Origin of the sequence: Methylobacterium sp. J-048 (assembly GCF_022829515.1) — a bacterium.
Classification (GTDB): Bacteria; Pseudomonadota; Alphaproteobacteria; order Rhizobiales; family Beijerinckiaceae; genus Methylobacterium.
Genome location: NZ_JAKSYL010000048.1, coordinates 1 through 55,887 on the forward strand (window position 1 = coordinate 1; position 55,887 = coordinate 55,887).

The 55,887-nt window shown below is 69.2% G+C and carries 52 protein-coding genes (1 of these 52 only partly in view); 27 read left to right on the forward strand and 25 right to left on the reverse strand.

Annotation, left to right across the window (positions count from 1 at the left end; genetic code table 11):
• Nucleotides 1-298: 298 nt before the first annotated feature.
• Complete coding sequence (locus MKL09_RS01830) at nucleotides 299-1,492, reverse strand: DUF1972 domain-containing protein (protein ID WP_244017408.1); 1,194 nt, start codon at nucleotides 1,490-1,492, stop codon at nucleotides 299-301.
• Nucleotides 1,493-1,516: 24 nt separating this feature from the next.
• Here MKL09_RS01830 and MKL09_RS01835 point away from each other — a divergent pair, with 24 nt between their 5' ends.
• Nucleotides 1,517-2,254: a class I SAM-dependent methyltransferase gene (locus tag MKL09_RS01835; protein ID WP_244017410.1), complete on the forward strand. Its 738-nt coding sequence runs from the start codon at nucleotides 1,517-1,519 to the stop codon at nucleotides 2,252-2,254.
• Between the two features lie 13 nt (nucleotides 2,255-2,267).
• Here the strand turns inward: MKL09_RS01835 and MKL09_RS01840 are convergent, their stop codons facing one another.
• From MKL09_RS01840 to MKL09_RS01860, 5 genes are read right to left on the reverse strand one after another with little or no spacing between them, the layout of a single operon-like run.
• Nucleotides 2,268-3,200 (reverse strand): glycosyltransferase family 2 protein, encoded by a 933-nt coding sequence (locus MKL09_RS01840; RefSeq protein WP_244017412.1) that lies wholly within the window; start codon nucleotides 3,198-3,200, stop codon nucleotides 2,268-2,270.
• Nucleotides 3,197-4,753 carry an O-antigen ligase family protein gene (locus MKL09_RS01845; RefSeq protein WP_244017413.1) on the reverse strand — a complete coding sequence of 519 codons (1,557 nt, stop codon included), beginning with the start codon at nucleotides 4,751-4,753 and terminating at the stop codon, nucleotides 3,197-3,199. Before MKL09_RS01845 ends, MKL09_RS01840 begins: the two co-directional genes overlap by 4 nt.
• A complete protein-coding gene (locus MKL09_RS01850; protein WP_244017415.1) occupies nucleotides 4,750-5,388 on the reverse strand; it encodes a CpsD/CapB family tyrosine-protein kinase in 639 nt (212 codons plus the stop codon). The genes MKL09_RS01845 and MKL09_RS01850 overlap by 4 nt, the downstream gene beginning before the upstream one ends.
• On the reverse strand, nucleotides 5,385-6,959 hold the full coding sequence (locus MKL09_RS01855) for a GumC family protein (RefSeq protein ID WP_244017417.1): 1,575 nt from the start codon (nucleotides 6,957-6,959) through the stop codon (nucleotides 5,385-5,387). Before MKL09_RS01855 ends, MKL09_RS01850 begins: the two co-directional genes overlap by 4 nt.
• Complete coding sequence (locus tag MKL09_RS01860) at nucleotides 6,956-8,128, reverse strand: polysaccharide biosynthesis/export family protein (RefSeq protein WP_244017419.1); 1,173 nt, start codon at nucleotides 8,126-8,128, stop codon at nucleotides 6,956-6,958. Before MKL09_RS01860 ends, MKL09_RS01855 begins: the two co-directional genes overlap by 4 nt.
• A gap of 531 nt (nucleotides 8,129-8,659) precedes the next feature.
• Here MKL09_RS01860 and MKL09_RS01865 point away from each other — a divergent pair.
• The 5 genes from MKL09_RS01865 to MKL09_RS01885 all read left to right on the forward strand — a co-directional run bounded on the left by MKL09_RS01865 (nucleotide 8,660) and on the right by MKL09_RS01885 (nucleotide 12,046).
• Nucleotides 8,660-9,763 (forward strand): helix-turn-helix transcriptional regulator, encoded by a 1,104-nt coding sequence (locus tag MKL09_RS01865; protein WP_244017421.1) that lies wholly within the window; start codon nucleotides 8,660-8,662, stop codon nucleotides 9,761-9,763.
• 74 nt (nucleotides 9,764-9,837) lie between these two features.
• Nucleotides 9,838-10,038, forward strand: coding sequence for a hypothetical protein (locus tag MKL09_RS01870; RefSeq protein WP_244017502.1), 201 nt, complete (start codon nucleotides 9,838-9,840; stop codon nucleotides 10,036-10,038).
• A 287-nt stretch (nucleotides 10,039-10,325) separates the two neighbouring features.
• Nucleotides 10,326-10,535 (forward strand): hypothetical protein, encoded by a 210-nt coding sequence (locus tag MKL09_RS01875; protein WP_244017423.1) that lies wholly within the window; start codon nucleotides 10,326-10,328, stop codon nucleotides 10,533-10,535.
• A 156-nt stretch (nucleotides 10,536-10,691) separates the two neighbouring features.
• Nucleotides 10,692-11,222: a GNAT family N-acetyltransferase gene (locus MKL09_RS01880; protein ID WP_244017425.1), complete on the forward strand. Its 531-nt coding sequence runs from the start codon at nucleotides 10,692-10,694 to the stop codon at nucleotides 11,220-11,222.
• Nucleotides 11,223-11,431: 209 nt separating this feature from the next.
• Nucleotides 11,432-12,046, forward strand: coding sequence for a DUF2147 domain-containing protein (locus MKL09_RS01885; protein ID WP_244017427.1), 615 nt, complete (start codon nucleotides 11,432-11,434; stop codon nucleotides 12,044-12,046).
• A gap of 16 nt (nucleotides 12,047-12,062) precedes the next feature.
• Here MKL09_RS01885 and MKL09_RS01890 read toward each other — a convergent pair whose 3' ends face one another.
• Both MKL09_RS01890 and MKL09_RS01895 read right to left on the reverse strand, forming a co-directional pair.
• Nucleotides 12,063-13,286 (reverse strand): serine hydrolase domain-containing protein, encoded by a 1,224-nt coding sequence (locus tag MKL09_RS01890; RefSeq protein WP_244017429.1) that lies wholly within the window; start codon nucleotides 13,284-13,286, stop codon nucleotides 12,063-12,065.
• 58 nt (nucleotides 13,287-13,344) lie between these two features.
• Entirely contained in the window at nucleotides 13,345-13,854 is a 510-nt protein-coding gene (locus MKL09_RS01895) for a DUF427 domain-containing protein (protein WP_244017431.1), read from the reverse strand.
• A gap of 118 nt (nucleotides 13,855-13,972) precedes the next feature.
• On the opposite strand from MKL09_RS01895, the gene otsB reads away from it, so the two are divergent.
• The 4 genes from otsB (at nucleotide 13,973) to MKL09_RS01915 (ending at nucleotide 16,499) form a co-directional block, all read left to right on the forward strand.
• Complete coding sequence (gene otsB, locus MKL09_RS01900) at nucleotides 13,973-14,716, forward strand: trehalose-phosphatase (protein WP_244017433.1); 744 nt, start codon at nucleotides 13,973-13,975, stop codon at nucleotides 14,714-14,716.
• Between the two features lie 81 nt (nucleotides 14,717-14,797).
• On the forward strand, nucleotides 14,798-15,805 hold the full coding sequence (locus MKL09_RS01905; RefSeq protein WP_244017435.1) for a glucokinase: 1,008 nt from the start codon (nucleotides 14,798-14,800) through the stop codon (nucleotides 15,803-15,805).
• 68 nt (nucleotides 15,806-15,873) lie between these two features.
• Nucleotides 15,874-16,116 (forward strand): type II toxin-antitoxin system Phd/YefM family antitoxin, encoded by a 243-nt coding sequence (locus MKL09_RS01910; RefSeq protein ID WP_244017437.1) that lies wholly within the window; start codon nucleotides 15,874-15,876, stop codon nucleotides 16,114-16,116.
• The gene (locus MKL09_RS01915; protein WP_244017439.1) at nucleotides 16,113-16,499 is read left to right on the forward strand and encodes a type II toxin-antitoxin system VapC family toxin; all 387 of its coding nucleotides are present in this window, start codon (nucleotides 16,113-16,115) and stop codon (nucleotides 16,497-16,499) included. Before MKL09_RS01910 ends, MKL09_RS01915 begins: the two co-directional genes overlap by 4 nt.
• Before the next feature lie 78 nt (nucleotides 16,500-16,577).
• Here the strand turns inward: MKL09_RS01915 and MKL09_RS01920 are convergent, their stop codons facing one another.
• A complete protein-coding gene (locus tag MKL09_RS01920) occupies nucleotides 16,578-18,050 on the reverse strand; it encodes an MFS transporter (protein WP_244017441.1) in 1,473 nt (490 codons plus the stop codon).
• Between the two features lie 159 nt (nucleotides 18,051-18,209).
• Between MKL09_RS01920 and MKL09_RS01925 the strand changes: the two genes are divergently transcribed.
• Together MKL09_RS01925 and MKL09_RS01930 are read left to right on the forward strand one after the other, a co-directional pair.
• Complete coding sequence (locus tag MKL09_RS01925) at nucleotides 18,210-18,500, forward strand: hypothetical protein (RefSeq protein ID WP_244017442.1); 291 nt, start codon at nucleotides 18,210-18,212, stop codon at nucleotides 18,498-18,500.
• Between the two features lie 94 nt (nucleotides 18,501-18,594).
• The gene (locus MKL09_RS01930; protein ID WP_244017444.1) at nucleotides 18,595-19,536 is read left to right on the forward strand and encodes a 2-hydroxyacid dehydrogenase; all 942 of its coding nucleotides are present in this window, start codon (nucleotides 18,595-18,597) and stop codon (nucleotides 19,534-19,536) included.
• Between the two features lie 88 nt (nucleotides 19,537-19,624).
• On the opposite strand, the gene MKL09_RS01935 is transcribed toward MKL09_RS01930, so the two are convergent.
• Complete coding sequence (locus MKL09_RS01935) at nucleotides 19,625-20,062, reverse strand: DUF1772 domain-containing protein (RefSeq protein WP_244017446.1); 438 nt, start codon at nucleotides 20,060-20,062, stop codon at nucleotides 19,625-19,627.
• Nucleotides 20,063-20,683: 621 nt separating this feature from the next.
• A complete protein-coding gene (locus tag MKL09_RS01940; protein WP_244017448.1) occupies nucleotides 20,684-22,663 on the reverse strand; it encodes an acyl CoA:acetate/3-ketoacid CoA transferase in 1,980 nt (659 codons plus the stop codon).
• An 80-nt stretch (nucleotides 22,664-22,743) separates the two neighbouring features.
• On the opposite strand from MKL09_RS01940, the gene MKL09_RS01945 reads away from it, so the two are divergent.
• From MKL09_RS01945 to MKL09_RS01955, 3 genes are all read left to right on the forward strand, one after another.
• Nucleotides 22,744-22,995, forward strand: coding sequence for a hypothetical protein (locus MKL09_RS01945; protein ID WP_244017450.1), 252 nt, complete (start codon nucleotides 22,744-22,746; stop codon nucleotides 22,993-22,995).
• Nucleotides 22,996-23,165: 170 nt separating this feature from the next.
• Nucleotides 23,166-25,109: a cytochrome C oxidase Cbb3 gene (locus MKL09_RS01950; protein WP_244017452.1), complete on the forward strand. Its 1,944-nt coding sequence runs from the start codon at nucleotides 23,166-23,168 to the stop codon at nucleotides 25,107-25,109.
• A 20-nt stretch (nucleotides 25,110-25,129) separates the two neighbouring features.
• Nucleotides 25,130-25,975, forward strand: coding sequence for an oxidoreductase (locus MKL09_RS01955; RefSeq protein ID WP_244017454.1), 846 nt, complete (start codon nucleotides 25,130-25,132; stop codon nucleotides 25,973-25,975).
• A 212-nt stretch (nucleotides 25,976-26,187) separates the two neighbouring features.
• Here MKL09_RS01955 and MKL09_RS01960 read toward each other — a convergent pair whose 3' ends face one another.
• From MKL09_RS01960 to urtA, 9 genes are all read right to left on the reverse strand, one after another.
• A complete protein-coding gene (locus MKL09_RS01960; RefSeq protein WP_244017456.1) occupies nucleotides 26,188-26,757 on the reverse strand; it encodes a ClpP family protease in 570 nt (189 codons plus the stop codon).
• Nucleotides 26,758-26,784: 27 nt separating this feature from the next.
• Nucleotides 26,785-27,840 carry an aliphatic amidase gene (locus tag MKL09_RS01965; protein WP_244017458.1) on the reverse strand — a complete coding sequence of 352 codons (1,056 nt, stop codon included), beginning with the start codon at nucleotides 27,838-27,840 and terminating at the stop codon, nucleotides 26,785-26,787.
• Between the two features lie 83 nt (nucleotides 27,841-27,923).
• Nucleotides 27,924-28,241: an FmdB family zinc ribbon protein gene (locus MKL09_RS01970; RefSeq protein ID WP_244017460.1), complete on the reverse strand. Its 318-nt coding sequence runs from the start codon at nucleotides 28,239-28,241 to the stop codon at nucleotides 27,924-27,926.
• A 192-nt stretch (nucleotides 28,242-28,433) separates the two neighbouring features.
• Entirely contained in the window at nucleotides 28,434-29,663 is a 1,230-nt protein-coding gene (gene fmdA, locus MKL09_RS01975; RefSeq protein WP_244017462.1) for a formamidase, read from the reverse strand.
• Between the two features lie 229 nt (nucleotides 29,664-29,892).
• The gene (gene urtE, locus MKL09_RS01980; protein WP_244017464.1) at nucleotides 29,893-30,657 is read right to left on the reverse strand and encodes an urea ABC transporter ATP-binding subunit UrtE; all 765 of its coding nucleotides are present in this window, start codon (nucleotides 30,655-30,657) and stop codon (nucleotides 29,893-29,895) included.
• A gap of 2 nt (nucleotides 30,658-30,659) precedes the next feature.
• Nucleotides 30,660-31,445 carry an urea ABC transporter ATP-binding protein UrtD gene (urtD, locus tag MKL09_RS01985; RefSeq protein WP_244017465.1) on the reverse strand — a complete coding sequence of 262 codons (786 nt, stop codon included), beginning with the start codon at nucleotides 31,443-31,445 and terminating at the stop codon, nucleotides 30,660-30,662.
• Nucleotides 31,446-31,452: 7 nt separating this feature from the next.
• On the reverse strand, nucleotides 31,453-32,637 hold the full coding sequence (urtC, locus tag MKL09_RS01990; RefSeq protein WP_244017467.1) for an urea ABC transporter permease subunit UrtC: 1,185 nt from the start codon (nucleotides 32,635-32,637) through the stop codon (nucleotides 31,453-31,455).
• A gap of 10 nt (nucleotides 32,638-32,647) precedes the next feature.
• Nucleotides 32,648-33,574 carry an urea ABC transporter permease subunit UrtB gene (urtB, locus tag MKL09_RS01995; protein WP_058191212.1) on the reverse strand — a complete coding sequence of 309 codons (927 nt, stop codon included), beginning with the start codon at nucleotides 33,572-33,574 and terminating at the stop codon, nucleotides 32,648-32,650.
• A 219-nt stretch (nucleotides 33,575-33,793) separates the two neighbouring features.
• Nucleotides 33,794-35,062 carry an urea ABC transporter substrate-binding protein gene (urtA, locus tag MKL09_RS02000; protein ID WP_244017469.1) on the reverse strand — a complete coding sequence of 423 codons (1,269 nt, stop codon included), beginning with the start codon at nucleotides 35,060-35,062 and terminating at the stop codon, nucleotides 33,794-33,796.
• Nucleotides 35,063-35,316: 254 nt separating this feature from the next.
• On the opposite strand from urtA, the gene MKL09_RS02005 reads away from it, so the two are divergent.
• From MKL09_RS02005 to MKL09_RS02020, 4 genes are all read left to right on the forward strand, one after another.
• Nucleotides 35,317-38,691, forward strand: a complete 3,375-nt coding sequence (locus MKL09_RS02005; protein WP_244017470.1) for an ATP-binding protein — start codon at nucleotides 35,317-35,319, stop codon at nucleotides 38,689-38,691.
• A complete protein-coding gene (locus tag MKL09_RS02010) occupies nucleotides 38,684-39,604 on the forward strand; it encodes a response regulator transcription factor (RefSeq protein WP_244017472.1) in 921 nt (306 codons plus the stop codon). The genes MKL09_RS02005 and MKL09_RS02010 overlap by 8 nt, the downstream gene beginning before the upstream one ends.
• A 106-nt stretch (nucleotides 39,605-39,710) precedes the next feature.
• On the forward strand, nucleotides 39,711-39,974 hold the full coding sequence (locus MKL09_RS02015) for a hypothetical protein (RefSeq protein ID WP_244017474.1): 264 nt from the start codon (nucleotides 39,711-39,713) through the stop codon (nucleotides 39,972-39,974).
• A gap of 17 nt (nucleotides 39,975-39,991) precedes the next feature.
• Nucleotides 39,992-40,387: a DUF6894 family protein gene (locus MKL09_RS02020; RefSeq protein WP_244017477.1), complete on the forward strand. Its 396-nt coding sequence runs from the start codon at nucleotides 39,992-39,994 to the stop codon at nucleotides 40,385-40,387.
• Nucleotides 40,388-40,631: 244 nt separating this feature from the next.
• On the opposite strand, the gene MKL09_RS02025 is transcribed toward MKL09_RS02020, so the two are convergent.
• Nucleotides 40,632-41,075, reverse strand: coding sequence for a DUF488 family protein (locus tag MKL09_RS02025; protein WP_244017479.1), 444 nt, complete (start codon nucleotides 41,073-41,075; stop codon nucleotides 40,632-40,634).
• Between the two features lie 313 nt (nucleotides 41,076-41,388).
• Here MKL09_RS02025 and MKL09_RS02030 point away from each other — a divergent pair, with 313 nt between their 5' ends.
• Together MKL09_RS02030 and MKL09_RS02035 are read left to right on the forward strand one after the other, a co-directional pair.
• The gene (locus MKL09_RS02030; RefSeq protein WP_244017504.1) at nucleotides 41,389-42,159 is read left to right on the forward strand and encodes a glycoside hydrolase family 25 protein; all 771 of its coding nucleotides are present in this window, start codon (nucleotides 41,389-41,391) and stop codon (nucleotides 42,157-42,159) included.
• Between the two features lie 137 nt (nucleotides 42,160-42,296).
• Nucleotides 42,297-43,109: a Crp/Fnr family transcriptional regulator gene (locus MKL09_RS02035; RefSeq protein ID WP_244017481.1), complete on the forward strand. Its 813-nt coding sequence runs from the start codon at nucleotides 42,297-42,299 to the stop codon at nucleotides 43,107-43,109.
• 25 nt (nucleotides 43,110-43,134) lie between these two features.
• Here MKL09_RS02035 and MKL09_RS02040 read toward each other — a convergent pair whose 3' ends face one another.
• Nucleotides 43,135-43,512: a VOC family protein gene (locus MKL09_RS02040; protein ID WP_244017483.1), complete on the reverse strand. Its 378-nt coding sequence runs from the start codon at nucleotides 43,510-43,512 to the stop codon at nucleotides 43,135-43,137.
• A gap of 203 nt (nucleotides 43,513-43,715) precedes the next feature.
• Here MKL09_RS02040 and MKL09_RS02045 point away from each other — a divergent pair, with 203 nt between their 5' ends.
• The gene (locus MKL09_RS02045) at nucleotides 43,716-44,660 is read left to right on the forward strand and encodes a DnaJ C-terminal domain-containing protein (RefSeq protein WP_244017485.1); all 945 of its coding nucleotides are present in this window, start codon (nucleotides 43,716-43,718) and stop codon (nucleotides 44,658-44,660) included.
• 115 nt (nucleotides 44,661-44,775) lie between these two features.
• Nucleotides 44,776-45,600 carry an enoyl-ACP reductase FabI gene (fabI, locus tag MKL09_RS02050; RefSeq protein ID WP_243973027.1) on the forward strand — a complete coding sequence of 275 codons (825 nt, stop codon included), beginning with the start codon at nucleotides 44,776-44,778 and terminating at the stop codon, nucleotides 45,598-45,600.
• Here fabI and MKL09_RS02055 read toward each other — a convergent pair.
• Nucleotides 45,597-46,751: an AAA family ATPase gene (locus tag MKL09_RS02055; RefSeq protein WP_244017487.1), complete on the reverse strand. Its 1,155-nt coding sequence runs from the start codon at nucleotides 46,749-46,751 to the stop codon at nucleotides 45,597-45,599. The two genes, fabI and MKL09_RS02055, sit on opposite strands and share 4 nt — an antisense overlap.
• Nucleotides 46,752-46,767: 16 nt before the next feature.
• On the reverse strand, nucleotides 46,768-47,703 hold the full coding sequence (locus MKL09_RS02060; protein WP_244017489.1) for a polyphosphate kinase 2 family protein: 936 nt from the start codon (nucleotides 47,701-47,703) through the stop codon (nucleotides 46,768-46,770).
• Between the two features lie 99 nt (nucleotides 47,704-47,802).
• Between MKL09_RS02060 and MKL09_RS02065 the strand changes: the two genes are divergently transcribed.
• From MKL09_RS02065 to MKL09_RS02080, 4 genes are all read left to right on the forward strand, one after another.
• A complete protein-coding gene (locus MKL09_RS02065; protein ID WP_244017491.1) occupies nucleotides 47,803-48,390 on the forward strand; it encodes a histidine phosphatase family protein in 588 nt (195 codons plus the stop codon).
• A 112-nt stretch (nucleotides 48,391-48,502) separates the two neighbouring features.
• Complete coding sequence (locus MKL09_RS02070) at nucleotides 48,503-52,591, forward strand: Pls/PosA family non-ribosomal peptide synthetase (RefSeq protein WP_244017492.1); 4,089 nt, start codon at nucleotides 48,503-48,505, stop codon at nucleotides 52,589-52,591.
• A 162-nt stretch (nucleotides 52,592-52,753) separates the two neighbouring features.
• Entirely contained in the window at nucleotides 52,754-53,911 is a 1,158-nt protein-coding gene (locus MKL09_RS02075) for a sensor domain-containing diguanylate cyclase (RefSeq protein WP_244017494.1), read from the forward strand.
• A gap of 60 nt (nucleotides 53,912-53,971) precedes the next feature.
• Nucleotides 53,972-54,178 (forward strand): SlyX family protein, encoded by a 207-nt coding sequence (locus tag MKL09_RS02080; protein WP_244017496.1) that lies wholly within the window; start codon nucleotides 53,972-53,974, stop codon nucleotides 54,176-54,178.
• A 337-nt stretch (nucleotides 54,179-54,515) separates the two neighbouring features.
• On the opposite strand, the gene MKL09_RS02085 is transcribed toward MKL09_RS02080, so the two are convergent.
• Nucleotides 54,516-55,887: the 3' portion of an NAD-dependent succinate-semialdehyde dehydrogenase gene (locus tag MKL09_RS02085; RefSeq protein ID WP_244017498.1), read on the reverse strand. Its footprint extends 62 nt past the window's final position; 1,372 of the gene's 1,434 nt are visible here — the last part of the coding sequence; the start codon falls outside the window, past its right edge; its stop codon occupies nucleotides 54,516-54,518.

The following is a 55,887-nucleotide window of genomic DNA, read 5'->3' on the forward strand; positions in this document are numbered from 1 at the left end:
TCGGCGGGGGAGGGTGGCCCCCGAAGGGGGGCAGGAGAGGGGAGCGACGGTGAAGGATGAGGCGGTGGCCTTCACCCCGGACCGGCGTTGTCCTGAAACCGGGGTCCGCTCTCCCGACCCCTGCTGACGCAGGGGCCACCCGCCCCCGCAGAGGGGGGAGGGAGGGCGCATGTCATTTCTGGAGCGGGCGTTCTGTCGGGTCGCGGACCATCCGTAGCCCAACGCACGAATCCGACACCCGCAGGCCCGGAGGGCGGCGATGCGGTTTAGCGACCATCCCGCAACTTCGGCCCGCTCCTCACGCCGGCCCGTGCTCGTGCCGGTGGATCGCCTCCCGGCCCCGGCGGGCGGCGCGCCGCGACGGAAGCTGGCGCCGGAGCACGCCCTCGTAGGCATCGACGATGCCCTGCCAGCCGAAGGCGTCGGCGTGCCGCTCCCGGGACGCCGCCGACAGGGCGTCGAGCCGGCTGGGGGCGGCGCGCACGAGGTTCAGGATGCCCCGGCGCAGCTCGGTCTCGTCGCCGAAGTACACGGCGCCGTCGCCCGCCACCCAGCGGTTGAACGAATTGTCGTGGGCCAGGATCGGCGAGCCGGCGCCCAGGGCCTCGACCAGGGACGGGTTGGTTCCGCCGACCGTGTGGCCGTGGATGTGGAAGCGGGCATGCAGCCGCAGGGCGGCGACGCGCTCGGCCTCGTAGATCGCGCCGGCGAAGATCACCTCGGGCCCACCCGCGGCCTTCACGGCGCGGTGGTAGGGATCGGATTCCATCAGCTTGCCCAGGACGACCAGCGGCAGGCCGGGGCGGATCTCGCTCCAGGCGCGCACGATCTGGAGCACGAGGTTTTCCGGCACCACCCGGGCGATCAGCAGCCCGTAATCGCGGGGGCGCACGTTGAACGCCGCCAGCGGCGTGGTCGGCGCCTCCAGCACCGGATCGGCGCCGTACGCGATGGTGGTGATCCGCTTCGCCGCGGTGTTGCGGGCGAGGTGCCGGGCGATCTCCGGGTGATCGGCGACGAGGTGGGTGGAGAACAGGCTGCCCAGCCGCTCGTTCAGCCAGAACCAGGCCTTGGCGGGTTTCGACCAGCGGTCGCGCTTCCACTCGATCCCGTCCATGTTCATCACGCTGCGCTTGCCCGTGAGCCGGTACAGGATCGAGAACACGGCGGTGTTGTAGCCGAGCACGAGCGGCAGGGCCGGGCGGAACGCCGCCTTCAGGGTGCATTTCAGGTCGAACACGATGGTCGCGAAGGCGCCGTCGCCGCGGACCGCCACCGGGATCAGCGCGATGCCGCGCCAGACGCTCGGCCGGGTCGGCACGCTCACCTGGCAATAGACCTCGACCCGCCAGCCGCGCGCGACCAGATCCAGCGCGAGGCGCTCGGCCAGGGTCTCGAACCCCCCATGCGCGGCCGGCACCCCGCGGGTGCCGAGGATCGCCACGGCCGGACGCCCGTCCGACCCACCCCCTTCCACCACCACCGCGCGCATCGCGCCGTCAGAGGAGCCTGAAGCATGGTTACCGTCGAACAGCGCCTGTTCCGGGAGATGGGGGCCGGGGGTTACTCCCGGCAGGACCACCGGATGGAGTACATCGTCCGCGTCAACGCGCTGCTCCGGCCGGACATGCGGGTGATGGAGTTCGGGGCGGGGCGGGGCAAATGGAGCGATGACCCGGTCCCACTGCGCCGGAACCTCGGCGATTTCCGCGGGCGCTGCGCCCACGTCATGGCCTGCGATGTCGACGAGGCGGTCCTCGAGAACAAGTCGGCCGACGCGGTCCGATTGATCGGTCACGACGGGATTCTTCCATTCCCGGACGGGAGCTTCGACCTGATCTCGGCGTTCTCGGTCCTCGAACATATCGAGCATCCCGAGGTCACCGCTTCCGAGCTCGGCCGGGTCCTCGCCCCGGGGGGCTGGCTCTGCGCCTGGACGCCCAACCGCTGGGGCTATGTCGGGGTCGGCGCGCGGCTCATCCCGAAGCGGCTGCACGCGCAGGTCCTGCGCTGGGTCGAGCCGCGGCGGGTCGAGATCGACTCGTTCGTGCCGCTCTACACGATGAATACGGAGGCGGCGCGGCAGCGGCTTTTCCCAACTGATCGATTCGAGCACTTCACCTACAGTTTCGACGGGCAGCCGTTCTATCATGGCGAGAACATCGTCCTGGGCAAGTTCTGGGAGCTGCTGTTCCGGCTCACGCCGGGTCCGTTGAAGGGCTATCACATGGTCTTCATCCGCAAGCGGCCGTAGGGACTGGGCTGGATCAGCTCCGAAGACTGCGCAGGTGGGCGGAAAACCTGCGCATGTCCTCGGCCTTGCGGGCGAGCTCCGGCCGGCGCCTCAGCCGGCCGGCGAGCCCGTAGGCGAGCGCCCGCAGGCCGAAGCCGAGCCTGAGCGGGCCCGAGAAGAAGGCCGGCGAGGACAGGAACCGGCCGGCATTGCGCAGCCGGTAGATCCCCGCCAGCCCGTCGAGCCAGCGGGCCGAGCGCGTGCCGGCCGAGCCGCCCTGGAGATGGACCACCGCGATCCCCGGCAGGTAGGCGACCCGCCAGCCGGCATCGCGTAGGCGGCAACCCCAATCCACGTCCTCGCCGTAGAGGAACATCGGGCTCTCCAGGCCGCCGATCGCGTCGACCGCGGCCCGGCGCATCAGGATGAACGCACCGCAGACCCAGTCCACGTCCACGGCCTCGCGGCCCCTTGCCTGCCGGCTCGCGAGGTAGAGGCCGCGCAGGCCGAAGCGCCCGGAGAGGCCTGCGGCGTGGACCAGGGTCGAGAGCGGGCGCGGCTCGTAGCCGGCATCGCCGACCTGATGGCGGCCGTCCGGGAAGGTCAGCCGGGGCCCGAGCGCGCCGAGATCCGGATGCGCGTCGAGATGGGCGAGCGCCGCGGCGAGCGCGTCCGGGTCGCGCAGGAAGGCGTCGGGATTGAGCAGCAGGATCGTGTCGTATTGCGCCGCCGCCAGGGCGACGGCGTTGCCGCCGGCGAAACCGTGGTTGGTCCGCTCCGCGATCAGCCGCACCCACGGGAAGGCGCTGGCGATCCGCTCCGGCGTGCCGTCCGTCGAAGCGTTGTCGACCAGGATCACCTCGTAGGGGCGGTCGATCCGGCTCGCCGCCAGGAGCTGCAGGCAGGTCGCGATATCGCCGCCGGCATTGTAGCTGACGATCAGGACGCTGAGGCCGATCCCGCTCATGGTCGATCTCTCCGCGTTCTGAGGGCTGGACGGTTATGGGGCGCGGCCGGCCGCGCACCGTAGGCCTCCACGGCCGCCCGCCGCTGGGCCGCCCGCACGCCCGCGATCAGCCCGAGGCCGGTGTAGAGCAGCTCGGCGATGCCGAGGTTGAGGCGAAAGCCTGGGTCGACCAGCCCGTGCAGCAGGTGGGCGATCAGGCCGACCGCGCAGGCGGCCGCGACGGCCGCCAGGGGATCGCCGACCGGCGCGCGCCAGGCCGCCCGGAAGCCTCGGCCGATCCCGACCAGAAAGACCAGGGCGAAGGCGGTGTAGCCGACGATCCCGACCTCGGTGAGGATCAGGATGTGCAGGTTGTGCACCACGTGGTTCGAGCGGTCGAACAGCCCGGCGAGGCGGGACAGGCCGGTCTGGTCGAGCACCGCGAACTGGTTGCCGAAATTGTTCAGCCCGACGCCGAAGATCGGGAATTGCGCGAACAGCGCCAGGGCCGCGGCGTTGAGCGGTCCGCGCTGGGCCGCCGAGCCGCCGTCATCCGCGGTCAGGCGCTCCCAGACCAGCGGCCCGGCGACGATCGCGGCGATCCCGCCCACGACGATGAGCAGGCCGAACACGATCAGGCTCGCCCGGGAGAACAGCCGGTCGCGATACACCAGCAGGATCACCAGGGCGGCCGAGAGCGGATAGGTCAGCCACGAGGCGCGCGACAGGGTGAGCACCACGCCGATGACGGCCGATCCGGCGCCGGCGGCGCCGATCAGGCGCAGGAGTTTCGGCCCCCGAGAGAGGGCGAGCGCCAGGGCCAGCGGCCAGACGAACTCGTAATAGTACCCGAGAATATTCGGGTGGACCTTCAGGCCGCCGGCCCGGCGCTGGGCGGTGAAGTTGATGTTCTCCTCGACGATCTGTTCTTCGCCCAGCACCGAGAGCCCGAGTTCGGAGCCGGAGACGTATTGCAGCCCCGCCACCGCGGTCTGCACCAGGCAGAGCGCGCAGATCGCCAGCGCCAGGGTGCGGATGTCTGCGCCGGACAGGTTCGAGACCGCCACCGAGACCAGGAGCAGGCCGAGGAACCGCCAGGCGTCGAACCAGAGGTAGGCGGTGTCGGTGGCGTTGCTGAGGGAGAGCAGGCCGGCTGCCAGGAATCCGAGCTGCGTCAGCACGAGCGGCCGGTCGAGGCGCAGGCCCCGGACGGGTTCGCCGATGCCGAACAGCTTCGCCAGGATCAGCGTCAGCGCCACCAGGAGGGCGACGCTGACGGTCAGCCCGGCCCCGCCGCCGATGCTCGGCAGATACTGCCCGACCGCCTCGAAATGCTGAAGGAAGCTCACATCAAGCTTCACTGTCAGCCCGACTGCGAGGGCGACGAGCAGGAGGGGCGTCAGCCGGCAGCGCTGCCCGGCGATCAGGGCGCCGACCCCGCCGAAGGCCGCAGCCAAGCCGACCACGGCGAATTTCAGCGGCGCGGCGCTCAGCGCCACGGCGGCGGCCGCCGCCGCAAGGCCGAGGCCGGCGACCGGCAGGGCACGGAGCGCGCGAAGCGAGGCGCCGCTCATCCGAGCCACCGGTACAGCCATTTCGGAATCGGCCGACGGGTGCCGTTGAGGACGATGCCGAGGGGCGCGCCGCCGGCAGCCTTGAGGTCGGCCAGCGCCCGCTGCGCCACGGCCCGGCGGGTGCGCTCGGCGCCGATCACCACCACGAACCCGTCCACAAAGGGCGAGAGCGCCGCGGCGTCGCCGATCTCGGTGATCGGCTCGCAATCCAGGATCGCGAGGTCGAAGCGCTCGTCGACCAGCGCCAAAAAGTCCTCGACGCGGCCGTCGTCCAGGGTCGCCCGCCGGATCGCTGCGGCATTGCCGGCCGGGACCACGCTGAGGCCGTCGGCGACCGGATGGACGCCGACGCTCGGCGCCACGTCGCCGGCGACGATGTCGGCGAAGCCCGGCCGCCCGGTGAGCCCGTAGGCCTCGGCGAGCGACGGCCGCGACCAGTTCGCCTCGATCAACGCGGCGGTGCGGCCGCGGCGGGCATAGGCGCCGGCGAGTTCGCGGGCCAGCGTGCTGACGCCCTCGCCGGGCTGGACCGCGGTGATCCCGACCCGGCGGAGCCGGGTCTCGTGGCGGCTGAGCTGGACCAGCGCCGGCTCCAGCACGGACAGGTCGATCATCGGGGTGGCGGCGGCGATCATGCGGCGGCTCCCCCGAAACGCGGCCGACGCGCGGTGCCCGAGCGCAGCGGCACGGCGGCGAGCACCGGCACGCGCAGCGAGCGGGCGACCTCGGACGCGCTGCGGTAGGTCTGAGCCAGGATCTCGGCCAGGGCGACGTAGGCGAGCGCCGCGAGCAGGCCGAGCCCGGCCGCGAGGCCGAGGATCAGCGGCCGGTTCGGCCCAGAGGGCAGCCGCGGCGGCACGGCGCGGGCCACCAGGGCGGAGGAGGTGATCGCCTGCGCGTCGAGCCCGGTGCCGGTGCGCAGCGCGTCGATCCGCTTCTGGGTGTCGGTGATCTCGTCGGTGAGCAGGCTCTTCTGCTGGATCAGCCGGCCGTAGGCAAGGGCGGCGTCGCTCTGGCCGATGGCGGCCTTGCGGCGGTTGGCCTCGATCCCCGTGATGGTCTGGATCTTCTCCGCAAGAACCGAGAGCCGCGCCGTGTCGGCGGCGATCAACGCCTGGTACTTCTGCCGGGTCAGGGCGGTGAGGTCCCGGTCGAGGCTGACGAATTCGGGCGCGGTCGGCCGGAACCGGACGGCGAGCTCGGCCCGCTTGGTCCTGAGATCCGCCCAGCGCGTATCGAAGGCCGCCACCGTCGGGTCGGCATCGGGGGGCGTCGGCTGCCAGCGGTCGGGACCGGTCTCGCGGGTGCGCTTGAGCCGGGACTCGACGCCTTCCCGCTCGATCTGCGCGGCGGATTTCTGCCGGGCGAGGTCGGACAGCGACCCGAGGTCGTTCTGCTGCTCGATCTCGAAGCTTGCGGTGTTGCTGCCCTTCAGGGATTTCGCCAGCTGCGCGTCGATGGCGGCGAGGTCGGCGCGCGCCCGCTCCAGCTTGCCCTGGTAGAAGGTCGCCGGAGTCTCGTCGGCATAGACCTCGACATGGCGACGCTTGTAGGCGTCGAGGAGCCGGTTCAGGGCCTGGGCGGCGAAGTTCGGATCGGTCCAGGTGAAGCCGGTCAGGATCACGTCCGTCTCCTTGACGAACACGACCTTGAAGGACGCGAGATAGGCCTCGAACAGCTTCTCGTCGGGGCTGAGGTGGCGCAGCAGGCCCAGCGCCTCGAACGGGATGCGGACTGTGTCGACCACCCAGGTCTTGACCGCCTTGGCCCCGCGCATGGCGACGCGGCCCTGGTAGATCAGCCAATCCATCCAGTCCTCGGGGGGCGGCCCGAGGTCGCCGGCCGGGGTGATCGCCTTCAGCGCGGCGAACTCGTCGCGCACGATGCTCGGGTCGCGCAGGATCTCGATCTCGTTGTTCACGTTCTGCGCGCGCTCGGAGAACATGTAGTTCTGGTTGGCACCGCCCTGGACCGAGCCGGCCGACTTCTCGCGGCCGAGGCGGATGATCAGCTTGGCGTCGGCGGTGTATTCGGCCGGCGTCAGCAGCAGGTAGAGGCCGGCGCCGAGGATCGCGGCGGTCAGGATCAGCAGCGCCGGGCGGATGTGCCGGAACAGGGCCGCCAGGGCGTCGCGGAGATCGAAGGCGATATCCTCGAAGGCGTCGGGTGCGGTCCGGTCGGGCCGGGACAGGTCGGACTTGGTCACGTCCCGGACCTCACGGTTGCGCTGGTGGAGGTGCTGGCGGACGGGCCGGTGATGTAGTTCACCCCGAAGCCGGTGCCGTTGAAGAGCAGGATCTGGCGCACCACCAGGTCGACCGCGCGGGCGGTCTTGGCCAGCAGCGACGGCGGCACGTAGACCGTGGCGTTCGGCGGCACGATGATCGAGTCGGCCAAGCCCGGTTCGCCGATATCGACGATGCGGACGCTGCCCGCGGCTTCCGCGTCGAACCGGATGATGCGCACGGCCTCGCCCGCGGCGGTCGGCAGGATGCCGCCGGCCGAGCCCAGGACCTGCGCCAGGGTGCGGGCGCCCTGGAGGGTGACCGGCCCCGGGGCGCGGACCTCGCCGAACACCATGGTGTTGGCCGGCACCAGGCTCGCGAGCCGCACGCTCGTGCTGACCGTGGCCAGCTGGCGGTGATAGGCGGCGGTGAGGTTGCCGGCGAGCTCGGTCACGGTCCGGCCGGCGGCCTGGACCGGGGGCACCATCGGCAGGTTGATCTTGCCGTCCGGCTCGATCGCCAGGACCTTCACGCGGCCCATATCGGCCCGCTGCGTGAGTTCGCGGAAATCATCGGTCACGGTGCGGAACTTGCGCAGCATGATCGTGACCACGGGGTCGATCAGCACGTCGTCGTAGGTGGTCTTGATCAGCGCGGCCGCGGCCTCGGGCGACAGGCCGGCGACCTTGATGCCGTTCTTGCCCGGCAGCGAGATCCGGCCATCCGGCCGCACCAGCACCGTACGGTTGTATTCCGGGTGGGTGCGGAAATCGACGTCGAACTCGTCGCTCGGGTTGAGGCGGTAGGTCGGCTGGACCACGCTCGAATCGATCAGGAACGAGATTTCGAGGTTGTCGCCGACATTGAGCCGGTAATTGGCGAGCCCCAGGCGCATGGTGCGCCCGACCTCCTCCTGGGCGGCGGCGACGACCGCAGGCGGCAGTCCGTCGGGGATCGAGCCGGTCTGGGTCACGTCCGGGCCGGATCGCCCGGCCGCGTGGGGCTTGCCGGACATGCAACCGGTTAGCAGCGGTGCGCAGGTCAGGACCGCCAAGGCGGCGGCACGGCCTCGCGGATGGTCCGCGACGCTGGAGGCTCGGGCGACGCGCCGGGTCGCCGCGCCGAGGAACGCAGACAGGAAAAACGCCATCGACCTTCAGCCGCACCATGCTCGACTGCGCCCGTCCGATGACAACCCGTGATCGAACCGCGCAGAGCGATACAATCGACGGGTTTGGTTAACGAGGCTTGAAGCTGGCCGATCTGAACTCTATCAGAAGTTGTGAATGCGGCTTCGTGGCAAACTGCGGAGCCGGGGCGGCGGTCCGAGCGGCCTGGCGCGGGGCGGCATGCGGACGGGCGGCGCCGGACCGCCCCAGTATGGCGGGCGCGGGGAAGACCACGTCTCGGCTCGATTTTGGTACCCTGAAATCGTCCGCGGCGCGTCGGACGGCGTCGTGTCGGCTCACATCCGTCCAGCTGCCCGACATCCGGCGCAAACCTGCGGCCTGATCAGTCGATCGATCGGGATGGATCAATCGAAAACGCCATCTCTTCAGGTGCTTGCCCAAGATTGAGGGTTCGATTAATAAAAAATCGGTCGAACCGTGGGTGTTGGTCTAATGAAACCGACGCGGTGCGGTCCTGATTGCCGGTCTTCGCCGGCGCGGAGTCGAGCACCATGCCCGGCCTGAACCAGCCTCTGTTCGCGCGCCTGCGCGACGACCTGGAGGTGACTTTCCGGGAAGACCTCGAGGAGGCCGTGGTCGATCCGGCGCGCTGGCCGGATCTGATCGAGCGGGTGTCCCGGGCTTCCGGGAGCGAGGGCGCGCTGCTCCTGCGCACCGATCGGCCGGCGCTGGATGCGATCACCACGGCATCCCTCGCCGAATCGTCGAAGCGCTACTTCGAGGAGGGCTGGCACCGGGAGGATCACCGCTTCCGCGGGCTGCCGATGATCCGCGCCCGGGGCATCACGGTCGATCAGGATTTCACCACCCCCGAGGAGATCGAGCGGCTGCCGTTCTACCAGGACCTGCTGGCCTCCAGCGGCCTGCGCTGGTTCGCCGGAATCGGCTTCGAGGTGAAGGGCCGGCTCTGGTGCCTCGCGTTGCAGAGGACCGCGGCGCAGGGCCTGTACGAGCCGGACGAGCAGGCGCGCCTTGCCACCCTGTCGCCGCTGCTTCGGCGCGCGGGGCTCCTGACCGCGATGGTCGAGACGGCGCGGCTCGCCGGGCTAACCGAGGCCTTCGACATCATCGAGCGCCCCGCCATGATCCTCGATTCGGAGGGCCGGGCTCTGCGCTGGAATACGGCGTTCGGTGCCCTGCTCGGCCGCGACCTGAGGCTTGTGGGCGGGCGTCTCGCCGCCGAGGAGGGCGAGGCCGCGCGGCAGCTCGAGGCGCTGTCGCGTCCATCCGGGCGGCCGCCGATCACCGCGATCGTCGTGGCGCGGCGGGACGCGTTGCCGATCGCCCTCCATGTCGTGCCGCTGGTCGGCCCGAGCCGCGGGGTGTTCGCGGGCGGGAGCACGCTGCTGCTCGCCAGCGTTCCCGGGCATGCGTCCGTCCCAGCCGTGGTCATCCTTCAGACCGCCTACCGCCTGACCCCCGCAGAGGCGCGCCTCGCCCAGGCCCTGTCCGGCGGCGTCACCCTGGCCCAGGCCGCGAACCGCTTCGCGATCACCGCCGCCACCGCGCGCTCGCAGCTGAAAGCGATCTTCGCCAAGACCGGGGCGACCCGGCAATCGGACCTGCTCCGGCTGGTGACTGGGCTGGCGCGGTAGGTCTCGCCCGGCGGCTGCCCGCGGAACGTGTCGGGTCGCGAGGTCGTTGCAATCCACACGATTGGAGAATGGCAATGACATATCGGATCGCACTGGCCTCCGCGCTGACGATCAGCGCTCTCGTGCTCGGCGCGCCGGCCGAGGCGAAGGGGTGTCTCAAGGGGGCGGTCGTCGGTGGCGTCGCCGGGCACATGGCCGGGCACGGCAAGATGGGCGCAGCCGCCGGCTGCGCGGTCGGCCACCACCGGGCCAACAAGAAGGACAAGCAGAGCTGATCGCGCTCTGAGATCGACGCAAGGGTCGCGCCCGCCAGGGCGTGACCTGAAGAAGCGCACGGCCCTGCGAAGCCGGATCCCCGATCGAGGATCCGGCTTCGCGCGTTTTTCGAGATGGACGTTTGTCCAACCGCTCCGAACGCGCGGAACGCCGCAGACAGGCCGCCGGAGAGAGACCTACGAGGGCGAACCCTTGACCATTCATTGGAGTTGTTCTAATTAAGAACTGTGAGCGGGCGACCTCCTTTCGGACCCCGCAGAAGTTTTCAAGGCCACGGAGAAACATGATGTCCGGTACCGCGAACGCCGCCTGCCAGAGCTGCCGCTTCTTCGACGACCACAAGCTCAACGGCGCCCAGTCGCAGGGTGACGAGGGCCTGTGCCGCTTCAATCCGCCGGTCAGCCAGCCGGCGCCGCAGTCCAAGGGCCTGTGGCCGGTGGTGGCGTCCCAGGATTGGTGCGGGCACTTCACCGCCGAGATGACCGCCGCCGAGTAATCGGATCCCGCGGCACACCGATCGCGCGTGGGGAGGGCGTCCATCCCCGCGCAGCCCCGCGACGCGATCATGCCGCGACGAACAGTGCGCGATCACCCGGGCCCACGGGATGATCGCGCATTGCCGCATTGGGCCATGCGCACGTATGTTTGTGCCGTGACCGACGTGATCCGTTCAGCGACCGAGGCCGACATCTCGGCCATCGCATCCATCTACGGCGACGCCGTTCGCTCCGGTACGGCCAGCTTCGAACTGGAGCCGCCGACCGTCGAGGAGATGGCCCGCCGTTTCTCGGTCTTACGTGCGGGCGGCTACCCCTATCTCGCGGCCGTCCGGGACGACGTGGTCGTCGGCTACGCCTATGCCGGACCCTATCACCAGCGCGCCGCCTATCGATCGACCCTTGAGGATTCGATCTACGTTGCGCAGGCGGCCCGGGGGGGCGGCATCGGCCGCGCCTTGCTCGCCGCGCTGATCACGGAGACCGAACGCATCGGCGCCCGGAGCATCGTCGCGGTCATTGCCGAAAGCGATTCGTCGGCCTCCGTGGCCTTGCATGCCGGCCTCGGCTTCACGCCGGTCGGAACCCTTGCGGGTGTGGGCTACAAGCACGACCGCTGGCTCGACGTGACCCTGATGCAGCGCTCGCTCGGACCCGGCCGCTCCACGCCGCCGACGCGCGCGTGAACCATCCGTGGCTGCTGCCAAGACTTGCCAATACCCCTCGGCCCAGGCTGCGTGGTCATGATGCGGACAACTTCGCGCGAGAGACGGCGGGCAGGATGCGCAAGCCGCCCGGTTCTCGGCCCGGCGCCAGCGCAATGACGCGAGTGAGGGGCTGACCGCATGGCGGGCGGTTCTCCCCTTCAGAGCTCGCGAGGCAGGGGAGTTCGGGTATGATGGTTTCTTCGATCGGCCGGCGGTTCGCGCCGCTCGCGGTCCTGGCACTCGCCACGCTTGCGACACCGGCGCATGCCGCGTCTCCTGTCGACCCCAGCGGCACCTACCTCACCGAGGATGGCCGCGCCCGGGTCCGCCTCGAGAAGTGCGGCGCCGCCACCGACCGTTTGTGCGGCTACGTCGTCTGGCTGAAGGTCCCGCTCAACGAGAAGAACGAGCCGCGGATCGACTTCAAGAACCCCGATCCGAAGAAGCAGACGCGCGCCTCCCTCGGCCACCAGCTGATCATGGGTCTGAAGCCCAACGCCGACGCCCATTACGAGGGCAAGATCTACAATTCCGAGGACGGCAAGTCCTACGATGTCACGATCTGGACCGACGCGCCCAACGAGCTGACGGTGAGGGGCTGCCTGATCGCCTTCCTGTGCAAGTCGCAGACCTGGAACAAGGTCGTCGACCTCGCGCCGGGCCAGCTCGCCGGCCCGACCAACGCGCCGAACGGTCCGCGCAGCGACCCGGAATTCGTCACGGCGCCGCCCAAGCCCACCGCCAAGGCGGGCGCGAAGCCCGCGCCGAAGCCCGCCGCCGCGGACGCCCCCGCTCCGCAATGAGCCGGGTCCGCGGCGCTCAATCGTCCAGCGCCGCGTAGGTCAGGACCCGCAGCTCCCGCCGGATCGGCAGGGCCGAGGACGGCACGAGCTGGGTCATGAGCACCACCGAGAGATCCTCGGCCGGGTCGATCCAGAAGGCCGTCGAGGCGAGGCCCCCCCAGGCGACCTCGCCGGGCGTGCCGAGGATCTGGGCCCGGGCCGGGTCGAGCATCACCGAGAAGCCGAGGCCGAAGCCGATCCCGGTATAGGAGGTCTCGGCGAAGCGCGGCGTGCCCATGGCCGCGAGATCCCCCGACAGGTGGTTCGCCAGCATCAGATCGACGGTCTTCCGTCCGAGCAGGCGGTTCCCGTCGAGGGTGCCCCGGTCGAGGATCATTCGGCAGAAGCGCTGATAATCGGCCGCTGTGGAAACGAGGCCGCCGCCGCCCGAGGCGATGGCCGGCGGCTGGGCGAAGGCGGTATCCACGGAATCGTCGAACAGCTTGAGCTTGCGCGCCCGGTCATACACGTAGGTCGCACAGAAGCGCGGCATCAGCTCCGGGCGGACGTGGAAGTCGGTATCGACCATGCCGAGCGGGCTGATGACCTCCTCGCGGAGGTAATCGGCGAAGGGGCGGCCGGTGAGCGCCGCCACGTACTGGCCGAGCACGTCGGTGGCGACGCTGTAGTTCCAGGCGCTGCCCGGCTGGGCGAGGAGCGGCATCCTGGCGACCCGCGCGGTCATCTCGGCGAGACTGCCCTCGCGCGCTAGGAAATCGATGCCGTGCTCGCGATACTGCGCGTCGACGAGGGTCGCCTCCATGAACCCGTAGGTCAGGCCGGTCGTGTGGGTGAGGAGGTCGCGCACGGTGATCGCCCGGCGCGCCGGCTCGGTCTCCAGCTTCGCCCGGTTGCCGCCGACCGCGACGCGCATCTCCGCGAAGTCCGGCAGCACCCGCGCGACCGGGTCGTCGAGCTGGAACCGGCCCTGCTCGTAGAGCTGCATCACCGCCACCGAGGTCAGCGGCTTGGTCATGGAGTAGATCCGGGTCACCGTGTCGAGGGTGAACGGCGTGCCGCGGGCGATGTCGGCCTGTCCGCAGGCGCGGGCGAAGGCGATGCGGCCTCGGCGTGCCACCGTAACGGAAAGGCCGGCGAGCCGGCCCTCGTCCACCAGCCGATCCATCCACGGCGCGATCCGCGCGAGCCCGTCCGGGCTGAACCCCGCGCCTGTCGGGTCGATCTCGGTCAGCGCGCTCATGGCGTCTCCTTCGGCCGGTAAGACTCGGCGAGGAACGATAAAGCGCGCCGGAGCGAAGTTACCAGCCCATCGTGCCCGGGCTGCCCTTGAACGGGCCGACGATGCCGGGGGTGATCCAGCCGCCGTAGAAGGTGCCGGGCTGGGGCGTCACCCGCGCGTCGCCGACGAAGCAGGCATCCATCGGCAGGGCGTAGAACGCGACGTAGCCGCCGATCGCATTGAAGCCCGGCGTCGGGTCCGGGTACGACCAGGCGGCGCTGTGCGCCAGCCGGTCGCCGCCATGCACGTCGAACAGCACGGCCTGCCCCTTCCACTCGCAGATGCCGCCGCGGCGCGGCCCCGAGAGCACGCCGGCCATCACGTCGCCGGGCGGAAAATAGTAGGTCGGGGGATGGGCTGTCTCCAGCACCCGGTAGCCGGCTTTGGTCTGCGCGATCACCGCACCGCCGAGCACCACCCGCAGCGTCTCCGACACCCGATCGAGGCGCGGGGGCCGCGGATAGTCCCAGACGCTCTCGTCGCCGGGTCTGGTCGGGTCGGGGATCGGACGCGAAATCGGGCGGGCCATGTCGGGGCCGGCGTATATCGTATCCAGCGTAAGCGATAGGTTGATGCGCATCACCGTTTCTCGCGCCGTCGTCGCATGCTAGCCCGTGCCCGACGCTCACCGCCCGGGACCGACCGCGATGGACATCGCCCTCTTCCTCGACTTCGACGGAACGCTCGCCGAGATCGCACCGCGGCCGGATGCCGTACAGGTCGAGCCCGGCCTGGTGGAGACCCTCGAACGGCTGCGCGACCGGCTGGGCGGGGCGCTGGCGATCGTGACCGGCCGGCCGGTCTCGGTGATCGACGGTTTTCTGGCACCGTCGCGCCTCGATGCGGCCGGGCTGCACGGCGTCGAGCGCCGGGTCGCCGGGGCGCTGTCGGGCGGCCGCGCCGAGGACCATCCGGAACTGCGCCGTCAGGTCGAGCGCCTGCAGGCCGAGAGCCGGGCGCTCGCCGACGTGCTGATCGAGGACAAGGGCGCCTCGGTGGCGGTGCATTGGCGCCTGGCGAGCGCTGACGACGCCGCCTGGGCCGAGGCGCTGGTCAAGGATGCCGCCGATACCCTCGGGGGCGCCTATCGGCTCCAGCTCGGCAAGGCCGTGGGCGAGATCGTGCCGGCGCAGGCGACCAAGGCCCACGCGATCCGCGCCTTCCTGGAACAACCCCCCTATGCCGGGCGCCGGCCGGTGTTCTTCGGCGACGACCGCACCGATGAAATCGCCTTCGCGTCGGTGGCCGAGGATGGCGGCATCGCCGTCCGGGTCGGCGACGGCGACACCGTGGCGAGCCGGCGTCTACCGGGTCCGGCCGCCGTCCGTGCCCTGCTGCGGGACTGGGCCGCGGGCGGCACGATCGACCCCGAGGCCCTGCCGCCGGCGTGAGCCCGCCCTATCCTTCGTCGCATGACGGCAGGCACGCGTTCTGCCTTGCCGTGAGCCAGCTCAAGAAAAGGCCCTTCGTCGATGTTCGAGTTTCCGGTTCTGATCGGTGACATCGGTGGCACGAACGCCCGCTTCGGCCTGATCGCCGAGAAGGGCGCCGAGCCCCAGATTCTCTCCCACGAGGCGACCGCCGACCATCCCGATCCGTCGCACGCCATCAAGGCGGCTTTGGCCAAGGCCGGCGATGCCGTGCCGGCACCGCGCTCGACCATCCTGGCGATGGGCGGGCGGGTCGACGGCCCGGAGCCGCAACTCACCAACGCGCACTGGCGGATCGGCGGCGAGCGCATCGCGAAGGATTTCGGGCTCTCCTCGGCGGTGGTGGTGAACGATTACGTGCCGGTCGCGGCCGGCGCGGCCGATATCGAGCCCCACGACCTCACCCCGGTCGGGCCCAGCCCGACGATTCCGGGCGGCGCCCGGGTCGTGCTCGGGCCCGGCACCGGCTTCGGGGCTGCGGCCCTGGTGCCCTACTCTGCCCACCTCGCCATCGTCTCCACGGAGGCCGGTCACACCGATTTCGGCCCGGCGGACGCGTTCGAGGAAAAAATCTGGCACGCGCTGGAGCGGGTCGACGGGCGCATCACCGTCGAGGCAGTGCTCTCGGGGCCGGGCCTGGCGCGGTTGCACGCGGCGGTGGCGCATGTCCGCACCGGCCAGCCGCACGAGAAGCTCGACCCGGCGGCCGTGACCGAGGCCGGGCTCAAGGTCTCGGATCCGCACGCCGCTGAGGCGCTGGAACTGTTCGGCCGCCTGCTCGGCCGCGTCTGCGGCGACCTGGCCTTGACCTTCCTCGCCACCAGCGGCGTCTATATCGGCGGCGGCATCGCACCCCGCATCGTCAAGGTTCTGGAGGAGAGCGGGTTTCGCGAGGCGTTCGAGCGCAAGGCGCCCTTCGCCGAGATGATGCGCCAGATCCCGACCAGCGTCATCACGGTCCACGACCCGGCCTTCAAGGGCCTGGCCGCCCTCGCCAACGAGGGCCGGCGCTTCGTCTACCACGGGCAGGTTTGGCGGAAGGACGGCTGAGGGTTCACGATCACGCGAGCGGCCGTCGCGCGGGGCCGCAGGATGTCTTGTGGGCTGGGACCGGATCGATGCGGACGGTCACGTTGAAGGACGCCAAGACCAATCTGCCGCGCCTCGTGGAACAGGCGGCGTCCGGCGAGCCGTTCATCATCGCGAAAGACGGCAAGCCCCTTGTTCGTGTCGTCCCATTCGACGCGCCGGCCGCTGCCACGACCTCGCGAATCGGGTTTCTGGCGGGATGCATCCGCGTCCCGGACGATTTCGATCGGATAGGTAGCGAAGAGATCACGGCTTCGTTTGAAGGCCGGTGAGCTATCTGCTCGATACGCATATCCTGCTCTGGGCAGCGGCAGGGTCCGACCGTCTGACATCGGAAGCACGCCGCCTCATCGAAGAGCCCGCGAATACGCTCGTGTTCAGCGCGGCGAGCCTGTGGGAGGTCGCGATCAAGAACGGCCTGGGCCGCGCCGACTTCCAGGTCGATGCGAAGCGCCTGAGGATCGGTTTGCTCGACAATGGCTACGTCGAGCTTCCCGTGACGGGGGCTCATGCCGCCGCCGTCGCCGGCCTTCCACCCATTCATCGCGACCCGTTCGATCGGCTCTTGATCGCACAGGCCCAGGTCGAGGGGCTGGAGTTCATCGCGGCCGACCGGATCATCGCGCAGTATGGCGGTCCGATCCGGTTGGTTTAAGCGGATGTCGTTTGCCCGTTCGGCCGGATCTCGATGCGTCGAGGGCAAAGAGATCCGGCTTGGGGCCTGCCTTCCGCCTTACGCCGCAGCCAGCGGCTTCGAAACGTCCTCCAGGGACTTGCCCTCCGCGGCCGTGCCCCAGACTCCGCCGACCACCGCGGCGATCAACATGAGGGCGGCGCCGATCCCGTAGCCGAACAGCACCCAGTCCCGGGAGCCGGTCTCGACCAGGCTGCCGAACAGGAGCGGGCCCGAGACGCCTCCGATGCCGGTGCCGACCGCGTAGAAGGCCGCGATGGCGAGCGCCCGGATCTCCAGCGGGAAGGTCTCGGAGACCGTGAGGTAGGCCGAGCTCGCCGCCGCCGAGGCGAAGAAGAACACCACCATCCAGGCCGCGGTCTGCCCCACCGGACCGATCACGTCGAGGCGGAACAGCAGGCCGACGGCGACCAGCAGCACCGCCGAGATGCCGTAGGTGAACGCGATCATCTGGCGCCGGCCGATCGTGTCGAACAGCCGCCCGAGCAGCAGCGGCCCCAGGAACGAGCCGAGGGCGAAGGGCAGCAGGTACCAGCCGACGCTGTTGCCCGGCACGTCATAGAACCGCTCCAGCACCAGCGCGTAGGTGAAGAACAGGGCGTTGTAGAAGAACGCCTGGGCGACCATCAGGGCGAGGCCGACCATCGTGGCCAGCCGGTTGGTGACGAACAGGGCCCGGAACACCTCCGACAACGGGGTGTGGCTGCGCGTGCGGACCTTCATGCGCTTGCTCTCGTCCGCCGGCGGTAGCGTGACGCCTTCGTCGGTGAAGCGCTTCTCGATGCCGGTGACGACCCGGTCGGCCTCGGCGGCGTAGCCGTGGGTGGCGAGCCAGCGCGGGCTCTCGGGTATCCAGGTGCGCAGCAGCAGGATCACCAGGCCGATGGCGCCGCCGGTGAAGAAGGCGACGCGCCAGCCCCAGGCCGGATCGATCACCTCGGGCCGCAGCAGCACGATCGACATGAACGAGCCGAGCGCCGCACCGATCCAGAACGAGCCGTTGATGACCAGGTTGGTCCAGCCGCGGACCCGGGCCGGGACCAGCTCCTGGATGGTCGAGTTGATCGCCGTGTACTCGCCGCCGATGCCCGCGCCGGTGAAGAACCGGAAGACGCAGAAGCTGGCGACGCTCCAGGACAGGCCCGTGGCCGCGGTCGCGATCAGGTAGAGGGCGAGCGTGATGAAGAACAGCTTCTTGCGGCCGATCCGGTCGGTCAGCCAGCCGAAGCCGAGCGCGCCGGTGACCGCGCCGACGAGGTAGCAGGAGGCGGCCAGCCCGACATCGAATTCCGAGAACGACATGGGCGGCTGGCGCAAGGCGCCCACCAGGGAGCCGGCGAGCGTCACCTCAAGCCCGTCGAGCACCCAGGTGATGCCCAGCGCGACGATGACGAGGACGTGGAAGCGGCCCCAGGGCAGCCGGTCCAGCCGCGCGGAGATATCGGTGTCGATGACGCGGCCGATCTCCGCGCGCTCGGGTGTCCCGGCGCTTCCCTCAACCTTGCTCGCCATGCTTGCGCGTCCTCCCGACGGATTTGTTTACCGTGCCTCAAGACTCGGTGTTTACCGCGACTCGACGCAGGTGTTGGGAACAGGTTGGGAATCGATTCGGTTCGATCCCGTCTTCACCCGTGACAGGCAGAGCTAGCGTGTCCACGCGGGTTCCCTGTCATGTCTTCCCCATCGCCTCGTTCCCGGCCGCAGCGCCGGTACCGTTACGGCCTCCTCGCCGTCATGACGCTCGCTGGGCTCGCCACCGTGCCCACCGAGGGCGCGGACCGGCATCTCGAGCGGCCCAAGCCTCCGGTCCCGATGGCGAGCGCCGAGCGCTGGCGCCTGCGGCCGACCGAGGTGGCGGTGCCGGTCACCACCGGCAGCCTGCGAAAGCGCGCCGCGACCGCGATCCCTGAGGACCGGCGCAGCGTCCGGCTGGTCTACCCGGCGCTGATTGAGACGCGTTGATTCTGCCGTCTGACTTTGCGAACGCGCCTCGGGCAGGCACAGCGCCTGCATCGCCCCAAGCGGGCGCAGCCTGAGACGCGTACGGAGTTCGAGGATGGCGGAGGTTGTCGCGCTGGTCGGGTGCAAGGGCCCGGCCCAGGAGGCGGAGTATCTGCAGATCCTGTCGGCCGCGATGCAGGGCGAGCGGCTGGTCCCGTTCCATCGGATGACGGAAGCCGAGCGCGCGGCGGCGCAGGTGGCCATCGTGGCCAACCCGGATCCCGCGGAGGTTGCCGCCCTGCCGGGCCTGGTCTGGGTGCAGAGCCTGTGGGCCGGCGTCGAGAAACTGGTCGGCGCCTTCGACCGGCAGCTTCCGATCGTCCGGCTGGTCGACCGCGAGATGGCCCGCACCATGGCCGAGGCGGTGCTCGCCTGGACCACCTATCTCCAGCGCGACATGCCGGCCTATGCTCGCCAGCAGCGCGAGCGGGTTTGGAAGCCACATCCCTACCGCAAGCCGGCCGACACGACGGTCGGCCTGCTCGGTCTCGGCGCGCTCGGCACCGCGGCGGCCGAACGGCTCACCGAAGCGGGGTTTCCCGTCATCGGCTGGAGCCGGACGCCGAAGACCGTGGCGGGGATCGAGACGGTCCACGGCGCGGATGGCCTCCCGGCGATGCTCGGGCGCTGCGACATCCTCGTCTGCCTGGTGCCGCTGACGCCGGAAACACGCGGCCTGGTGAATGCCCGGCGGCTCGCCGCCCTCAAGCCCGGAGCGGCGCTGATCAACTTCGCCCGCGGTCCGATCGTGGTGACCGACGACCTGATCGCAGCGCTGGATGCCGGCCACCTGTCGCACGCGGTGCTCGACGTGTTCGATGTCGAGCCGCTGCCGGCCGAGTCGCCGCTCTGGACCCATCCGGGCGTGACCGTGCTGCCGCACATTTCCGGCCCGACCGACATGGAGTCCGCGGCCGACACGGTGGCGGCCAACCTGCGCGAATACCGCCGCACCGGGAAGCCGCCGCAGGGCGTCGATGCCGGGCGGGGGTATTAGGGTCTGAGTCCCTGCGAAGGTGCGACGGTCCGCTTTCGGGCAGCTCAGTAGACGAAGATCTCGAGAGCAGGTTGGGCGGACAGCAGACCTAGCGCGTGACGAAAAAGGCCCAGACGAACAGAAGCGACGCGGCGGAGCCAAGCGCACTTCTGACGCCATGCAGATTGGCCCAACGACGCAGCAGATCCCGGCTTTCCGGCCCCGCGTGCTGCGGCTGCATCGCCATCAGCCGCTTGTTCGTTGGCATGATGACCAACATCGTGAAGGGCCAATTGGCGAGCAGGAACAGGCTTCCGGCCAGCCACTGCCATTCCCGATGAACATACCACGCTAGGCATCCCGCCGCTCCTCCAAGGATGGCTAAGCTAGCCTGGATGGGTAGAGCGCGCTTGTAGCTGGGCTGCCACTGCGCAAGCAGTGGTCCGTCTTCCAAGCCCATCCTGGCGGGATGTTCGACAAGGGTGATGTAGAGCGCGGCTCCGGCGAAGAGGGTCGCGCCGACAAGGGCAACAAGGTCAGGGATCACCGAAAATCTCCTCTGGTGCGCTACAAGAGACGCAACCTGCCCGGTGTGCCTCTCCCGATCCTGATCGGTTTGGGACGCCGAGGCTGAGAAGAATCCGCTTGAGGACGGACGCAGGAGCTACCAACCGGCAACTCTATTTCCGGCTGAGCCATGATGCCGGATGCCAGGTAACCTGGCCACGTTCCACAGGACCGCCTCGTGTCGTTGCGGAACGTCGGCCTCGGGCTGGAAGACAGCCCTTTCAAGGTGTTCGGCGCAGCAATTCAGGCGAGACGCGACGTGCTCTCCCCCCCCTTGCGGGGTGGAGCTGGAGGTGGGGGTGGTTCAGAAGGTACCGTTAGGCTCGATCCTGCACCACCCCCACCCCCGACCCCTCCCCGCAAGGGGGCGGGGAAAGCGCCAGTTTTTCAAGCGTTGGCGTCAAGTGCAGACGTGTGAACCTGTTGGCGAAACGTCCCGAACGCGACCCATCCCAACACCTTGAAAGGGCTGGGCTGCAAGGCCAAGGTCTAGTTGCCACCGATAGCGGCCATTCGAATGGTCAAGCTGGTCGGGTCCAAATCCGAAAAGGGCCCACCAAAAGGCGATTGCCGGCTTTTGGGGTGAGGCCGCATCGATCCCCTAAGCCGCCGAGGCGACCGCGGGCGAGATCCGCTTGCGCGCCTTCTGATCGGTGCTGCCTAGGAAGGCCTGGGCCTCCTCCTTGCGCTCGAACACGTGGGGGGCGACGCCGCGCCTGGTCAGCGCCTCCTCCATCTTCAGGCGCAGGAACGCGCTCGTGACGTAGCGGGTCGTGGTCGCGTAGTAGTTCGCCTGGAGATACTGGATCATCCCGGCATAATCGTCGATCAGGTTCTCGTTGAGCCGGAAGCCGTCGTGGTTGATCACGGCGTTGACCCGCTGGCCGGCCTTGCGGCAGGCTCCGACGATGGTCATGCGCAACTCGTCCATGTCGCTCTTCACCCGGCAATACCAGCCTTCGAGATTGATGAAGAGGATGTTGCGCTCGCCGTCGTAGCTGATGCGCGAGGCCAGATCGAGGTTGAGCAGGTCCGAGAGCAGCTCCATCGGTTCGTCGCGGAAAATGCGCGGATCCATCGGCACCGGATTGCGCACCACCGGCTTGAAATCCATGTGGGCGAGGATGTCGCGCTCGATGTCGATGCCCGGCGCCACCTCGACCAGCTCGAGGCCGTCGGTGGTGAGCTGGAATACGCAGCGCTCGGTCACGTAGAGGACCGGTTGCGCCCGCTCGACCGCGTAGGGCCCCGAGAAGGTGTTCTGCTGCACCTGGGCGACGAACTTGCGAGACCGGCCCTCGCTGATGATCCGGACCACACCGTCGTCGACGGCGATCTCCAGCCCGCCCGCCGTGAACGTCCCGGCGAACACCACCGTGCGGGCGTTCTGCGAGATGTTGATGAAGCCGCCGCAGCCGTTGAGCTTGCCGCCGAACTTCGAGGTGTTGACGTTGCCGGCCGCGTCGCACTCGGCCATGCCGAGACAGGTCATGTCGAGGCCGCCGCCGTCGTAGAAGTCGAACATCTGGTTCTGGTCGATGATGCAGTCGGCGTTGGTGGCCGCGCCGAAGCTGGAGCCCGAGGCCAGCACCCCGCCGACCGCGCCGGCCTCGGTGGTCAGGGTGATGTAGGGGGTGATCTTCTCCTCATTGGCCACCGAGGAGATGCCCTCCGGCGCGCCGACCCCGAGATTGACCACGCCGTTCGGCGGCAGCTCGAAGGCGGCCCGGCGGGCGATGATCTTGCGCTCGTTGAGCGGCATCCGCTTGATGCCGGTGACGGGGACGCGGATCTCGCCGGCGAGCGCGGCGTCGTGCATGACGCCGTAATTCATCCGATGCATCTCGGGCTCGGCGACCACGACGCAATCGACCAGGATGCCCGGTACGCGCACGTCCTTGGGCAGCAGGTAGCCGTCCTCGACGATGCGCTCGACCTGGGCGATGACGATGCCGCCGTTGTTGCGCGCGGCCATGGCCTGGGCCAAGCAATCGAGGGTCAGCGCCTCCTTCTCGTAGGAGAGGTTGCCCGACGGGTCGGCCGAGGTGGCGCGGATGAACGCCACGTCGATCTTGGTGGCGGTGTAGAACAGCCACTCCTCGCCATCGACCTCGACCAGCTTGACGATGTCCTCCGTGGTCAGGGTGTTGACCTTGGCGCCGCCGTGGCGCGGATCGACATAGGTCTGCAGCCCGACCTTCGAGAACAGCCCGGGCTGGCCGGCGGCGCAGGCCCGGTAGAGCTGCGAGATCACCCCCTGGGGTAGGTTGTAGCCGCGGATCAGGTTGTTCTGCGCGGCCTGCGCAACCTTCGGCATCCGGCCGAAATTGGCCGCGATCACCCGCGCGAGCAGGCCGTCATGGTGCAGGCGGCCGGTGCCGAGACCTTTGCTGTCGCCCGCGCCGGCGGTCATGATCAGGGTCAGGCCCCGGGGCGATCCGGTCTCGACGAAGCGCTTCTCCAAGGCGGCGTGCAGCGCCTCCGGGATGCAGCTCTGGACGAAGCCCGTGGTGGTCACGACGTCGTTCACGCGGATCAGCGCGATCGCCTCGTCCGCCGTGATGACCTTGTTCTTCCGCATGAAGCCCACGATCCTCCCTCCGGCCCGGATGTCCGGCCGACCCTGGGGCCGTCCGTCCCCAGGTCTGTTACCGGCCGGTCGTGCGCAGCCTTCAGGCTTCCGATCGCACGCCGAACCAAGTTCTGCCGGCCATCACTGCTGCGCCGCATCAAAGAATTGCGGCATTGCAGTACATGCAGGTCCGTTACATCATGCTACCCCATAATGTGCCGACCGTGCTGCTGAAAAACTCTTTGGCTGACGATCAGAAAAATTGCGTGGTCTCCCCGCCGATGACGGGAGGTCGCGGAACGCGCCGCGCGCATCCTTGGCGACATGCCCGGGTCGCGTGAATCCTCCGCCCGTCGGGATCGCGCCTCGCGCCGTCGCCGGCTGGTGTCGCGAACGTGACGCCTGGTCTCGCCCGCCGGGGTGAACCTCGGCGACGGACATCCGTTGATCGCCGGCCGCCGCTCCCCGCATGCCCGCAGGCCGGACCGGCCACGGATATCGAAGACTGTCCATGGGTTGGCCCCGCCGCATCCTCCTCGTCGCCGGCGTCGCGACCATCGCGGCCGGCGCCACGCTCGGTCTCGGCCGGTTCAGCTACGCGCCGATGCCGGACCGGGCCGACCTGCTGAACCCCGACCGCTACCCGATCCAGACCGCCTTCGACATCCTCGGGCGCCGGGTCTCGCGCGCGGAGGCGGACCGGCTGAACGGAACCGAGGCCGGCCGGAAGGAACTCTCGGCCGCCAGCGGCGCGGTGGCGATCGATCCCGCCATGGTCGAGCGCGGGCGGCAAGCCTTCTACCAGGAGACGTTCGGCAACGAGGTGTTCCTTACCGACGTGATGGGCATGCTCGACGGTGGCCTGACGCCCACCCAGGTCGCCCTCGCGGTGGCCAAGCTCGGCGGGCAGGGCACCACCAACCTGCAGGTCGCCATGGCCCGGGACATGCGCGTCGGCGACCGCACCTACCGTACGGGCGAGCTGGTCCCGACCGGGCTCGACGTGCCGAAGGGCGGCGCCTTCATCATCGGGATCAAGACCTTCTCCGACCGGGGCCATCTGCGCATGGGCATCACCTGCGCGCTCTGCCACGCCGCGGTCGATCCCGGCACCGGCGAGGTCGTCGAGGGGGCGCCCAACACCGATCTCAATGCCGGGCTCCTGATGGCGCTGGCCAGGAATTCCTCCGCCTACTTCATGCACGCCAGCGTCGCGCAGGCGGATCCTCCGCAAGCGGGCGACACCGGCGTCGGGCCGGACCTGCCGGACGCGGAGGCGGTCGAGGCCGCCACCAAGGTCCAGGTCGCGAGCTGGCCGCCGGGCAGCTTCGATTCCTCGGCCGACCGGGTGACCAACCCGACCTCGATCCCGTCGAGCTTTTCCGCCCACGGCGAGCCGTACAGCTGGAGCGGCCGCGAGGCGATCGGGCCGTTCGCCGGCCTGTCCTCGCTGAACAACAACGTCCACGCTGCCAATTCCGACACGACCCAGCTTGCCGCCGCCGCGCCCTGGCTGTTCGGCATGGAGCCTGAGACCTATCTCGGCATCGTCCTGCGCGGCGCGGCCACCGAGTCCTTCCGGTACAGGCCCGGCGAGGCCCGCAAGCCCTCCGAGGTGCTGCGCAGCGTCGATCCGACGCCGGCCTCCCCCGGGCTCAACAGCTACGCGGTGCTGCCGACCTATCCGGCGACCAACTACGTCACCGACAACGGCCTGTTCACCTCCGTGCCCGGGGAGCCGGTCAACCACGCCAACAACGCCATGTCGGCCTTCCAGAACCTGCTGCACCCGCCGGCCGCCAAGCAGTATCCCGACGCCGTGCAGGCCGGTCGCGCCGTGTTCGAGAAAGCCGGCTGCGGCGCCTGCCATTCCGGCCCCGCGCTGACCGACCATCGGATCATCCCGGCCGCCGAGATCGGCACCGAGCCGACCCGGGCCAGGGCCGGGGCCAAGATGGAGGCGCGGCTGTCGCCCCCGAGCCTGTTCGCGACAGATACGCCGTTCCCGCAGCCCGCCGATCCGGTGATCGTGCCGGTGCCGCTGGCCGGCGACGCGCTCGCCCAGGTCCAGCTCGCTTGGGGGCAGGGGGGCACCGAAGGCGGCTACAAGGTTCCGAACCTCGTCGGGCTGGCCTGGACGGCGCCCTACCTGCACGATTCGGGAATCGCGGTCGGTCCCGATCCGGCGACGCAGCTCGGCGTTCCGGGCACCTTGTACCGCGGCGTCGCCCCCGATCCCGCGAACAGCCTTCGCGGCCTGATCGACCGGGATCTGCGCGCCAAGGTCGTCGCCGCGAATAAAGCGTCGGATACGGCGCGCATCGCGCGCGTTACCGGCGAAGGCCACGCCTACTGGGCGGATGCCGGCTCCGGCGTCTCGCGCCAGGACCAGGATTCGCTGATTGCCTACCTGCTGTCGATCGATACGCTGACCGAGCCGGCGGCGACGCCCTGATCAGAACGGAACGAATCACCATGGCAACTCCCCAACCGGTCTGGTTCATCACCGGCTGTTCCACGGGCTTCGGCCGGGAACTTGCCAGGCTGGTCATCGCCCGGGGCTGGCGGGCGGTGGTGACGGCCCGCGACCGCGCCAAGGTCGCCGACCTCGCCGAGGGCGCTCCCGACCGGGTCCTGGCCCTGTCCCTGGACGTCACCGAGTCCAGCCAGATCACGCAGGCGGTGGGCGAGACGGCACAAAAATTCGGACGCATCGACGTCCTCGTCAACAATGCCGGCTACGGCTACCAGGCCTCGATCGAGGAGGGCGAGGACGACAAGATCCGCGCCCAGTTCGACGCCAACGTGTTCGGCCTGTTCGCCCTGACCCGGGCGGTGCTGCCGGTGATGCGGGCGCAGCGCTCCGGCCATATCCTCAACGTCACCTCGGTGGCCGGCTTCGTCGGTTTCCCGGGCTCCGGCTACTACGCCGCCACCAAGCACGCCGTGGAGGGCTTTTCCGACGCGCTCAGTGCCGAGGCCGGGCCGCTCGGCATCAAGGTCACCTGCATCGAGCCCGGCCCGTTCCGCACCGACTGGGCCGGCCGTTCCCTGATTCAGACACCGAGCACGATACCCGACTATGCCGAGACGGCCGGCGCCCGCCTGAAAGCCACGGCCGAGAAGAGCGGCACCCAGGCCGGCGATCCGGTTCGGGCCGGCGAGGCGATGATCCGGATCACCGAGATCGACAACCCGCCGCGCCATCTCGTGCTCGGCGCCTGGGGCTACGAAGCAGTCACGACCCGGCTGAAGCAACGGATCGCGGAGATCGAGGCGTGGCGCGAGACGAGTTTGGGGGCGGATTACCCGGAGGGGTAAGCGTTACCGCGACCGTATCATCGCGGTTGTCGACGGATCGCTTGCCCTACGCCGTCATCGCGAGCGCAGCGAAGCGACCCAGGGCGGCGCGCGATCTCCGAACTTGGCGTATCCCTAGGTTGCTTCGCTGCGCTCGCAATGACGGTGTGGGCTGCGGACGTCCACCTTGCTTGCCGAATTCGGATCCCGTGACGCGATCGAGGGCAGACCCCTCAGATCACCGCCTGGATCAGACCCCGCGCCCTTGCCTCTTCCGCCTCAAGGTACCAATTGGCCGGTGCCTTCTCCAAGACCTCGTCGAGGGTCACGTCGGAGCCCTGGATCAGGTTGGAAAACCCCTCGTTCTGGATCACGATCGAGCATTCGATCTCGTGGAGCGTCGCCTTCACGGCGGCGATGCAGGTGGTGAGCGGCCCCTGGACGTGGAGCTGCTTGTTCATCTTGCGCTCGTGGATCATCAGCCGCGTGCCCCGGGTCAGGTAGCGGTTGGGCCGGGCGAAGAAGCTCATGAAGGTGGTACCGGCCGAGTAGATCGCCGCCTTGCCGAGGAAGACGAAGCGCCGGTCCGGGCTCATCTCGCTGTGGTAGCGGATGTCCTCGCCCATCATCCGGGCGACCTCCGGGTCGCCGCCCAGCGTCGAGAGCTCGACCACGACGATCGCGCGCTCGCCGGCATTGGCGAACTGCCGGCGGAACTCCTTGTACATGTCGTAGTCAACCGGGCCCGACAGCAGCACGGCGGGGCTGCGGAACGCGGTCGGGCCGAGGGGGGGCGTGTCCATGGGTTCTTCTGATCCGTTCCCGTGATCTCAGCGGACCGGGTCTGGCGCACCCTGGCCCTTGCCGACGAACGGGATGCCCTCGATCGGGCATTCCTCGGTGCCGACGCTCTGGCGGGTAATGGCGCGAACGGCGTCGCGGGTTCCGTCGGGATCCTCGATCCAGCGCCGGTAGAACTCGTAGGGGCATTCCGACAGCCCGTGCCGGTTCTCCTTGGAGTTGATCATGCCGGTATAGCCGCGGTGCAGCAGCTTGAAGAGGTGGTTCTCGGATTGGCCGTGGGCGCGGAAATCCCGGATCAGGAATTTTGAGAGCGCGGCGTACTGGATGCCCATCTCCTCCTCGCCGCACTCGCCGAGGGTGCGGCCGTCGAAGCCGATGATCGCGGAATGGCCGAAATAGGTGTAGACGCCGTCGAACCCGGCGGCGTTCGACACCGCTACGTAGACGTTGTTGGCAAACGCCATCGCCTTCGAGATCACGATCTGCTGCTCTTTGGCCGGGTACATGTAGCCCTGGCAGCGGATGATCAGCTCGGCGCCGCGCATGGCGCAGTCGCGCCAGATCTCGGGATAATTGCCGTCGTCGCAGATGATCAAGCTGATCTTCAGGCCCTTCGGCCCGTCCGACACGTAGGTGCGGTCGCCCGGATACCAGCCCTCGATCGGCGTCCAGGGCATGATCTTGCGGTACTTCTGCACGATCTCGCCCTGGTCGTTCATCAGGATCAGGGTGTTGTAGGGTGCCTTGTTCGGGTGCTCCTCATGGCGCTCGCCGGTGAGCGAGAACACGCCCCAGACCTTGGCCTCCCGGCAGGCCGCCGCGAACACCTCGGTCTCCGCGCCCGGCACCGAGGAGGCGGTCTCGTACATCTCGGCGGCGTCGTACATGATGCCGTGGGTCGAGTATTCGGGGAAGATCACCAGGTCGAGACCGGGCAGGCCGGTCTTCATGCCGATGATCATCTTGCCGATCGCCTTGGCGTTCTCCAGCACCTCGGCGCGGGTATGGAGCCGCGGCATCTTGTAGTTGACGACGGCGACGCCGACGCTGTCCTGGCTGGACGAGATGTCTCCGTGCATCATGGCGTGGATTCCTCCGAGGATTGTTGTGCCGATAGGCGCTGCTACCCTCCCCCCGCAGAGGGGGGAGGGCTGTTCGCGCCAGGTCAGTGGCTGATCATCCAGGGCCGCGCGCTCGGAAAACTCTTGGCCGCGGCGGGGGCCGAGGCCGCTTTCTTCGGTCCACAGCAGCCGCAGCCGGCGCCGTGGCCCGAGGAGCGCCGCGGCGCGTGGCGGCTGCGCTCGTTGGTGGCGTGGGCGGCCTTGAGCCCGGCATCCATGCCGGCGATCCGCGGCGCGGTGAGGAAGGCCCGCTGGCAGGCCTCCCCGCAATCCGGGCAGGCGTGCGGATCCTTGAACTCCGCCATCGGCCGCATGGCGGTGAACGGCCCGCAGGCCGCGCAGGAGTAATCGTAGACGGGCATTTCGAGGCTCCCGGCGATAATCAGAGCGAGGCGGACGCTATCGGAAGGGCGCGGGTCCCCCCCTCCCGTGCGTGAGAGGGACAGGGTGAGGGGTGCGACTTGTCCGGAAAGACCTGGTCCCTCACCCCAACCCTCTCCCGCACGGGAGAGGGGGCAGGTTGGGTCCGCTGAGGCGGCCAGGACGACCCGCCCTCACAGATCCGGCGAGAGCGGCATCTGGATTGAGCCGTCCAAAAACTTCGTCGGCCCGTCGGCGCCGGGATTGATGTCGAACTCGAAGATCTTGGTCGGAATCCACAGGGTGGCGCAGGCATTCGGGATGTCGACCACCCCAGAGATGTGTCCCTGCACCGGCGCCGTGCCGAGGATCGAGTAGGCCTGCGCGCCCGAATAGCCGAACTTCTTCAGGTACTCGATCGCGTTCAGGCAGGCCTGGCGATAGGCGATGTGCACGTCGAGGTAATGCTGGCCGCCGTGCTCGTCGACCGAGATACCCTCGAAGATCAGGTGATCGTCGTATTTCGGGGTGATCGGCGACGGCTTGAAGATCGGGTTCCTGATCCCGTACTTGGCCATGCCGTCCTTGATCAGATCGACCTTGAGATGGACCCAGCCGGCCATCTCGATGGCGCCGCAGAAGGTGATCTCGCCGTCGCCCTGGCTGAAATGCAGGTCGCCCATCGAGAGCCCGGCGCCGGGGACGTAGACCGGGAAGTAGATTTTCGAGCCGCGCGACAGGTCCTTGATGTCGCAATTGCCGCCGTGCTCCCGGGGCGGGACCGTGCGGGCGCCGGTGGCGGCGGCCGCGTCCTTCGCCTCGCCTTTCAACCGGCCCATATGGGCGGTGGGGCCGAAGGGCAGGGTGGCGAGCGCCGGGACCCGCTCCGGGTTGGTGTCGTAGAGCGCCTTCTCGCGGGTGTTCCAAGTCTCCAGCATCTTCGGATCGGGCAGGCAGCCGATCAGGCCGGGATGGATCAGGCCGGGGAAGCGCACGCCCGGCACGTGGCGGGACTTGGTGAACAGGCCCTCGAAGTCCCAGATCGACTTCTGCGCCTGGGGGAAGTGCTCGTCGAGAAAGCCGCCGCCGTTCTTCTTGGAGAAGAAGCCGTTGAAGCCCCACTGGCTCTCGGGCTTGGCGCCGATATCGAGCAGGTCGACCACCAGCAGATCGCCGGGCTCGGCGCCCTCGACCCCGATCGGGCCGGACAGGAAGTGGACGATCGACAGGTCGATGTCGCGCACGTCGTCGGCGGAATCGTTGTTCTTGATGAAGCCGCCGGTCCAGTCGTAGGTCTCGACGATGAAGTCGGCGCCCGGCTTCACGGTGGCGACCATCGGGATGTCCGGGTGCCAGCGGTTGTGCACCATCTCGTTGTCGTAGGCCGATTGCGTCAGATCGACCTTGATCAGCGTCTCGGGCATTTTTTATCACTCCCTGCTGCGATCTTGACTGCCAAGTCTTCACGGACGACCGCGCGGGATTGTCCGGCGCGACACGCCCCCTCTCCCGTTCGGGAGAGGGCTGGGGTGAGGGAGGAGAACCCTCCGGAGAGGGCACGCCCCTCACCCTGTCCCTCTCCCTCAGGAGAGGGGACCCGCGTCCGACCCGGGACCGGGCATTGCCTTCGCTGGCGTCGAAGCCGGCGGATCCTCAGACCGACAGGAACCGGGCGACGGCCGCCTCGTCGATGCCGGCGCGGGGGGCCTCGTGGACGATGGCGCCGTTCTCCAGGACGATCACCCGGTCGGCGACGTCGAGGGCGAAGCTGAGCACCTGCTCCGAGACCACGATGGAGAGGCCGCGGTCGTCGCGGATTTTTTTCAGCGTTCGTCCCATCTCGCGGATGATCGAGGGCTGGATGCCCTCGGTGGGCTCGTCCAGCAGCAGCACCTTCGGCCGGCTGGCGAGCGCCCGGGCAATGGCGAGCTGCTGCTGCTGGCCGCCCGACAGGTTGCCGCCGCGCCGCCCTTTCATCTCCAGCAGCACCGGAAACATGTCGTAGAGGTCCTGCGGCACCTTGCGGGTACCGGTGACCGTCAGGCCGGTCTCGATGTTCTCCTGCACCGTCATGGTGGAAAAAATCATCCGGCCCTGCGGCACGTAGGCGAGGCCCCGGGCGACCCGGGCGTGGCTCTTGAGCGCCGCGACGTCCGTGTCGCCGACCCGGATCGCCCCGGATTTCACCGGCACGAGGCCCATCAGGGTCTTCATCAGGGTGGTCTTGCCCATGCCGTTGCGGCCCATCACGGCGACGATCTCGCCGGGCGCCACCGAGAAGCTGAGCCCGTGCAGGACCTCGCTCTGGCCGTAGGCGGCGTGGAGGTCGTGAACGTCGAGCGCCGGGGCCGCGTCCGGGATCGCGATGCGCGGGGGCGCCGTGGCGAGGGGCGGGTGCGCAGTCTGGAGCGAGGCCATGGTCAATGTCCCAGATACACTTCGATGACCTTCGGGTCGTTCTTGACCCGCTCCATCGAGCCTTCGGAGAGCACCTTGCCCTGGTGGAGCACGGTCACCCGGTGGGCGATGTCCTCGACGAACTTCATGTCGTGCTCGATCACCAGCACCGAGCGGCCCTTGATGATCTGGTTGAGCAGCTCGGCGGTCTTGATCCGTTCGCCGACGCTCATCCCGGCCACCGGCTCGTCGAGCATCAGCAGTTCCGGGTCCTGGATCAGTAGCATGCCGATCTCGAGCCACTGCTTCTGGCCGTGACTGAGGAACTCGGCCCGCTCCTTGAGCTGATCCTTCAAAAAGATCGTCTGGGCGATCTCGTGGATCCGATCGCGGACCTCGGCGTCGCGCTTGAAGGTCAGGGCTCCGAACACCGAGCGCCCGCGCGGGAACGAGATCTCCAGGTTCTCGAACACCGTGAGGTCGTCGTAGATCGACGGCGTCTGGAACTTGCGGCCGACCCCGGCCTGCACGATCGCGCTCTCGGAGAGCTTGGTCAGCTCCTGGCCCTTGTACTTGATCGAGCCGGTGCTGGCCTTGGTGCGCCCGCAGATCAGGTCGAGCACCGTGGTCTTGCCGGCGCCGTTCGGGCCGATGATCACCCGGATCTCGTCCGGGTCGACGTAGAACGACACGTCGTTGACCGCCTTGAAGCCGTCGAACGAGACCGTCAGCGCTTCGACGGCGAGGAGGTAGTCGGCCGGAACCGCCTCGGCGCCGACCACGGGGGAGGAGAGGATCGCGGCGTTCATGATGTCCTCACTCGGCCGGAGCGCCAACGGGCGCACTTTGGGGCGGGGCGATGGCGGGCGGGGGTGCCCGCAGCCCCTTCACCCGACGGGTCAGGCGGGGCTCGATCTGCTCGCGCCAGATGCCGGCGAGACCGTTCGGGAAGGCGAGCACCACCGCGATGAACAGGGCGCCGAGGCCGAACAGCCAGAGGTCGGGGAAGCTTTCGGAGAAGCTGGTCTTGGCCCAGTTGACCAGCAGCGTGCCCCAGACTGCGCCGAACAGGGACAGGCGCCCGCCGACCGCGGCGTAGATCACCATCTCGATCGACGGCACGATGCCGACGAAGGAGGGCGACATGAACCCGACCTGCAGGGTGAACATCGCCCCGCCGATCGCCGCGAAGCCGGCCGCCAGGCAGAAGGCGAAGACCTTGAAGCCGGCCACCGAGTAGCCCGAGAACCGGACCCGGTCCTCCTTGTCGCGCATGGCGACCAGGATCCGGCCGAGCTTCGACTTCTTCACATACTGCGCCGCCAGGATGCAGGCGATGAGCAAGCCGCCGTTAACGAAGTACAGGATCACCTTGGCGTGGTCGGTGCGGATGTCCCAGCCGTGGAGGGTGCGCAGATCGGTGATGCCGTTGATGCCGCCGGTATAGCCCTGCTGGCCGACGATCAGGATCGTCAGGATCGCGGCGATCGCCTGGGTGATGATCGCGAAATAGGTGCCGCCGACCCGGCGCTTGAACATCGCGTAGGAGATGATCAGCGCGAACAGGACCGGGACCGCCACCACCAGGATCAGGGTCAGCGGCAGGCTCTTGAACGGCAGCCAGAACCACGGCACTTCGGTGATCTGGTTCCAGTCCATGAAGTCCGGGATGCCCGGCGTCGATTGAATTTTCGTATTTGCGACACTCGAAGCCTCGAGCTTCAGGTACATCGCCATGCAATACCCGCCCAAGCCGAAGAAGACGCCCTGGCCGAGGGACAGAATACCGGCATAGCCCCAGCAGATCACCAGCCCGAGGGCCACGAACGCGTAGGTCAGGTACTTGCCGACGAGGTTGAGGCGGAAGCCGTCGAGCGCCAGCGGCAGCACCACCAGGATCACCCCGGCGAGCAGAGCCAAGCTCAGCCACTCCACCGGCTTCATGAACGGGTTGTCGTTGACGGTGACCGACTTGGTCAGGGTCTGGACCGGATTGGTCATCGGGAAATCCTCAGCGCCGGACCTTGAGGGTGAAGAGGCCCTGCGGCCGCAACATCAGGATGCCGACCACCGCGAGCAGGGTGATCACCTTGGCCATCGAGCCGGAGAGGAAAAACTCCAGGGTCGATTGCGTCTGCGAGATCGAGAAGGCCGACGCGATGGTGCCCAAGAGGCTTGCGGCGCCGCCGAACACGACGATCAGGAAGGTGTCGACGATGTAGAGCTGGCCCGAGGTCGGCCCGGTCGAGCCGATCATCGTGAAGGCCGAGCCGGCGACGCCGGCGATGCCGCAGCCGAGGCCGAACGTGTAGCGGTCGACCTTCTCGGTATCGATGCCCACGGCGCCAGCCATGGCGCGGTTGGCCATCACGGCCCGGACCTGCTGGCCGAAGCGCGAGCGATAGATCAGCAGGGCGACGCTCACGGTGATCAGGATGGTGATGGCCATCACGAACAGGCCGTTGACCGGGATCTCGATCGTGTCGGTGACCTGCACCGACCCGATCAGCCAGGATGGCAGCTCGACGCCGACTTCGCGGGCGCCGAAGATCGAGCGGTAGGCCTGCTGCAGGATCAGCGACAGGCCCCAGGTGGCGAGCAGGGTGTCGAGCGGGCGCTTGTAGAGGAACCGGATCAGGCTCCACTCCACCAGCATGCCGAGCGCCCCGGAGGCGAGGAACGCCAGCCCCATCGCGACGAAGAAGTAGACCGGGAACAGCGCCGGCAGGTAGCTCTGGCAGAACGCAGAGCAGAGATAGGTGACGTAGGCCCCGAGGATCATGAACTCCCCGTGGGCCATGTTGATCACGCCCATCTGCCCGAAGATGATCGCCAGCCCCAGCGCCATCAGCAGGTAGACCGAGAACAGGATCAGGCCGGCGAAGCCCTGCATGGCGAAGATCGCGCCGAGATCACCCAAAGAGTATTCGCCGAGCATGATCCTGTATCTCCGATCCGACTTGCGTCTCGCCGCCGGCGAGCGCCCGTGGTCCCATCCAACCACCTCATCCTGAGGTGCCGAAGCGCAGCGGAGGCCTCGAAGGAGGGCTCCAGAAGTCTCGGTGGGTGCTGGAGGGCTCCTTCGAGGCAGGGCGATCCATGATCGCCCTGCACCTCAGGATGAGGTTGCGTCTTGGCGGCGCCTGACTGGCGGCGACTACTGGTAGCCCTTCGGGAACGGATCCGGCTTGATCAGCTCCGGGCTGGTGTAGACGATCTCGAACTGGCCGTCGGGCTTGGCCTTGCCGACCCGGGTCTTCGACCAGAGGTGGTGGTTCTCGTCGATCCGGACGTAGCCTTCCGGCGCGCCCTTGAACTCCAGGCCCGGCGAGGCGGCGACCACCTTGTCGACGTCGAACGAGCCGGCTTTCTCGCAGGCCATCTTCCACAGGAACGGCCCGAGATAAGCCGCCTGGGTAACGTCGCCGATCACGGTCTTCTCGCCCCACATCTTCTTGAAGGCGGCGACGAAGGCCTTGTTGTTCTCGTTGTCGATCGACTGGAAGTACTTCATGCACGCGTAGGCGCCGGCGATGTTCTCGCCGCCGATGCCGTCGATCTCGTCCTCGGTGACCGAGATCGTCATCAGCACCTGCTTGGACAGGTCGATGCCCGCGGCCTTGAGCTGCTTGTAGAACGCCACGTTCGAGCCGCCGACCACGTCGGTGAAGATCACCTTCGGTTTGGTCAGCTTGATCTTGTTGATCACCGAGTTGAACTGGGTATGGCCGAGCGGGAAGTATTCCTCGCCGACGACCTTGCCCTTGAGCACGTTCTCGACGTGCTTGCGGGCGATCTTGTTCGAGGTGCGCGGCCAGATGTAGTCCGAGCCGATGAAGTAGAAGCTGTCGCCGCCCTTCTCCTTGTGGACCCAATCGAGCCCGGCGAGGATCTGCTGCGTCGCCTCCTGGCCGGTGTAGAACACGTTCTTGGACTGCTCCAGGCCCTCGTAGAAGGTCGGATAGTACAGCAGGCCGTTATACTGCTCGAACACCGGCAGCACCGCCTTGCGTGAGGCCGAAGTCCAGCAGCCCATCACGGCGGCGCAATGGTCGTTGACCAGGAGCTTCTTGGCCTTCTCGGCAAAGGTCGGCCAGTCGGAGGCGCCGTCCTCCTGGATGATCTTGATCTTGCGGCCGAGCACGCCGCCGGCCTCGTTGATCTGCGCGATCGCGAGCTTCTCCGCCTCCTGGGCGCCGGTCTCGGAGATCGCCATCGTGCCGGTGACCGAGTGCAGGATGCCGACCGTCACCTCGGTGTCGGTCACCGCGAGGCCCGTGGTGTTCACCGCCGAGGTCGGCGCGGCGGCCCAGGCGCCGCGGGGCATCAAGGCGAGCGCCGGTGCGCCGGCCAGTCCCATCAGCAGCCTGCGCCGCAGCGGGGAGCGCAAGCTATTATCCGCGCCGGTCTCGGTGTCGTCAGCCATCGTGCCTGCCTTAATTCGCGTCCGGGCCTTGAGAAGCGGCTCGGATCGACCAGTCCAGGCTAGGTCTTTGGTTGCACTGCGGCCTATACGATGTTTTGCGTATGGCCGTTCTCTTGCATCGAGCGCACCATCGCGGCGCAGAAGTCTGAGGGATCGTTGGGAGCGAGGGCGGGGAGCGTGGGCGGCGCCCGGGCGCAGGATCGTTCGCGCGCGCGCGTAAACGAGCGCTTCCGCATGCGCCGGACCGGGCGCCGATGAGTGGTCCCCAGCGCATCATCCCGATCCGCCGGGACTACAACCGCTTCGTCGCCGACGAGACGCTGGAGGATTACGCCCTCCGCTTCACCGCCAAGAAGGCGCGGCGTTGGTCCGGATTCCAGGTGGCGCAGACGGCTTTGGGCTCGGTCTCGTTCCTGGCCCTGGAGGCGATCGGCGGGACCCTGGCGCTGACGGCGGGGTTCCCCAACACGCTGGCCGCCGTGCTGGTGGTCGGCCTGATCATCTTCGCCACCGCGGCGCCGATCACGGTCTACGCCGCCCGCTACGGCCTCGACATGGACCTGCTGACCCGGGGCGCCGGGTTCGGCTATCTCGGCTCCACGGTCACGTCGCTGATCTACGCGAGCTTCACGTTCCTGTTCTTCGCCATCGAGGCGGCGATCATGGCCTTGGCGCTGCAGCTCTGCTTCGGGCTGCCGCTGGGCATCGGCTACCTCCTCTGCGCCGCCGCGGTGATTCCCTTGGTGGTCTACGGCATCCGGCTGATCAGCCGCTTCCAGATCTGGACGCAGCCGCTCTGGGTGGCTTTGAGCCTGCTGCCGCTCGTGTTCGTGGCGGCGCAGGGCCCGGAGCCCCTGCACGCGCTGGCGGAGTTTCCGGGGCTCGACGGCGGCGGGGCGGCGTTCGACATCGGCCGGTTCGGGCTCGCCACCGGGGTGCTGCTGGCGCTGCTGGCCCAGGTAGGCGAGCAGGTCGATTTTTTGAGATTTGTCCCCGAGCGGAAAGGCCGGCGGGACTGGCGCTGGTGGCTGGCGGTGCTGTCGGGGGGCGCCGGCTGGATCGTGCCCGGCATGCTCAAGATCCTGCTCGGCGCCGGACTCGCGGTGCTGGCGCTCGGCCACGGCGTCCCGCCCGAGCACGCCGCCGAGCCGACCCGGATGTACGCGGTGGCATTCGGCTACGTCACCGGGGAGGGGGGGCGGGCGGCCCTGCTGCTCACCGGGCTGTTCGTCCTGGTCTCGCAGCTCAAGATCAATCTCACCAACGCCTATGCCGGCTCGATCGCGTGGTCGAATTTTTTCTCCCGGCTGACCCACAGCCATCCGGGGCGCGTGGTCTGGCTGGTGTTCAACGTCGCCATCGCGGTGCTCCTGATGGAGCTCGGCATCGACAAGACCATCGAGAGCACGCTGCCGCTCTACGCCTCCGTGGTCTCGGCCTGGGTCGGGGCGCTGGCCGCCGACCTCGCGGTGAACAAGCCGCTGGGACTCTCGCCCGCCGGCATCGAGTTCAAGCGCGCGCATCTCTACGCGATCAACCCGGTGGGGACCGGGGCGATGGTACTGGCGCTCGCCTTCGGCGGCCTCGCCTATGCCGGCCTCCTCGGCCACGCGCTCCAGCCCTTCGCGCCGCTCCTGACCCTGGCGACCGCCTTCAGTGCGGCGCCGGTGATCGCCTGGGCCACGGCCGGCCGCTGGTACCTCGCCCGGACGCCGAAGCGGGATTGGGGGGCGGGCGAGATCACCTGCCGGGTCTGCGAATTGCCGTTCGAGGGCGAGGACATGGCCCATTGCCCGGCCTACGACGCCCCGATCTGCTCCCTGTGCTGCTCGCTTGATGCCCGCTGCGGCGACCTGTGCAAGCCGCATGGCCGGCTGGAGGCCCAGGCGCAGCAGGCGCTGGGCCGGATCCTGCCGGGCCGCACCGCGGCCTGGATCGGCGCGCCGCTCGGCCGCTACCTGGCGGTCATGCTGACGCTCTGCGCGGTGATCGGCCTGATTCTGGGGATCGTGCATGCCGGCGCGACCATCGCGCATCCCGAGCATCGCGTGGTCCTGCGCTCGGCGCTGACCAGCGTGTTCTTCATCCTGGTGGTGATCCTCGGCGTGGTCGCGTGGCTGTTCGTGCTCGCCCAGGAGAGCCGGCGGGTCGCCCAGTCCGAGACCATGCGCCAGACCGCCCTCTACGAGGCCGAGATCGCCGCCCACAAGCTCACCGACGCCAAGCTGCAGGAGGCCAAGGAGCGGGCCGAGGCCGCCAACCTCGCCAAGAGCCGCTACGTGGTCGGGATCAGCCACGAATTGCGCACGCCGCTCTCCACCGTGCTCGGCTACGCCCAGCTGCTGGAATCCGACCCCGCGATCCCGGCCCCGCGCCTCAACGGCATCCGGGTGATAAGGCGCAGCGCCCAGCACCTCTCTGGGCTGATCGACGGCCTGCTCGACATCTCGCGCATGGAGGCCGGGCGCCTCGAGATCCACCGGGACGAGGTCCGGCTCACCGAGTTCCTCGACCAGCTGGTCGACATGGTCCGGCTCCAGGCCCGGGAAGCGGGCCTCGAATTCCGGTTCTCGCGGCCGGAGATCCTGCCCGCGGTGGTCGCTACCGACGAGAAGCGCCTGCGCCAGGTGCTGCTCAACCTCCTGTCGAACGCGATCAAGTTCACGGAAGCCGGCACCGTCTCCCTGGATCTAAGCTATCGCAGCCAGATCGCGGTGTTCTCGATCCGCGACACCGGCCCGGGCATCCCAGAGGCGGATCTGGCCCGGATCTTCCAGCCGTTCGAGCGGGGCTCGACCCCGGCCGCCCGCAGCACCCCGGGCACGGGGCTCGGGCTCACCATCGCCGACCTGCTGTCGCAGTTGCTCGGCGGCGAGATCACCGTGGCGGCGGCTCCCGGCGGGGGCACCCAGGCGCGGCTGCGGCTAATGCTGGCCTCCGTGGCCCAGCCCGCCCCGATCGTGCTGGCAGCCCCGGCCTCCGCGCCGGAACGGGCCTATGCCGGCGCCCGCCGCACGGTCCTAGTCGCCGACGACGACACCGCCCATCGCGCCCTGATGCGGGCGATCCTGGAACCGCACGGGATTTCCGTGATCGAGGCGGGCTCGGGGCCGGAATGCCTGGCGGCGGTGGCGAAGGGCGGGATCGACCTGATCCTGCTCGATATCGCTATGCCGGGCATGAGCGGCTGGGCCGCCGCCGCGACCCTGCGGGCGGAGGGCCACACGGGGCCGATCGCCATGATGTCGGCCAACGTCCACGAAATCAGCCCGGTGCGCGGCGACGACGCCCCCCACGACGCGATCTTCGCCAAGCCCTTCGACCTGCGCGACGTGCTGGAGCGGATCGGCAAGCTGCTCCATCTCGAATGGACCGACGCGGCGACGCCGTCCCTGCGCGAGCCCGCTCCGGCGTTCGCGGAGATCGGCCATCCCGGATCCGCCCATGTCGGCGAGTTGCTGCGTCTCGGCCGCATCGGCCATATCCGGGCCATCGAGGCCAAGCTCGCCCAGATGGAGGGCGACGCGACGGTCCCGCCCGCCTTCGTGGCCCAGATGCGCGGCCTCGTGGAGGGCTACGATTTGCGCCGCTACCTCTCGGTGCTGCAAGGACTCGCCCGCCATGGCTGAGGCGCCGACCAACCAGCCGAGCCGCGACGTCGTCCTGGTGGTGGACGATTCGCCCGACACGCTGAGCTTCCTCACCGAGGCGATCGAGCGCTCCGGCGCCACCGTGCTGGTGGCGGTCGGCGGCGACCTCGCCCTGGCGCTGGTCGACGAGATCACCCCGGACGTGATCCTGCTCGACGCGATGATGCCCGGCATGGACGGGTTCGAGACCTGCCGGCGGCTCAAGGCCAAGCCGCAGCTCGCCGGGGTGCCGGTGATCTTCATGACCGGCTTGAGCGAGACCGAGCATATCGTGAAGGGCCTGAGCGCCGGCGGGATCGACTACGTCACCAAGCCGATCGCCCCCGACGAGATCCTGGCCCGGATTCGCGTACATCTGGCCAGCGCCCGGGCCGCGCAGAGCGCCCGAGCCGCCCTCGACACCGCCGGGCGCACCCTGTTCGCGGTCTCGGAGGCGGGCGCGGTGCTGTGGTCGACCCCGCAGGCCGGGCGCCTGCTGGCGGGGCTCGACCCCGACCCGTCCGGCACGATCGAACTCCCCGCCCGCGCCCGGGACTGGCTGCGCCTCTGCCTCACCGGCGCCTCGGCCAACGCCCTGACGCTGACCGGCGGCGACGGCACGCCCTACGCCCTCAGCTTCATCGGCCGCACCCCCGATGAGATCCTGCTGCGCCTGTCGCGCGAGGAAGGCTCGGGGGGCGTCGAGCGGCTGCGCGCCCGGCTCCCCGTCACCGGCCGGGAGGCCGAGGTGCTGCTGTGGCTGTCCCGGGGAAAATCGAGCCGCGACATCGGCGAGATTCTGGGATTGAGCCACCGGACCGTGACCAAGCACCTGGAGGGCATCTACGCCAAGCTGGGCGTCGAGAATCGCACCGCCGCCTCGATCATCGCGGCCCGCCATCTCCAGGACTGAAAACCTGTCGGGTTTGTCCACAGGCATCGCTGCATCGCGAAACCGGTTGGTAAGCGGCGTCCCACCACGGTCCCCGCACAGACGAACCAATTCGGGAACGGATGCGATGATGACCAGCCACCAGCTCGCCGACGAACTGAGGCGGGTCGCCACCACGCAGGTCAGCGACATCACCCGGGCGGTCAAGGAAGGCCAGAAGTCGATCGCGCTCAACGAGGTGCGGGACATGGCCCGCCGCCTCAGCCTCCTGGCGGATGCTTTCGACCCGAAATCGGCGGCCGAGAGCAGGGCTGGTATCGGGGCCGACGTCGCTGCCGATGTCGCTGCCGATTTGGGGGCCGAACTGCAGGACGGCGCCCAGGCGGCGTGACGATGGCCGCCTGACGCATGCCGACCGATCCGCCCGGGAACGCCACCATGGTCCGCGCCTATTTCTACATCCGCCTCGATGGGGCCTACCTGGCCGCGCCGACCGCCCAGGACATCGCCGACATGGACGCGGCCCGGGATGCGGCCCGCACCATCGTCCGGGGGCTGATGCGCCAGCACGGCGGCGACCCGCGGCTGCTCGACGCCGCCCTGGTGATCGCCGACGAGGCCGGCACGACGCTGCTGGAGATGTCGTTCCTCGAAGCCCTGTACCTGCCGGTCGAGCCGGTGAACGACCCGAATCGCCGCCGGCCGATCCCGCGGGAGTTCGGGGCCATGCGGACATCCCGCATGCTGTTCAGCGCCGCCATGGCGCCGATCCGGCGTTTTGCCGCCACGCGGGCGATGCGCTGATTTCGATAAGAACTGGCTCTGCCGAGCGTTGCCGGTTTCGCGCCGTCCCTTTCCCGGGCGCGTGGAGCGAGAGCGGAACGCGACCCGGGATCCGGCACAGGACGACGCGAAGCGCCTGATTACGATCGTGCCGCTGCGCGGCGCTTTCTCCGCTGGATCCCGGATCGCCCTCCACTGACGTTCCAGGCGTCCGGGAAAGGCGCGCGCGTTTCGTTCACGCGCGACGGCCAAAGCCGGTGGAAACTCAGCCGAACAGATCGGTCGTCACAAAACCCCTTTCCGCCAGCCGATCGGCCAGGACGCGGCGGTGGCAGCGGGCCGGGTCGCGCTCGAAGCACAGCAGGCAGGTCGGGGCGGCCTCCGCCAGCGCGGCGAGCTCGTCGAGGGCGACGCCGCCGGCCGCCGTGTCGAGCACCTCCTCGCAGTAGATCCGGCGCATCAACGCCGCGTCGTCGGCCCGGGCCGCCTCGCGGCCGGCCTTCGGCGTGCCGAGGCTGCGCAGATGCGCGTAGCCGAGCCCCGCCTCGACGAGCCCGGTCCCGAGCGCGCCCTTCGAGAAGCCGCGCTTGCGCGAGTTCGCCACCGCCCGCACGTCGGCCAGGACGGCGACGCCGGCCGAGCGCAGCGCATCCGTAAGGCGCTCAGGGTCGAGCCCTTCGTAACCTATGGTGAATAATTGCTTGCTCACGGGACCGTGGTGGGACTCGCGTTGCGGGACCGGCACTTAGCCGGATCCGGGCCTGTGAACCAACCGGGGATCGCTGCGGTATGTCGCGGCGGCGCAACGCATCCCGGAATTCCGCCGCAAAGATCGCAAAGCTCCGTTAACTGCGCCAGGGCCATCGATTACCCCTGACTTTGGCGCTTCTTCGGTGGCGGGCTGAACATCGATGGTGCGGGATTACACATTTTCGCAGATGCCGTCCGCCGAGCCGGTCCGGGATGCCGGCCGGCTGAGGACTGTTCGGCGGCTCGCCACCCGGATCTTCGCCGTCGCGGTGATGGCCGGTCTCGCGGCGTGCGCGTCGAACAACGATTTCTACCCGACCAAGGGCGACGCCAAGCCCCATCCGGGCGTGGCCAAGGCCAAGCAGCACCCGATCCAGGGCATCGACATCTCGAAGTGGCAGGGCAACGTCGACTGGGCCTCGGTCCGGGCTGCCGGCACCCAGTTCGCCTTCATCAAGGCGACCGAGGGCGGCGACCACGTCGACGAGCGCTTCCGGACCAACTGGGACAACGCCGCCCGGGCCGGGGTGCCGCGCGGCGCCTACCACTTCGTGTTCTGGTGCCGCTCGGCCCGGGACCAGATGGAGTGGTTCAAGCGCAACGTCCCGAACGACCCCACGGCCCTGCCGCCGGTGCTCGACGTCGAGTGGAACGGCCACTCGCAGACCTGCCCGAAGAAGTTGCCGAAGGCGCAGGCTCTGGCGATGGTCACCGAGATGCTCGAGGAGATGGAGCGCTACACCGGCAAGCGCCCGATCATCTACACCGACATCACCTTCCACAAGGACGTGCTGGAAGGCGAGCTGCCCGACTACCCGCACTGGCTGCGCTCCACCGCGGCGGAGCCGGAGCAGCGCTTCGTCAACCGGAAGTGGATGCTGTGGCAATTCACCTCGACCGGGCGCGTTCCGGGAGTGCAGGGCGATGTCGACCGCAACGCCTTCTACGGCACCCCGTCCGACTGGGCCTCGTTCCTGTCGACCGATTGCGATCCGCGCGAGCACCGGCGGCTCTCGGAACAGGGTTTGTGCACCGACAAATAATTGATCGTGCCCGATAGACTTAAGTTGGTTTGCGAACACAGGCTGGGATATAAGCGTGTCGGGTTCTCCCGCACGCCGGCGGGCCGCTCGACGCGGCTCCTTTCGGGAGCCTCTTCTCCCACGATTCCCTGCCTGCAATGCCCGCTGACCGCGCTGCCTCCCCTACGGGCAACCTGCTCCTCGACGCGCTTCGGGAGCCCGACCGCGCGCTGATCGCGCCCCATCTCGAACCGGTCTCCTTCGACAAGGGCGCGACCGTGTTCCAGGCCGGCTCGGACGTCACGCACATCACCTTCCCGTGCGACCAGACCGTCGTGGCTCTGGTCATCGCCACCCGGGACGGGCGTTGCGCCGAGACCGCCACGATCGGGCGCGAGGGCGCGGTCGGCGGCATCGTCAGCGCGGGCCGGGTGCCGGCCTCCACCGAGGCGATCGTGCAGATCGGCGGCCCGATGCTGCGCCTCGACGCGGGGCGTCTCCAGGAAGCCAAGCGGCGGTCGACCGAAGTGCGCAACCTGTTCGCGCGCTACTCCGATTGCCTCCTGGCCCAGGTGCTCCAGGCCGCCGCCTGCAACGCCCTGCACCCGATCGAGCAGCGCTGCCTGCGCTGGCTCCTGACCCTCCAGGACCGGATCGGCGGCGACACGCTGCCGATCACCCACGAATTGCTGGCCTCGATGCTCGGTGTCCAGCGCACCTACCTGACACGCATTCTCCGGACGCTTCAGGATCAGGGCCTCATCCGGGTCGGGCGCGGGCGCATCACGGTGCTCGACCGTCGGGCGATGTCGGCCGCCGCGTGCGAATGCCACGCCCGGGTGCAGCGGCACTTCAAGACCGTGCTCGGTGCGGTCTACACCGCGGACGGCTTCGACCGGATCGAGCCGCCGGCCCCCGTGGACGGCGAGCCGGAGCCCGCCGTGGCCCTGCGCGGCGGCGCCCGGGGCTGAGCGTTTCGGGCGGAGCCCCGGTCGATTACCGGCGCTCGAGGAGCTCGATCAGCGCCCCGTCCGGGCCCTCGACGAAGGCGATCCGCAGGCCGGGGCCGCGCTCGGTGATGCCGGTCCGGACGGGGACGCCCCGGGTCGCGAGATCGGCCATGGCGGCGTCGATGTCGGCGACGCGCAGGCCGATATGCTCGATGCCGAGGCAGGGCGTCTGCGTCGCCGGCGCGGTCTCTGCCGGCGCCTGCTCGATGAACACGGTCAGGCCGCCGAGATCGAGCACCATGCGCTGCACCGGATCGGCGCCGACGCGCTTCACCTCCGTCGCCCCGAAGGTCTCGACGTAGAAGGCGGCGGCCTTCACGGCGTCGCGGCTGCGCAGGTGAACATGGTCGCAGACGTACTGCATCGCTTATCTCTCCTGCGGACCGGCCCCGATGGGTCGGTGAGGGCGTCGTGCGTCATGGTTATGCCGTCGCGCGCGCGGGAGCGAGATCCGCCGCTTGACGCAGGGCCCGAACCCGCAGACTTTCGCCGCCGTGACCGTTGCAGGGATGCAACATCCTTCCCACATCCGGGTGGAAATCCCACACCGCATAGCCCAAGAGACCGATGCGCAATCCCTACGACGTGCTGGGCGTCCCCAAGGGAGCGAGCGAAGCCGACATCAAGAAGGCTTACCGCAAGCTCGCCAAGGACTTCCACCCCGACCGCAACAAGGACGACGTGAAGGCCAAGGACCGGTTCGCCGAGGCGAACTCGGCCTACGAGATCCTGGGCGATTCCGAGAAGCGCAAGCAGTTCGACCGCGGCGAGATCGACGCCGACGGGCGGCCGCGCGCTTCCGGCTTCGAGGGATTCTCCGGCGGCTTCGGCGGCGGCCGGTCGAGCGGCTTCGATTTCGAGAACATGGCCCGCAGCCGGCAGGGCGGCGGCATGGGCGGTGGCGGGATGGGTGGCGGCGGGATGGGCGAGGACATCTTCTCGCACATCTTCGGCGAAGCCTTCCGCGCCGGCGGCGCCGGGCCGGGCGGCCAGCGTCAGGCCGCCAAGGGCGAGGATGTCGCGGCCGAGCTGTCCGTGAGCCTGGAGCAGGTCGCCAGCGAGGAGAAGCTGCGGCTGGCCCTGCCCACCGGCCGGGAGGTCGACGTGGTGATCCCCCGGGGCGTCGAGGACGGCCAGACCATTCGGCTCCGCGGACTCGGGCAGAGCGCCGGCCCGCGTGGCGAGCCCGGCGACGCGCTGCTCACTATTCGCATCCGCCCGCATCCCCGCTTCACCGTCGACGGCGCCGACCTGCGCACCAGCGTCGAGGTGCCGCTAGAGGACGCCGTGCTCGGCGGCATGATCCGGGTGCCGACCCTGACCGGCGCCGTCGAGATGAAGATGCCGCCGATGACCAGTTCCGGCCGGACTTTCCGGTTGCGCGGCAAGGGCCTGCCCAAGAAGGACGGCACGCGCGGCGACCTGTTCGCCACCACGGCGATCACCCTGCCGGAGAGCGAGGATCCGATCCTGAACGACTTCGCCCGGGGCCGGCGCGCCAAGGCCGCCTGACAGAGCCCTGGCGCCCGGCCGCCCCGCGGTCGGGTGCGGACTTCCGTCGCCGGGCCGCCTCCGCTAAGGAGGCGCTCCGGTGCCGCACGGGGCCGAGAGGTTTCCAGGATCGATCATGGCGGAACACGGGCAGGGCATTCTGGCGGGCAAGCGCGGCCTCGTGCTCGGTGTCGCCAACAACCGCTCGATCGCCTGGGGCATCGCCCGCAGCGCCCGCGCGCACGGAGCCGAACTCGCCTTCACCTACCAGGGCGACGCCCTGCGCAAGCGGGTCGAGCCCCTGGCCAAGGAGCTCGACGCCCACGTCATCGGGCATTGCGACGTCACCGATGCGGCCACGATCGACGCCGTGTTCGCGGAGGCCGCGCGCGTCTTCCCCGAGGGCATCGACTTCGTCGTCCACTGCATCGCCTTCTCGGACAAGGACGAGCTGACCGGCCGCTACCTCGAGACCTCGGAGGAGAACTTCACCAAGTCGCTCCTGGTCTCGTGCTACTCGTTCACCGCGGTGGCCCAGCGTGCCGAGAAGATCCTGCGCCCGGGCGGGTCCCTGCTGACGCTGACCTATTACGGCGCCGAGAAGTGGATGCCGCACTACAACGTCATGGGCGTGGCCAAGGCGGCGCTTGAAGCCTCGGTGCGCTACCTGGCAGCCGATCTCGGGCCGAAGAACATCCGCGTCAACGCGATCTCTGCCGGCCCGATCAAGACCCTGGCGGCCTCGGGGATCGGCGACTTCCGCTACATCCTGAAGTGGAACGAGTACAACGCGCCGCTCCGCCGGACCGTGACCATCGGCGAGGTCGGCGAGACCGCCGCCTACCTGATCTCAGACATGTCGGCCGGCATGACCGGCGAGATCCTGCACGTGGATGCGGGCTACCACGTCGTCGGGATGAAGAACCCCGAGGCGCCGGACCTGACCCTCGACAAGGATTAGTCGTCGTCCGCGTCGGCGAATTCGCCCGCCAGCGTCAGCCCGTCGATCCAGGTCTCGCCGTCGCGCTTGATCACCACGCGCGGCCGGGCGCCGCCATGGGTCGCGATCCCGTCCGCCAGCCGCTCGGAATGCGTGACCAGCCAGATCTGGGTGCGCTCGGCGGCCCGGGCGATCATCCGGGCGAGCGGCTCCATCAGATCCGGATGCAGGCTCGATTCCGGCTCGTTCAGGGCGATGAAGGGCGGCAGTCGGTAGGCCAGCAGCGCTCCGGTGAGAGCGAGGTAGCGCAACGTCCCGTCCGACAGCTCCGAGGCCGCGAAAGTGCGGCCGGGAAAGTCCGGAAATGTGACGCCGAAGCTTGCCTCGCGCCCCGGCTCCGGCACCGCGAGCCGGGCGCCCGGGAAGGCGCCGTCGAGCGCCGAGTCGAGATCGCCCGTGTCCTGTCGGATATGGGCCAGGGTGGCGAACACGGCGGCGAGGTCGGACCCGTCCGAGGCGAGGGTCGGCGTCGTCACCGCCAGGCACGGGCGGCGGAGCGGCGACTCGGAATCGGTGCGAAAATCGTGATGGAAGCGCCAGGCCGTCATGGCGAGGCGGACCAGGGCGATCTCCGGGTGGCGCGTGGCGTCCAGGAAGGTGCCGAGCGCCGTCTCGGTGGGCAACAGGTCCAGGCCCAGCGGCCGTTTGCGCCCCTCCTCGTCGCGGGCGAAGCCGGTCCGGCCATCGCGGTCGAGGATGACCGCCGTGCGGGCGCCGGTCCGGACGGTCAACCGTTCGGCCTTCACCTGCGGTTCCTTGCGGAAGGCGGCGCCATAGGTGGTGCCCCCGGCCTGCTGCACGAGCCCGACCTCGATCGCGTAGGTGAACACCTGTCCGGTCCCATCGTCGTGCAGGGTGGCGGACAGGCGGATCCGGGCCGCCTCTCCGTGCCGCCGACGTCCGGCCCAGACCGCCGAGTCCATGCCGCCTTCCGTGGCGAGCGCGCGGGTGAGCGTCCCCCGGGCCGCGTCCTGCAACAATTCGAGACCGCGATAGAGGTTGGTCTTGCCGGTGCCGTTGCCGCCGACGAACACCGAGAGATCGTCCACCGGGAAGCCGATCCGCCGCAGCGAGCGATAGCCCGAGACCGCGATTTCCCGAACCACCAGCATGCGGCACCTCTTCGGATCAGTCCGGGACCTTCAGGTCGGCGATGCCCGTCTTGGCCTTCGGGAACCGCGGGTCCATCGCCTCCAGCGTATCGGCGATGGTGCGGGCAATCACGTAGTTGCGAAACCATTTGTGGTTGGCCGGCACCACCAGCCACGGGGCGTGCGGCGTCGAGCAATGCGAGAGCGCGTCCGCGAAGGCCTGCTGGTAGGCGTCCCAGGATTTCCGCTCGACGAGGTCGGCCGGGTCGAACTTCCAGTTCTTCTCGGGGTCGGCGATCCGAGCCTCCAGGCGCTTCTTCTGCTCGCCCTTGGAGATGTGCAGGAAGAACTTGATCATCACCGTGCCGGATTCGGTGAGCAGCCGCTCGAAATCGTTGATCAGCCGATAGCGTCCCTGCCAGACCTCGTCCGGCACCAGACCCTTCACCCGCACCACGAGGACGTCCTCGTAATGGCTGCGGTTGAACACGCCGATCATGCCGCGCCCCGGCGTCTTCGCGTGGTAGCGCCACAGGAAGTCGTGATCGAGCTCGTCGCTCGAAGGCACCTTGAACGAGGACACCGCGCAGCCCTGCGGGTTCACGCCCTTGAGCACGGACCGGATCGTCCCGTCCTTGCCGCCGGTATCGATCGCCTGGAACACCAGCAGCAGGCTGCGTTTGCGCTCGGCATACAGCCGCTCCTGCAACGCGCTGATGCGCTCGCGCTCCTGGGTGAGGGCGTCCTTGGCCCAGGCCTTGTCGAAGCCGCCATCGGCGTCGGCATCCACCGCCGCCAGGTCGATCCGCGTCCCGGGCTCGACCGCCACGATACCTAGCGCCGCCGGGACCGTCCCGGCCCGGACGGCGGTGGACGGTGCCTGCGCCGGGGCGGATCGGTGCCGATCGGGGCCGTCTGTCACGCCGTCGTCTCGCGACTGGCCGGGAAGATGCTTACCGTGTTTCTTGGACATGGGCAGGACCGTGTTGAGGGGCATTGCCGACGAACGCCCAGAACGGTTGGCGAGCCCGGCCGTTCCGGGCACCTGGGCAGCGACAGGACTGAGACACGGTTGGCCACGATCTACTTCATCCGCCACGGCCAGACCGCGTGGAACGCCGAGGGCCGGCTGCAGGGCAGTCGCGACATCGACCTCAACCCGCACGGGGAGGCGCAGGCCGTCGCCGCGGCGCACCGACTCGCGGCGCTGGCGGGGCCGGGCGTGGCGGAGGCGGCGTTCCTGGCGAGCCCGCTCAAGCGCACCCGGCGGACCATGGAGATCCTGCGGACGACGCTCGGCCTACCGCCGGAGGCGTACCGCACCGATCCGCGGCTCCGGGAGATCGGCTTCGGTAGCTGGGAGGGCTCGACCTGGGCCGAGATCCGCCGCCGCGACCCGGGCGGCGCCTCGGCGCGGGACCGCGAGCGCTGGAACCACCGTCCGCCCGGCCTCGGCGGCGAGAGCTACGCCACGCTCGTGGAGCGGGTCGGCCCGGTGCTGGCCGATCTGAAGCGGGATGCCGTGGTCGTCGCCCATGGCGGTGTCGCCCGGGCGGCCCTGGTAGCGCTCGGCCATCTCGACATCTACGCGGCGCCCCGCCTCGGTATCCGCCAGGGGGAAGTGCTGGTCCTGGAACCGAGCGGCTGGCGCTGGGCTTAAGCCGTCCTTCACCCCGGGGTCCAAAGCCGCCTCGATAACGGCATGATCGGCTGGCTATAGGGCGGTCGCCACGGTATGCGCCGACCTGTTCGGGCGGCCAGCGGAGCAGCGGATGAGCGACCTCGCGGAGAAGACCCGGTCCGGACCGGCTGCCGAGGCGCTTGCGCGTCCGGCGGACGGGGTGGCCGTGCTGCGCGGCGAACACCGCCCCGACCTGATCCGCGACGAGGTGCTGGCCGAGATCTTTCTGGCCTCGGCGCAGGCCCGGCCCCAGCATCCCTGCTTGATCGACGGCGCCCGCGTGGTTGCCGGCGGCGTCCACCCGAGCCTGACCTACGCCGAAGTCGCCACCCGCGCCGGGCGGATCGCAGCCGGGCTCGCCCATCGCGGCATCGGCCCCGGCGACGTGGTCGGCCTGTGGATGGCCCGCGGCCCGGATCTGCTGGTCGCCCAGATCGGCATCACCCTGTCGGGCGCCGCCTGGCTGCCCTTCGACGCCGAGGCGCCGGCCGACCGGGTCGGCGTGTGCCTGACCGATTCCGCCGCCAAGGCGCTGCTGGTCTCGCCGGCGCTCGCGCCCGCCGCGCCCGACGCGGCGCCCGCCCTGACCCCGGCCGATCTCGACGCCGCGACGCCCGCGGAGGCGCCGGTGCCGGATCCCCGCGCCGCCGGCCTGACGCCGCAGCACCCCGCCTACCTGATCTACACCTCCGGCTCGACCGGCGTGCCCAAGGGCATCGTCATCAGCCACGCCAACATCTGCCACTTCCTCCGCTCGGGGAACGCGCTCTACGGCATGCGCGCCGACGACATCGTGTTCCAGGGCGCCTCGGTCGCCTTCGACCTGTCGATGGAGGAGATCTGGGTCCCGTATCTGGTCGGCGCCACCCTGTTCGTGGCGAGCCCGGCCATGATGGGCGACGTCGAGTCCCTGCCGGGCATCCTGGAGGCGGAGCGGATCACGGTGCTCGACACCGTGCCGACCCTGCTGGCGATGATCTCCGGCGACCTGCCGACCGTGCGCCTGATCCTGCTCGGCGGCGAGGCCCTGCCCGAGCCGCTGGTGGTGAGATGGGCGACCCCATCGCGAAAACTGTTCAACACCTATGGGCCCACCGAGGCGACCGTGGTCGCCACCGCGGCCGAGATGCGGCCGGGCGAGCCCGTCACCATCGGCGGTCCCATCCCGAACTACTCCGTCTACGTGGCCGGAGAGGATCTGAGCCTGCTCGGCCATGACCAGCAGGGCGAGTTGCTGATCGGCGGCCCCGGCGTCGCCCGGGGCTACCTGGCGCGGCCCGAGCTGACCGCGGAAAAATTCATCGCCAACCCGTTCGCCTCGGACGGGACCGACCCGATCCTCTACCGCTCGGGCGACGCGGTCTCGCTCGATGCCGGCGGGCGGATCCTGTTCCACGGCCGCATCGACGATCAGGTGAAGATCCGTGGCTTCCGGGTCGAGCTCGGCGAGATCGAGGCGCGGATCCGCAGCGTGCCCGACATCAACCAGGCGGCGGTGGTGCTGCGCCAGGATGACGGCGTCGACCGGCTGGTGGCGTTCCTGATCCCCGAGCGCGGCCGGACCGTGGACACCGCGACCTTACGCCGGACGCTCGCCGGCCAGATGCCGCCCTACATGGTGCCTGGCCATTTCGAGCTGGCCGAGACCCTGCCGCGCCTGACCTCCGGCAAGGTCGACCGCAAGGCCCTAAAAGTGGCCCCGCTCACGGTGGTGTCGGCCGACGGCGAGCAGGAGCCCCCGGCCAACGAGACCGAGGCGGCCCTGGTCGCTGCGGCCAAGCAGGTGTTCGGCAACCAGCCGATCCCGCTGGAAGGCGATTTCTTCGCCGATCTCGGCGGCCACTCGCTGCTGGCTGCCCGCTTCGTCTCAGCGGTGCGCGAGGCGCCGGCGCTCGCCGGCATCACCCTGCCGGACGTCTACGCCCTGCGCACCATGCGGGCGATGGCCGACGCGCTGATCGCCCGCACCGGCGGCATGGGCGCGGCGGCCTCCGTCCGCGACCTCAGCTTCGAACCGCCGCCGCTGCTGCGCCGCGCCTTGTGCGGGCTGGCCCAGGCCGTCGCCTTGCCGATCGTCATCACCCTCTCCACCGCCCAGTGGCTCGGGATCTTCGTCACCTACCTGCTTCTGACCGGCGGCGGCCTCAGCTTCTTCGCCGAACTCGGCGTGCTGCTGCTCGTCTACATCGCGATCAACGGCGTCACCGCGGTGATCGCGGTGGCGGGCAAGTGGCTGATCCTCGGCCGGACCAAGCCCGGCCGCTACCCACTCTGGGGGGCTTACTACTACCGCTGGTGGCTCGCGCAGCGCCTGGCGCCCCTGGTCCACGTGAAATGGCTCCAGGGCTCGCCGGCGATCTCGGTCTACCTGCGGCTGATGGGCGCCAAGGTCGGAACCGACGCGCTGATCTCGGACATCGAGATCGGCGCCCCCGATCTGCTGACCATCGGCGACGGCGCCTCGCTCGGCGGCCGCCTGGTCATCGCCAATGCCGAGATCGTCGGCAACGAGCTGGTGATCGGCGCGGTCGAGATCGGCGCGGATGCGGCCATCGGCACCTCCTGCGTCATCAGCCACGACACGGTGATCGGCGCCCAGGCCGAGATCGCCGACCTGACCACGATCCCGACCGGCACCCGGGTCGGGCCGGCCGAGATCTGGGACGGCTCGCCCGGCCGGAAGGTCGGCATGGCCGATCCGTCGGAGCTGCCGGCGCCCGCCGACGCCCCGTGGTCGCGCCGCGCCGCCTTCGGGGTGGCCTACACGATACTGCTCGGGGCGATCCCGGCGGTCGGGCTGCTGCCGATCTTCCCGGCGTTCTTCATCTTCGACCAGATCTCGGATTCGCTCTCCGACATCACCGATATCGACTACCACTGGTATCTGCCGATCCTCACATGGCCGACCGCCATGCTGATGACCGCCGGCACGGTGCTGCTGATCGCCGGCATCCGGTGGATCGTGCTGCCGCGGACCCGCTCGGGCACCTACTCGGTCCACTCGCTGTTCTACCTGCGCAAGTGGTCGCTGGCGCTCGCCGTTGAGGTGACGCTGGAGACGCTGTCGTCGCTGTTCGCCACGGTCTACATGCGGGCCTGGTACCGGCTGATGGGCGCCCGGATGGGCCACGGCGCCGAGATCTCGACCAACCTCGGCAGCCGCTACGACCTCGCCGAGGTCGGCGCCAAGAATTTCGTCGCCGACGAGGTCGTGTTCGGCGAGGAGGAGATCCGGCGCGGCTGGATGCATCTCAAAGTGGCGCGGACCGGCGCGCGGGTCTTCGTCGGCAACGACGCGGTCGTGCCGCCGGGTGCCGACATCCCGGATGACGTGCTGATCGGCATCAAGTCGAAGCCCCCGGCCAACGATGCCATGAGCCCCGGCGAGACCTGGTTCGGCTCGCCGCCGATCCGGCTGCCCGCCCGCCAGAGGGTCGATCTCGGCTCCAACGCCCAAACCTACGAGCCGGGGATGTGGCCGAAGATCCGGCGCGGCGTTTTCGAGGCCTTCGCGACCTCGTTCTCGCCGATGCTCTACATCACCCTGGCGATCACCGTGATCGACTGGTATTTCTATCCGGCGATCCTCGAGAAGGATTGGTCGGGGCTCGCCGTCAGCTTCGTGACCGCCAGCGTCTGCATCGCGCTGATCCAGTCCGCGGCGGTCATCGCGATGAAGTGGCTGCTGATGGGTGTCTACAAGCCCGGCATGCAGCCGATGTGGTCCTGGTGGGCGATGCGCACCGAGGCGATCGCGGTCGCCTATTGGGGGCTCGCCGGCAAGGTGCTGCTGGAGCACCTGCAAGGCACGCCGTTCCTGCCCTGGGCGCTGCGCCTGTTCGGCGTGAAGGTCGGCCAGGGCGTGTGCATGCTCACCACCGACATCACCGAGTTCGACTGCGTGTCGATCGGCGACTACGCCACGATCAACCGGGTCTCGGCTTTGCAGACCCACCTGTACGAGGACCGGATCATGAAGATCGGCCGCGTCGTGGTCGGCCGCGGCGTCTCGGTCGGCGCCTTCGCGACGGTCCTGTATGACACCAAGGTCGGCGACTACGCCCGGCTACGCCCGCTGACCATCGTGATGAAAGGCGAGTCGATCCCCGCCAACACGGAATGGGAGGGCGCGCCGGCGGTGCCGGTGATCCACGCCGCCGGATCGGCACGGCCCGTATAGGGTCGCCGCACGGCCCCGGCTCTGACTGTAAATTTTGAACATCACTAACGTGAACGCGCTATTTTAGACCCTCTGCTTCTAAATCTGCGCATCCGTGCCTCATGCGGTGGAGAATACCGGACCCGCTATGCTATCGTCTCAGGTGGAGACTGATAGAAAGCCGTGCATCTCGATCCCGTCACCCTGCTGATCGTCAGTTCCGTGACGACCCTGCTGGTCGGCGCGCTGTTCCTGCTGTCGTGGCGGCAGGCGCCGTCTTCGCGCGCGCTGGCGATCTGGGGTACGGCGCATATCCTGGGTGCGCTCGGCTCCGGCGGCCTCGCCCTGCGCGGCCAGATCCCCGACCTGCTGTCGATCGGCTTGGCCAACGCGGTAGTGCTGGCTGCCTACGGGCTGATCTGGAGTGGCGTCCGCGCGTTCGAGGGGCGGCCGCCCCGGCCCGGCCTGGCCATGGCGGGGGCTCTGATCTGGTGCGGCCTCTGCCTCGTGCCGCCCTTCTACGGATCGATCGAGGCCCGGATCGTGTACGCGTCGGCCGCCGCGACGCTGTATTGCGGCGATGCGGCAGCCGAGTTCTGGCGCGGTCGCCGGGAGCGCCTCGCCTCGCGGGTCGCGGCGGGGACCATGCTAGGGCTGCACGGCCTGTTCTATCTCGTGCGGATCCCCTCGACCCTGCTGGCGCCGCCGCCGCGCGGGCTGAACCCGCTGACCTCTCCCTGGGTGGCGATCCTGTGCTTCGCCACCCTGTTGTTCTCGATTGCGTCGGCCTTCACCTTCATGGCCCTCGTCAAGGAACGGGCCGAACGCGAGCAGCGCGTCGCCGCCGCCACCGATCCGCTGACGGGCGTCTCCAACCGGCGCGCCTTCGCGAGCGCCGCGGAGGCGGCCCTCGCCACGCACCGGCATTCGGCCCTGCTGCTGTTCGACCTCGACCGGTTCAAGGCCGTCAACGACGTCCACGGCCACGCGGTCGGCGATGCGGTGCTGGTGGGGTTCTGCGCGATGGCCGCCTCCCTGCTGCCCCGGGAGGCGATGCTCGGCCGGCTCGGCGGCGAGGAATTTGCCTGCCTGCTGCCCGACGTCTCCCCGGTCGAGGCTCTGGCGCGGGCCGAGGCGCTGCGCCGGACCTTCGCCGGCCTGTCGGTGCCGGAACTGCCGACCCTGCGGGTCAGTGTCAGCATCGGGATCGCGCAGGCCCGGGACGGGACCGATTTCGAGGCGCTGATGCGCCGGGCCGATGCCGCGCTCTACGTCGCCAAGCACGGCGGCCGCGACCGGGTCGCGGTGGCGGAGTCTCATTCGCAGGCGCGCGCCGCCTGACGCGGTGCAGTCGGAAATCCGCCGCGGATGCGCTATCGCGGGCCGGACTGGAGACCCGCCATGGACGTGCCCACCCGCATCGACCGCCTGGAGATGCGCCTCACCGAGCAGGATTCGACGATCGAGGACCTGAACCGCACCGTGACGGAGCAGTGGCGGGTGATCGACCGGCTGGTCCGCCAGGTCGATGCGCTGCGGGACCAGATCGAGGAAGCAGCGGCGCGGTCTGCGCCCCGCGGGCCGGAACCGCCGCCGCCGCATTATTGAGGCGTGTCGGCGCGCTGTTTTTCGAGTCTGCGACCCCAGCCGCGTGACGTTCGGAGACCGGCGGGTATCCCGTCTCTTCCCTCATCCTGAGGTGCTGCCCAGCAGCCTCGAAGGAGCCCTCCAGAGGCCGCGCGGCTGGCTGGAGTCCTCCTTCGAGGCTCGCTTTGCTCGCACCTCAGGATGAGGTTGAGGATGGGATAGTTCGAGTCAGATAGGCCTTCTGAGGTTCGTTCTGGTTATCGAATCCGTGACGAACCTCAGGTTATCCTTTTGCCGCATCCCGAAAGCCGGGAGCCACCTTTCGGGATGCGGCGGTCACAACGTGCTGGGTGGTGGTCTAAAAATTCGCCTGGGTGACGAACTTGGTCACCAGGTAGGCGTCGAGCGCTTCCGAGCCGCCCTCGCTGCCGTAGCCGGATTCCTTGACGCCGCCGAACGGTGTCTCCGGCACGGCGAGGCCGTGGTGGTTGATCGAGATCATCCCGCTCTCCACCGTGTTCGACACTCGCGCGGCCCGCTCGGCCGAACGGGTATAGGCGTAGGCGGCGAGCCCGTAGGGCAGGCGGTTGGCCTCGGTGAGCGCCTCCTCGTCCTCCGAGAACCGGTTGATCATCGCCACCGGGCCGAACGGCTCCTCGTTCATCAGCCGGGCGGTCAGCGGCACCTCGGTGAAGACCGTCGGCTCGAAGAAGTTGCCGCGGTTGCCGATGCGCTTGCCGCCGGCCCGCAGCGACGCCCCGGCCGATTCGGCGTCGGCGGTCAGCGCCTCGATCGCCTCCAGGCGCCGCCCGTGGATCACCGGACCCATCTTAGTGTCGGGATCCAGGCCGTCGCCGACCTTCGCGGTCTTGGCATAGCTGGTGAAGCCCTCGACGAACCGGTCGAACACCGAATCGTGCACCAGGAACCGGGTCGGCGAGACGCAGACCTGGCCGGCATTGCGGAACTTCGACGGGGCGAGGACCGACACCGCCTTGTCCACGTCGGCATCGCCGAACACGATCACCGGGGCATGGCCGCCGAGCTCCATGGTCGCCCGCTTCATGTGCTCGCCCGCCAGCGCCGCGAGCTTCTTGCCGACCACCGTCGAGCCGGTGAACGAGATCTTGCGGATCACCGGATGCGGGATCAGGTAGGCCGAGATCGTCGCCGGGTCGCCGTAGACCAGCGACAGGGCGTCGCCGGGAATGCCGGCATCGAGGAAGGCGCGCACCAGCGCGGCGCAGCTCGCCGGCGTGTCCTCGGGTCCTTTGAGGATCACCGTACAGCCGGTGCAGAGCGCCGCCGAGATCTTGCGGACCGCCTGGTTGATCGGGAAGTTCCAGGGGGTGAAGCAGGCGACCGGTCCGACCGGCTCACGCAGGACCGCCTGCAGCACACCGTCGGCGCGGGCCGGGATGACGCGGCCGTAGGCGCGCTTCCCCTCCTCGGCGAACCAGTCGATGATGTCGGCGGCGGCCAGGGTCTCGACCCGCGACTCGGCCAGGGGCTTGCCCTGCTCCTGGGTCATGATCCGGGCGATCTCGTCGACGCGGGCGCGCAGCAGGTCGGCGGCCTTGCGCATCAGCTTGCCGCGCTCGAACGGCGACACCTTCCGCCAGACCGGGAAGGCCCGCGCCGCGGCTGCCAGGGCCTCGTCGAGATCCGCCGTGGTGGCGACGGCGCATTGGCCGATCGTCTCGCCCGTGGCCGGATTCAGGACGCCCAGG

Coding starts and splice junctions, on each gene's coding strand:
- fmdA (WP_244017462.1), bottom strand. CDS start 29,663: ATGCCCGAGACGCTGATCAAGGTCGATCTGACGCAATCGGCCTACGAC.
- fabI (WP_243973027.1), top strand. CDS start 44,776: ATGGCGGAACACGGGCAGGGCATTCTGGCGGGCAAGCGCGGCCTCGTG.
- MKL09_RS01850 (WP_244017415.1), bottom strand. CDS start 5,388: ATGATCGCCGCCGCCACCCCGATGATCGACCTGTCCGTGCTGGAGCCG.
- MKL09_RS02060 (WP_244017489.1), bottom strand. CDS start 47,703: ATGTCCAAGAAACACGGTAAGCATCTTCCCGGCCAGTCGCGAGACGAC.
- MKL09_RS01965 (WP_244017458.1), bottom strand. CDS start 27,840: ATGATGCACGGAGACATCTCGTCCAGCCAGGACAGCGTCGGCGTCGCC.
- MKL09_RS02005 (WP_244017470.1), top strand. CDS start 35,317: ATGAGTGGTCCCCAGCGCATCATCCCGATCCGCCGGGACTACAACCGC.
- MKL09_RS01940 (WP_244017448.1), bottom strand. CDS start 22,663: ATGCGGAAGAACAAGGTCATCACGGCGGACGAGGCGATCGCGCTGATC.
- urtA (WP_244017469.1), bottom strand. CDS start 35,062: ATGGCTGACGACACCGAGACCGGCGCGGATAATAGCTTGCGCTCCCCG.
- MKL09_RS01895 (WP_244017431.1), bottom strand. CDS start 13,854: ATGGCCCGCCCGATTTCGCGTCCGATCCCCGACCCGACCAGACCCGGC.
- MKL09_RS02010 (WP_244017472.1), top strand. CDS start 38,684: ATGGCTGAGGCGCCGACCAACCAGCCGAGCCGCGACGTCGTCCTGGTG.
- urtB (WP_058191212.1), bottom strand. CDS start 33,574: ATGCTCGGCGAATACTCTTTGGGTGATCTCGGCGCGATCTTCGCCATG.
- MKL09_RS01960 (WP_244017456.1), bottom strand. CDS start 26,757: ATGGACACGCCCCCCCTCGGCCCGACCGCGTTCCGCAGCCCCGCCGTG.
- MKL09_RS01845 (WP_244017413.1), bottom strand. CDS start 4,753: ATGAGCGGCGCCTCGCTTCGCGCGCTCCGTGCCCTGCCGGTCGCCGGC.
- urtD (WP_244017465.1), bottom strand. CDS start 31,445: ATGAACGCCGCGATCCTCTCCTCCCCCGTGGTCGGCGCCGAGGCGGTT.
- MKL09_RS01890 (WP_244017429.1), bottom strand. CDS start 13,286: ATGAGCGCGCTGACCGAGATCGACCCGACAGGCGCGGGGTTCAGCCCG.
- MKL09_RS02015 (WP_244017474.1), top strand. CDS start 39,711: ATGATGACCAGCCACCAGCTCGCCGACGAACTGAGGCGGGTCGCCACC.
- MKL09_RS01885 (WP_244017427.1), top strand. CDS start 11,432: ATGATGGTTTCTTCGATCGGCCGGCGGTTCGCGCCGCTCGCGGTCCTG.
- MKL09_RS02080 (WP_244017496.1), top strand. CDS start 53,972: ATGGACGTGCCCACCCGCATCGACCGCCTGGAGATGCGCCTCACCGAG.
- MKL09_RS01875 (WP_244017423.1), top strand. CDS start 10,326: ATGTCCGGTACCGCGAACGCCGCCTGCCAGAGCTGCCGCTTCTTCGAC.
- MKL09_RS01860 (WP_244017419.1), bottom strand. CDS start 8,128: ATGGCGTTTTTCCTGTCTGCGTTCCTCGGCGCGGCGACCCGGCGCGTC.
- MKL09_RS01955 (WP_244017454.1), top strand. CDS start 25,130: ATGGCAACTCCCCAACCGGTCTGGTTCATCACCGGCTGTTCCACGGGC.
- MKL09_RS02045 (WP_244017485.1), top strand. CDS start 43,716: ATGCGCAATCCCTACGACGTGCTGGGCGTCCCCAAGGGAGCGAGCGAA.
- MKL09_RS01870 (WP_244017502.1), top strand. CDS start 9,838: ATGACATATCGGATCGCACTGGCCTCCGCGCTGACGATCAGCGCTCTC.
- MKL09_RS01835 (WP_244017410.1), top strand. CDS start 1,517: ATGGTTACCGTCGAACAGCGCCTGTTCCGGGAGATGGGGGCCGGGGGT.
- MKL09_RS01905 (WP_244017435.1), top strand. CDS start 14,798: ATGTTCGAGTTTCCGGTTCTGATCGGTGACATCGGTGGCACGAACGCC.
- urtE (WP_244017464.1), bottom strand. CDS start 30,657: ATGGCCTCGCTCCAGACTGCGCACCCGCCCCTCGCCACGGCGCCCCCG.
- MKL09_RS01950 (WP_244017452.1), top strand. CDS start 23,166: ATGGGTTGGCCCCGCCGCATCCTCCTCGTCGCCGGCGTCGCGACCATC.
- MKL09_RS02055 (WP_244017487.1), bottom strand. CDS start 46,751: ATGCTGGTGGTTCGGGAAATCGCGGTCTCGGGCTATCGCTCGCTGCGG.
- MKL09_RS01920 (WP_244017441.1), bottom strand. CDS start 18,050: ATGGCGAGCAAGGTTGAGGGAAGCGCCGGGACACCCGAGCGCGCGGAG.
- MKL09_RS01930 (WP_244017444.1), top strand. CDS start 18,595: ATGGCGGAGGTTGTCGCGCTGGTCGGGTGCAAGGGCCCGGCCCAGGAG.
- MKL09_RS01910 (WP_244017437.1), top strand. CDS start 15,874: ATGCGGACGGTCACGTTGAAGGACGCCAAGACCAATCTGCCGCGCCTC.
- MKL09_RS01830 (WP_244017408.1), bottom strand. CDS start 1,492: ATGCGCGCGGTGGTGGTGGAAGGGGGTGGGTCGGACGGGCGTCCGGCC.
- MKL09_RS01865 (WP_244017421.1), top strand. CDS start 8,660: ATGCCCGGCCTGAACCAGCCTCTGTTCGCGCGCCTGCGCGACGACCTG.
- MKL09_RS02030 (WP_244017504.1), top strand. CDS start 41,389: ATGGCCGGTCTCGCGGCGTGCGCGTCGAACAACGATTTCTACCCGACC.
- MKL09_RS01840 (WP_244017412.1), bottom strand. CDS start 3,200: ATGAGCGGGATCGGCCTCAGCGTCCTGATCGTCAGCTACAATGCCGGC.
- otsB (WP_244017433.1), top strand. CDS start 13,973: ATGGACATCGCCCTCTTCCTCGACTTCGACGGAACGCTCGCCGAGATC.
- MKL09_RS02020 (WP_244017477.1), top strand. CDS start 39,992: ATGCCGACCGATCCGCCCGGGAACGCCACCATGGTCCGCGCCTATTTC.
- MKL09_RS01925 (WP_244017442.1), top strand. CDS start 18,210: ATGTCTTCCCCATCGCCTCGTTCCCGGCCGCAGCGCCGGTACCGTTAC.
- MKL09_RS02040 (WP_244017483.1), bottom strand. CDS start 43,512: ATGCAGTACGTCTGCGACCATGTTCACCTGCGCAGCCGCGACGCCGTG.
- MKL09_RS01970 (WP_244017460.1), bottom strand. CDS start 28,241: ATGCCCGTCTACGATTACTCCTGCGCGGCCTGCGGGCCGTTCACCGCC.
- MKL09_RS02070 (WP_244017492.1), top strand. CDS start 48,503: ATGAGCGACCTCGCGGAGAAGACCCGGTCCGGACCGGCTGCCGAGGCG.
- urtC (WP_244017467.1), bottom strand. CDS start 32,637: ATGACCAATCCGGTCCAGACCCTGACCAAGTCGGTCACCGTCAACGAC.
- MKL09_RS02035 (WP_244017481.1), top strand. CDS start 42,297: ATGCCCGCTGACCGCGCTGCCTCCCCTACGGGCAACCTGCTCCTCGAC.